This window comes from Nitrosopumilus sp. S6 (assembly GCF_054515815.1).
In genome coordinates, this window is record NZ_JBTNRI010000004.1 from 1 (window position 1) to 55466 (window position 55466).

A 55466-nucleotide genomic window follows, 5' to 3' on the forward strand; every position below is an offset into this window, starting at 1 on the left:
CAGAACCTATTGTAGAACCAGAACCTATTGTAGAACCAGAACCTATTGTAGAACCAGAATCAATACCTGAAATAATTATTGTAGTGTTATATGATAATGGGAAATCAACACATCAGCAGATCTTTGATGAAATAATCAAGTATTTGCCATTAACACAACGTGAAACTATGAGAGCTAGATTAAGTGAATTGAGAAGAAAGGGCATAATTTCAAGAGATGATGATGGATTGTGGGCTTTAGAAGAAAAAGGATACTGTGAGTATGAATCCCTGAAAAAGATTACAAAAAATGTTCACTCTGAACCTATTTCTCAACAATATTCTGGTTTGGAAGAAGGTATCCAATTATTCACTCATGGAAAATATTTTGATGCAAGTAAATTCTTTGAAAATATTCTAAATGTTGATCAAAATAATATTGATGCATTGTACTATAATGGGCGTTCACAATCTCACCTGTATGATCATGATTTGGCATTATCTAATTTTGAAACGTTGTTGAGTATAGAACCAAAACATCTTGATGCACAATACCATCGTGGTATTGAATTATCTATAATAGGTAAACATGTAGAATCAATCAACGCATTTGATATGGTGTTGGACATAGATCCTAATCATCAAAATGCATTATTGAACAAAGGCCGTTCATTAGTAATTTTAAATAAAAACAATGAAGCTATTTCTTGTTATGACAAAGTACTTGAAAAAGAACAATATAATGTTGAAGCACTTTATCTAAAAGGAACAGCATTGCAAAAAGAAAATAAAAACATTGAAGCAATCAAATGTTATGAACAAATTATTAATTATCAATCAGATCATAAACTTGCACATTATAATTTAGGATTATGTCTAACTGAAATTGGAGAACATGAAAAAGCTATTCATTCATTTGATAATGTATTATCTATTGATAAAAATCATAAAGAATCACTTTATCAAAAAGGATTGGTATTGTTGGGAATGGGTGAATTCTTTGAATCTGGAAAATTGTTTGATACTGTTTTGAAACTTGATTCAAAACATTTGGGTGCTCTTGGGCATAAAGGATTTGTTTTATCAATGCTTGATCAGTATGAAAATTCTTTGTCTTACTTTGATGATGTAATTAACATCGATCCACTTGATGCAAAAATTTTGTCTTTTAAAACATATTCTTTAATGAAATTGAATAGATATGATGAGGCATTCTCTAATTGTAAAAAAATCCTTGATTTAGATTCAAGAAATGGCAGTGCACTTTATAATTTATCAAAAATTAGGGCATTACAAAATAAACCTGAAGATGCCATTCGCTATTTGCGCCAATCTATTCAAATCCATCCCAAATACGAACAAATGTACAAGACTGATCCTGCCTTCAAAAATCTTCTGACCTCCGAATAACTATTGATCTACGCTTAATTTCTGAAAACTCTCTAATCCCAAGAATTTTAAACTCAAACTAGAGACTTTGAAACTATGAGGATCTTGCAACTACACTGTGATAGTATAGAGTACACTCCTACAAAAAAAGAGATCAAATCAGCTGAGGATATTGAAAACCCTCAAACTCAGAGACTAGAAGAAATTGTTGTTGCATTTGTTGCAATTGAAGATGGAGATGATTCATCTGTTGCAAAAAACGCAATATCTCAAATAAAAAATTCAATGGAAAAAATTGGATGTAAAAAACTACTGCTGTACCCTTATGCTCATCTTAGCTCAAATCTTGCAAAACCCTCTACTGCAATGTCTTTACTCAATGAAATGGAATCAGAAGCATCTGATCTTGAAGTTTCTCATTCCCCTTTTGGCTGGACAAAGTCTTACAAAATTCAAGTCAAAGGTCACCCATTAGCTGAAAGTTCTAAAGTTGTCACCAAAGATTCAGCTACTAAAGATGATGACGAAATTACTTCTGATGCGCTAAAAGGCGAATCTACCATTCGCTCTTACTGGAAAATAATGTCTCCTGATGGAACAATGACTAACATTGGTGATTTTGATTTTTCTAATCATAAAAAATTAGAAGTATTGGCGAAATACGAATCTGCAAAACAACGTCAAGTTGACGAACCTCCTCCACATGTTGCATTGATGAAAAAACTTGCAATTGCAGATTACGAACCTGCATCTGATTCTGGAAATATGAGATTCTTTCCAAATGGTCGTTTAATCAAATCTTTGATTGAACGTTATGTTACTGATAGAGTAAAAGAATATGGTGGATGTGAGGTAGAGACTCCAATCATGTATGATTCAGAACATCCAAGTATGGTCAGCTACTTTAACAGATTTCCTGCAAGACAATACAATATTGATTCAGAAGGAAAAAAACTCTTTTTGAGATTTGCTGCATGTTTTGGCCAATTCCTTATGGCAAATCAATTTCAAATGTCTTACAAGAATTTACCCTACAAACTATATGAGCTTACAAGATACAGCTTTAGACGTGAACAATCTGGAGAATTAGTAGGTTTGAGAAGACTTCGTGCATTTACAATGCCTGATTGTCATGCTTTTTGTAAAGATATTCCACAGGCAGTAGATGAAATTAAAGTTAGATTTGATTTGTCTCAAAGTGTTCTCAAAGAATTAGGAATTACTGAGTCTGATTATGAGATGGCAATTAGATTTACTGAGGACTTTTACAATGAAAATAAATCATCTATTGAAGAACTAGTCAAGAAACATGGTAGACCTGTACTAGTTGAGATGTGGAAAGAAAAATTCTTTTATTTTGTTCTAAAATGGGAATTTAATTTCATTGACAATTTGGGCAAAGCATCAGCTCTATCTACTGATCAAATAGATGTTGAAAACGGTGATAGGTATGGCATTGAATTTGTTGATGAAAACAATACAACACAACATCCAATTATTCTACATAACTCTCCTAGTGGTGCAATTGAAAGAATAATCTATGCATTATTGGAAAAAGCTGCATATGATTCAAAGAAAGGTAAGAAACCCCAATTTCCATTATGGCTTGCACCAACTCAAGTCCGAATTATTCCTCTAAAAGAAGAATTTTACAAATTTTGCAACAATCTTTTTGATAAAATATCTGCTCAAAATGTTCGTGTAGATATTGATGATAGAAATGAAAGTATTGGCAAAAGAATTCGTGAAGCAGAAAAAGAATGGATTCAATATATTTTGGTTATTGGAGAAAAAGAAGCAGGTTCTGAGAATCTCAGTATTCGTGACAGACAAACTGGAGATGTTAGAGAAGTATCATTTAATGATTTCATGAATGAAATTAATCAACAAACTTCAGGGAAACCCTTTACTGGATTGAACCAATCATCACATCTCTCAAAGAGACCACAATTAATGGTGTAGATTATGAGTTTCCTTGACTTATACATGAACAAAAATCCTCTGATAACTGCATCTGATGATAATTCGGAACCTGTAGCAACTGTATTTGGTATTCCATTTGATGCAACTCACTCCTACAAACCTGGTTGTAGATTTGGCCCTGATGCTATTCGCGATTCTTTTAACAATATTGAAATCTTTCATCCTGAACTATCTGTAGATTTAGAAACTGTCAGCATTGAAGACTTGGGGAACACTCGTCATACTGTTGTAGCAACTGAAATGGTTGATATGGTAAAAAAAGTGACAACTGAACTTGTTGCAAAAAAAAGACAGTTGTTTATTTTAGGTGGAGAACACTCTATCACTTATGGAACATACACTAGTTTTCCCAAAGAAACAGGATATGTTGTCTTTGATGCACATTATGATTTGAGAGATGAATTTGCTGATATCAAACTAAGTCATGCATCTTACCTTAGACGTATAGTTGAGGAACGTGGGGCTGAAAATATTTTACATGTTGGAGCACGTGCATTTGTCAAAGAAGAATTAGAGTTTTTGACAGAACAAAAAATCAAAATCATTTCAGATAAAGACATTCGAGAAGGTAGAGGCCACCAGTTACTCAAAGATCATGTTTCAACTTTTGATACAATTTATTCTAGTTTTGATCTTGATGTCCTTGATCCTGCATTTGCACCTGGCGTTGGAAATCCTGAAGCAGCAGGAATAACTTCTAGAGAATTATTTGACATGATTTACTCTCTTCAAGAAACAAAAGTAATTGGTGCAGACATTGTAGAACTAAATCCATATCATGATAATGGTGCAACTGCATCTCTTGCAGCAAAAATAATGTCTACTCTAATTGCAATCAATTTATCGCAAAATCGATAAATTTTAAAAAATTGACTATTATCTGCCTCGATTTTGCTTCTATTCACTTTATTAGATAGTATTGTTGGGGGTATCACGTGTTAAACAACCTACGAGATACCCTCAAGCCCACTCTTGAAAAGATTGGAAAAGGATTTGCATCTACTGGATTATCTCCTAATTTTTGGACTGCAGTTGGTTTGGGTGTTGCATTTCTATCTGCAATAGTTTATGGATTAGGAATTGAATTTGGATTAATTATTGGTGGTATTTTGTTACTTGTATCTGGATTCTTTGACATGGTTGATGGGCAAGTTGCACGTGTCACTGGTAAAACCTCTCAAAAGGGATCATATCTTGACTCTATGTTTGATAAAATTGCAGAGACTGCAATATTTTTGGGAATTCTAGTTGGAGGTTATGCTGAACCGTATTTAGTATTGCTTGCAATCACTTTATCATTATTGGTAAGTTATGCTAGGGCAAAATCTGATGCAATAAATGTAAAACTACAAGGTGTGGGAATTGGTGAGAGAGCTGAAAGATTACTAGTAATTGCAATCATTGGAATCATTGGATTTATGGAGATAGCTGTAATTATTGTAGTAATAATTGCGGCAATAACATTAATTCAAAGAATGATTGTTACTGCAAAAAACATCAAAGAATAAGACTATCGTAGTTTTCCGCGTTTTCTTCTATTGTCTGCAGATCTAATTTTTAGAATCTTAAAGTGAATTGCACATGAAATACAGTACCATTTTAGAACTGTAGGTGATGCAATGTATGCTCCTTGCGCTCGTAGTTCTTTAGCCAATGTATGCTCAACTAGGTTTAGTCTAGATGTGACTTTTTTTGCCTTGTCTTTTGGAACAGTTTGTCCACAGTTTGTACATTGTACAACACCTGAAGATCCTTTTCCTCCTTTTGTACGACCTCTACTTGCACGCTTAAGTGGCATGCTCGTAAGCCCATTTGCCTCTTTATATTCTTGATGGAGTTTCTATCGTGTCTCACTTGGTTTCAAAATTAAAATTCCCAAATTTGGACTATATAACAAAAATTATAACATAATATTATTAATCACAGATATGAAATCCAGAAGCCTAATTGCACTTTTGATTGTTGGTCAATTAGCTCTTTTATCCGTTACATTTGCGATCCTTTTGCAATATGCCTCTGAGGAAGAGGGATATGCAGATTATGTTAATTTTTCAGGAAAAAATAGATTCCACACTGCATTTATCTTGCATGAATTATCCGAATTTGAAGATGGTGTAATTGGAGAAACTGATCTTTTACATCGTTATGATGAATTGAAGAATAATCTTGACCTTTTAAGAAACGGTGGAGTGGTGGATGGTGATAAAATTAATCCCCTACCTGAAAAATTTCATGATAAGTTATTTTTAATTGAAACTGAATTTGAAAAATTCCATGCATTGGGTTTGAAATTAATTGATGCAAGAAATAATGGCATTGATTTAGGTACTTCTTTTTTTATTGAGCATGAAATTATTGAAGTAAAATTACTGGATTTAACTGATGAACTAACAACTGATGTTTCAGATGAATTTAAAGCCATTATAAAACAACAAGAAACTTTAGAAATAATTTTGCCTGTTATTAATGGAATTATATACATTGCAACAATTTTAGCTATTTTTAAAACACTAAAAAAAGAAGGAGAAAAATTACAAAAACTAGAAAAACTCTACACTATTGGCCAGATGGCATCTCGATTAGCTCATGACTTGAGAAACCCACTAACTGTTGTTAAGGCAAGTGTTGACTTTTTATTAATGAAACCTGACACTGATGAAACTGTAAAGGATAGATGCACTAGAATCCAAAAATCTGTATTGGATATGAATTACATAATAGAAGATGTGTTGGAATTTGCAAAAACAAAAGATCTTAACATCTCTTCTGTGTCACTTTTAAAACTTATTTCAGAATCTGTTCAAACTTTGAATGTTCCTGATGAAGTTGAAATTGAATTACCTAAAAATGATATATCTTTTTCATGTGATGGAAGAAAAATACAAGCCATACTTGTCAATTTGATTGTAAACTCTTTTGATGCCATGAACGATAAAGGAAAAATCACAATAAAACTTGAAGATAAACCACGTTCTGTAATAATTCAAGTAATTGATTCTGGTCCGGGCATTCCTGATGATATAAAATCCAAGATTTTCGAACCCTTGTTTACCTCAAAACCATCTGGTACTGGATTGGGATTAGGAATTGGTAAAAATATCGTAGATCAACATGGAGGTACCATAACTGTTGAGAATAATCCCACTACGTTCACAATCACTTTGCCCAAAAAGTAACTTGATTTTCTTATAATCTAGAATTTACTTTATGTTTTAATGTAATGAAGTATAAATTTCATTGAAGAAAATGCGTGGATTGTGTCATGGCTGTTTTACTTCTGGAGTTGAATTGTTTCTCTTAAAAGGAGATATTTTTTGTAAGGAATGCTTTGATAAAAAGAATGCAAAAAACTAAATCCACATCATAGATAACTAATAGAAATGAAATTAGCTATTTTTGCTCATTGTGCAATTGATACTATAACTATTGGGGACAAAAACTATGAGCAAATTGGCGGATCTGCATGTTATTGTGGATTAACTGCACGTGGATTCAAATTTGACGTTGATTTGTTTACTAAATTCGGAAATGATTTTCCAAAACAATACCTCTCTGATAATAAAATAAATCTTGTAAATTCTGAATCTAAGAAAAACACCACAAAATTTGCAATATCAATTTCTGGTGCTGATAGAACTTTAAAACTTGAAAACCAATGTGATCCTATAGAATACTCTGATGTAAAAGCAGATGGACATCTTGTGAGTCCAATTTATCATGAAATTACAAATGAGACATTAAAAAAAATTAAAGATGATTCAAATTTTTTGTTTATTGATCCTCAAGGATTTCTCAGAGAAAAAGACTCTCAAAATAATATTTTTCTACAAAAAAATGACATTGATCTAACTGGTGTTAATGCAATCAAAGTAAATCCTGAAGAGGCACAACAACTAGTCAGTGGCATTCATGATGAGATGATGGTTGCACTTCAGAAAAAGGGTGTAGAACATGTACTTTTAACAAACAAAACTGAAGTTTCATTGCTGGTAAAAGACAAAGTATACTCTATTACTTTGCCAAACAAAGACATCCATGATACTACCGGAATAGGCGATATTTTTTGTGCAGCGTTTTGCTGTACTATGCTCAAAGAAAAGGACTTTTTGTGGGCTCTATGTTTTGCTGGCGGTGCTGCTCAGGCTGCACTTGATTCAAAAAACGTTGGATTGCAAAAAATCCCTAGAAAGGGAACTATTCAAAACAATGCCTCGTACTTTTACAATCTGGTAAAATTTCGAGACTTGTAAATACATTATTCTTTTATTGAAGCATTTCAAATCTTTACTCTATGCAAATAGGTATCTATGGTTCTGGAAGTACTAGTAATGCTGCAAAATATGTAAAAAAAATACTTGATGATGTTGGAATCAAATCCTTTACGATTACAAAATCAAAGAGCAAACCTGCTGATTGCATTATTGTTTTAGGTGGAGATAAGGGTGTAAGAAATTATTTTCATAGAACATTTGATTCAACATTGCCTATTTTGGGAATTAGTGAAGGTGAGGCCAGTGGTTTTTTGGCACAGATTGATCTTAAAGAATTTGCATCATATGCCAATATTTTAAAAAAACAAAAGTACACCGTTGAGGAAGTTCCTCGACTTGGAGTAAAGATAGATGGAAAAAATGTTTATCCTGTTCTTAATGATGTTGCAGTGTTTTCATCTCGAAGTGCAATGTTGATGGAGCACACTTTGCGTGTAAATGGCGAGGAAGTATGGCACGATAACAGTGATGGCATAATTGTTTCAACTCCTATTGGGTCTTCAGCTTATTCAATGTCTGCAGGAGGACCTGTATTGTTTCAAGATTCTGCAGTCTTTGAAATTATTTCAGTAAATTCACTTGATGTTACAAGAAGACCCATTATTGTTTCAAATGACAGTTCAATTGAGATTGACGATATCTCTGCAAGACTACATTGTGAAGTGGTGTTAGATGGTTTGGATAGATACAAAGTAAACAAAACTGTTGAATGCACTCAATTCTTTCCTCCTGCTAAAATAATTCGTCTCAAAAAACATTCTACTGCAATTTCTGCATTAGCAAAAAAAGTCCATTTGGCAGAAGAATTACTCAGTATGCCTCCAAGCTCCAAGTTACTTTTGAAGACATTGGAATATGAAGGAGCTTTGACTCAAAAAGACTTGGCAAACAAAACGCTTCTTCCTGATAGAACAGTTAGACTGGCATTGAGTCATCTTTTGAAGAAAGGATATGTCAAAAAGAAGGTCTCAATTCGTGATGCCCGACAAAAAATTTATGAAATTTCAAAAATTGAATGAGTAATCAAAATACAAAAAACTATACTCATGGCGCAAGATTTGAAATTCTTTTGCCTTAGAATTTAATTATTTTTCAGAAGCTGCTTTGATAAAAGCTGCAAATGCTTCTTCAGGGAATCCGGGTCTACTGTTAAACTCTGGGTGAAACTGTACTCCTAGATAGAATTTATGACTAGGAATTTCTAACATTTCCATCCTTTTACCATTATCACTGTCTGCTGAAAATATTAACCCATTTTTTTCAAATTCTGGAATGTATTCCTTATTGATTTCATATCTGTGTCTGTGTCGTTTACTAATTTTTGTAGTGCCGTAAATTTTTTTAGCATTTGTATTTTCTTTGATTAATACATCATTTGCACCTAATCTTAATGATCCTCCCATATCTGAAACATCTTTTTGTTCTGGAAGTAAATCCACAATTGGATTTTTTGTATCTGGTTTTATCTCTGTAGAGTTTGCATCCTCTAATTTCATCACATTTCTTCCAAACGCAATTGCTGCTAATTGGAATCCGAAACATATTCCAAGGTATGGTATGTTATTTTCTCGTGCATAGTTTGCAGTCTGAATGATTCCTTCTGAACCCCTAGTTCCAAATCCACCTGGAACTAGTATTCCATCATAATTTGATAAAACAGAATAATCTGTAATTGATTCTGAATCAATCCAATCAATATCTACTGATTTTCCCATCTGTGCTCCTGCATGTTTTAGTGCATGATTTACGCTCACATAACTATCTGCTAATGTCACGTATTTTCCAACCATGGCAATCTTTACTTTTTGGTCTTCATGATTTACCATATTTTGTGCAATTGCATTCCACTTGTCCCAATTTGCAGACGCATTAACCATTCCAACTATTCCAAATTTGGTAAATATTGCATCCATGATGCCTTGATCATACAACATTTGTGGAACTTCAAAAATTGATTTTGCATCATGACATGATAACACATCTTTTGCAGTAACATTTGTAAACATTGCAATTTTCTTTTTTGTTTTTTCTTCTAATGGTAAGGTGCATCTTACTGCCAAAAAGTCTGGTTGAATACCAATTCTTCTTAATTCTTGTGCACTGTGCTGTGTTGGTTTTGTTTTTTGCTCTCCTACCACATCAAGTGAAGGTGCTAGTGTTACATGAACAAAAATAACTCCCTGTGGTCCCTCTTCAACTCTCATCTGTCTTAATGCCTCTAAAAATGGAAGCGATTCAATATCTCCTACAGTTCCTCCACACTCTACAATAAGAAAATCAAGTTTTTCATCTTCAGCTATTTTTCTAATTCTGTTTTTGATCTCATCAGTCACATGAGGAATAATTTGAACACATGCTCCTAGATACTCTCCTTTTCTTTCTGCTTCTATTACTGAAGAATACACTTGAGCAGTAGTAATGTTGTGACTTTTTGGAATGTCTTGATTTAGAAATCTCTCATAATTTCCAATATCCATATCACACTCCCCCCCATCATCTGTGACAAACACTTCTCCATGGGCTACTGGATTCATGGTCCCTGCATCATAATTCAGATATGGATCTATCTTGATACAAGATACCTTTTGATCTGCTAATTGTAATAATTTTGCAATCGAGGAAGTTGTTACGCCTTTTCCAAGGCCAGACATCACACCACCTGTGACAAAAATAAACTTCGTCTGCACATTAATGAAACGAGTATCTGGTTTTTGTATGTTTTGTCGATCATGGTTTGGTTGAAATAGTGTTATGTGGTAAGTATACTATGAAACTTGCGCTTGCTGTTTTACCATTAATTGCAATGTTGGTTGTAGGTTCAGGGATTGCCTTTGCTGCAAGTTATGAAATTAAAATCCCCTCAGGTGCCGCTGATGAGAATTACCCTTATTTCTGGTCTCAAAAAGATACTGGTGTAACAACTGGTGAGATAACTGTCTTTCCTGGAGATACAGTAACATGGTCTAATGCTGATACTGCATTTCATACTATAACTTCAGTTTCTGCATCCAGTATTGAGGTTGGTGATTTTGAAGAAGATGGTATGTTTGATAGTGGATTTTTCACTGCAGGAAAATCTTATACTATGCAATTTAATGACCTTGGTGATTTCTACTATTATTGTAGTCTTCATCCGTGGATGAATGGTGTCGTTCACGTGATATTGGATCCTGGAAGTGTTAAATCTATAGATAAAATTGCATCTGGTTATTCTGATAATGGCTTGGGATTTGAGGTAAAATATTTCCTAGATGCCCATTTGGCTAATGCTGTTCATGTAGATCCTGATGAAAGAACTTTGACATTTACTCTTACTGGTGAAAGTAATAATGATGAAATTACAATAACTTTACCTAAAGAACTCATTGATAATCCAACTACAGTATGGGTTAATGGTGATATGGTTGATTTTGAATCTGATTCTACAATTAGTGCTGGTACTGCAACTCAATTAGTTATTCCAATTGATGCTAATTCTAGAGAAATCAAGATAATGGGTTCTAAGGTAATTCCTGAATTTGGAGGAATCGCTCTGTTGATTCTTACCCTCTCTGTGATATCCATTATAATATTTTCAAAAAAGACTAGTTTACTTACTTTGAGATGAGTGTTTTTCACAATAACCTTCTCTTTTAGGCTCAATTCTGCCAACTTGTCTGGTGAGAGAGATCTGCCTTAAACTAACTGACAATGACTATCTTGGATTACTTAGTATTGCAACTGCTGATCAATTAACTGTAGAAGAAAAATTAAAACAAATTATCAATTACCATCTGATCGTTTATCGAAATAAACGGAAATTAAAAAATGAACGTTTGATGTAAATCAAAAACTTAAGTTCCTATAAAATTCAGAAACTTTGTGGTGCAAAATGATTCAAACTATAGGGCTACCCTAGTTATTCTAAAGGATATTGAAAAAAAGGGACTGTATCATTTTAATCCTGAATATCATGATGAGCAATTCTTTCGAAATTTTATAGATTTTCAAAAAAGTTTTTCTCACACGTTCGTTGAAACTATTAGAAAATTAGATGATTTTGAAACAAAACGTGATGAAGTGGTATCCTTTGTAGTTTATTCTATAATGTCTTACATTGAATCACATCTCAAAGTCTTTGAAAAATTCCTAAAAATAATACTTGATTCTAGTAAACTCAAAGGCGGATTTGATGAAAATACCACATTAAGTCAAATTCTTAAAAAAACTTGCAATAAAATGCAATACAATCCAAAATTAAAAAATGCTATTCGAGGTCTATTCTTAGCTGATTTTGCAGACGCAATAATCTCTCAACAATTTCTAATTTTAAATGATGGCCATTTGATGATTTATCCTAAAGATGATGCCAAGAAAAAATTAATCAGCATAGATGAGTTATATGATGATTCTCTTCAAGTCCGTTCCATATTTGATGCCATGCTAGATTGGGCAGATGAATCAGACAAACCCAAACAAAAACAAACTGAAACAATTGATGATATTGTAAGGAATCTGGTCTCTCATGTTAATTCCCTGGATGCAAAATTAGACCATATTTCATGAATTTGATTAGATCAAATCTTTTTCTTCTGATGTTTGATGTTTTGGACTAGTCTTCTCTTATGCGTAAAAAATCACCCAAAACATGAATAATTCCAACTGTGAGCACTATTGGTCAAAAAATGGCTCATTTTTCTGCATTCACTGTGGTGAGGATATTCACAAAAGTCACTAGTTTTGATTCTTCTTTTAATTAGATTCTATCAATATGCTTAAGTTACTTGATTTTTCATCTTGTTTATGGGATTTATGAAAACTCTTGCAAAATTCTGTGTTATGAAAAAAGTAAGAGACAAAGCAAATGAGCCAGACGAATCAGATGAAAAATAATTAATTTTTAAAACTATACACCTGTAAAGATATATCTTAATTTTTGAACATCTTTTAGTTTTTTAGAGCATCCATTTTTTATTTTTCTTTTACTATAATACAATGAGAACATCTAGTAGGTGGTCATAACTGAAATTGAGTTTCCCCTCTATGCCAGTTTGTAAACTTGGCCACCTTACTTAGACGGTTCTTATTTTTTCTGCAATGTTTGCTTTTTGAGTGATTTTGTAAATGATGCTATTTTTGATTCTAGTTTATTTTGAGGAGTTTTTTCTATTAATTTCAAAAATGCACTACCGACAATCACTCCATCTGCGCCTGCTTTGATGTATTTTTTCACATCTTCTGGTGTTGAGACTCCAAACCCCACACCTATTGGAATTTTTCCTTTGGTTTGTTTTTTGACATTTTTGATTGCCTCTAGAGTATAATTTTTAATTCCTGTTTTTACCCCTGTGGTTCCATACACTGCAACAAGATACAAGAAACCTGATGATGCCTTTGCAATTTTTTGAATTCTTATTTTACTTGTATTAGGTGATATCAAAAATATCGTATCTGCATTATTTTTTGCAGCTTGAAGATATTCTCTTGATTCTTCTATTGACATGTCTGGCAGAATAAATCCGTTAATACCTGCTTTTTTAGCCTCGTCTATGAATTTTGAATATCCCTTGTGATATAGAATATTGGTATATGTCATTAATACTAGTGGGGTGTCTGTTTCCTTTCTGATTTTTTTTACCAGTGCAAAAAATTTGTCTATTTTTGTGCCTCTTTCAAGGGATACTGTGCTTGCATTTTGGATAACAGGTCCATCTGCAAGAGGATCTGAGAATGGAAATCCTAATTCAATAATATCTACTCCGCCTTTCACTAATCCTCTAACAACTGAAATGGTTGATTTTTCATTTGGAAATCCCGCCATAATGTATGAGATTAAGGCCTTTTCTTTTCTTGCTTGCAACTCTGCAAACTTTTCTTTAATCTTTGACATTTTTACTCAGATAATTTTGTACTTCTTCTACGTCTTTGTCTCCTCGTCCAGAAAGCGTAACGACAATTGATTCGGATTTCTTACTCTTTCTTGCAACTTTGATTGCTTCAGCAATTGCATGTGCTGATTCTAAAGCTGGAATGATACCTTCAGTTCTTGTTAGCATTAGAAATGCATCAATTACTTCAGTATCTGTTGCTGCATGATATTTTACTCGTTTAGTGTCTTTGAAATACGAATGTTCAGGTCCCACTCCTGGATAATCTAATCCTGCTGAGATGCTGTGAGTTTCTGTAATTTGTCCTTCTTTATCTTGAAGAAGATATGTCATCATTCCATGAAGTACTCCTTTGCTTCCAGCTGATAGTGTTGCAGAATGTTTCTTTGATTTTAATCCGTGCCCTGCTGCTTCTACTCCTATGATTTCTGCATTAGTGTCAACTAGTGGATAAAATGTACCAATTGCATTTGATCCTCCTCCAACACATGCAATAACACTGTCTGGTGTTTTGTTTATTTTCTTCATCTGTGATTTTATTTCATTTCCAATTACACTTTGAAAATCTCTAACCATTACTGGATATGGATGAGGCCCTACTGCCGAACCAAGTAAATAGTAAGTTGTCTCTACATTTGTAATCCAATCTCTGATTGCCTCATTGATTGCATCTTTGAGTGTTTTTGAACCTGATTTTACTGGGTGAACCTTTGAGCCTAGTAAATTCATTCGAAATACGTTTAGTTTTTGCCTGATGGTGTCTTTGTAGCCCATGTATACTTCTGCTTTCATTCCTAATGCTGCGCACGCCATAGCCGTTGCCACTCCGTGTTGACCTGCACCCGTTTCTGCAATGATTCTTTTCTTTTTCATTTTTTTTGCAAGAAGTGCTTGACCAAGAGTATTGTTTATTTTGTGAGCTCCACCATGCAACAAGTCTTCTCTTTTTAGATAGATTTTTGCACCGCCAAGTTTCTCTGATAGATTTTTTGCATAATATAATGGAGTTGGACGTCCTGCATACACTTTGAGATAGTAATCTAATTCTTTTTTGAAGTTTTTATCGTTTTTAAATTTTAGATAATTTTCTTCTAACTCTTCGATTGCTGGAACTAGGGTTTCGGGAATGTACTTTCCACCAAATTCTCCGAATCTACCATTTTTTGGATATTTCAATATGCATTCACCAATTTTCTTACTTGTTCTTCAATGTTGTCACTTTTCATTATGCTTGAGCCTATTAGAAATGCATCTGCTCCACACTTTTTTAGATATTGAATATCTTCTGGTTTATCTATTCCACTTTCAGATAGTATGGGTCTGGTTTTGTCTATTCCTGACAGTATTGTTTCAGTTGTTTTTAGATCAATTTCTAATGTGTCTAGATTTCTGTTGTTAATTCCAATTAAATCAGCTTCTGTTTTTAGTGCATTTTTCAATTCTTGCTTTGTATGCACTTCTAACAAAATTTGTAGTCCTTGTTTGTGTCCATATGCAATAAACTCATCAATATCTTTAAGAAAATTTTGATCAAATAATGATTGAATCACCAACATAAAGTCTGCTCCAATCTTTTTTGCTGCATCAATCTGAACTTTTTCAATCATAATGTCTTTCATTAACATTGGAACGTCAACTGCTTGTCTTACCTTCATGAAGTATTCTGGTGACCCATTGAATAGATGCGGTTGTGTCAGTACTGAAAGTGCCTTTGAACCTCCTGCAATCATTTGAGATGCTATGCTTACCGGATCTGCTATTGTTCTAATCTTGCCTAGAGATGGGGATGAGAATTTTATTTCTGTGAGTAATGGTGCGTGGCCACTAGTCTTGATAATCTGAATAAAGTCTTTGTTTGATTTTTCTAAATTTGATTCTATTTCGTATACTCCATCATCAATTGCCATTTTTGAGTTGTTTACAAGTTTTCTAAGAATATTTTCAGCCATCAGCAATCTCCTTTAATTTTGAAATGTCTCCTGTATCTTGAACAAATTTCTCTAATAATGAGAATGCTTTACCATCTTTAATTGTGTTTGATGCAAGTTCTACTGCTTCTTCAAAATTATTTGAAATGTTTGCAACAATTAACCCTCCTGCTGCATTAAGTGCAGTTGTTTCAATCATTGCTTGATTTGCAGTATTGTTTAAAACCCTCACAAATGATTTTATTGCATCTTCTTTAGTTTGGATTTGAATATCTTTTAATGATGACTTGTGTAATCCTACAACCTCAGGATCAATTGCATTCATCAAAATTTTATCATCTTTTAAAATGCATACTCTGTTAGTTGAACTAGTGGAGAATTCATCCATTCCATCATCTGAACGTACTGTCATGATATTTTCAGCCCCTTTTCTTTTCAATATCATTGGCAGTCTGTCAAGATATTCTATTGAAAATACTCCTACCAATTGATTTTTCACTCCAGCTGGATTGGATAATGGGCCAAGTAAATTAAATGCAGTTCTTTTACCTAATTGTTTTCTTGCTACTGAAACATATTTCATTGCAGGATGAAATTTTTGTGCAAACATAAAACAGATGTTGTGTTTTTCTAAAACTTTGGCAATTTGAAGTGGTTCTAAATTCAAGTCATATCCAAAATACTCAAAAATATCTGCACTGCCTGATATTCCTGAACTAGAGCGATTTCCATGTTTTGCTACAATCCCTCCTGCAGCTGCCACAACAAATGATGCTGTGGTAGATATGTTGAATGTCTGAAGTTTATCTCCTCCTGTACCACACATGTCAATGATAGTTCCTGCATTTTTAGGCTCAATTTTTAATGAAAACTCCTGCATTTTATCAAGCATTCCTAGTAATTCATCATCTGTTTCTCCTTTGTCTGCCAGATTTGATAGAAAATCAGCATTTTGAGAGTCAGTTGTATTTCCAGAAAGAACATCTGTCATTACTTGATTTACTTCCTCGTATGTGAGGTCAGTTTTTTCTTGTAGTTTTGAAATCAAATCTGCAATCATTTTTGTTTCTCCTTTACTTGATCAATAAAGTTGGATAAAATTTTCTTACCATCTTCTGTCATTATTGATTCAGGATGAAATTGAACTCCTTGAATTAGATAGTCTTTGTGCTCTATTGCCATGACCTCTCCGTCATCTGATGCAGTAGCTATAACCTTTAGAACGTCTGGAATGATAGTTTTGTCTCCAACTAGACTGTGATAACGTGTTGCTCTAAATGGATTTCTTACATCTTTGAATAGTTTTGAATCAACATGATTCACAGGACTTGTTTTTCCATGTCTGACACACCCTGCATTAGTTACTTTACCTCCAAATGCGTCAATTATTCCTTGGTGTCCTAGACATACTCCTAGTATCGGTGTGTTTGAACCCATTTCTTTGATTACATCGCTACATACTCCAAAGTATTTTTTGTCTTCTGGTGTTCCTGGACCTGGAGAAATAATTATTGCATCATAATTTTTTTCTTGAATCTCCTTTAATGTAATCTTGTCATTTCTAATTACATCACAATCTACTCCTAATTCTCCTAGGTATTGTGCAATGTTGTAAACAAATGAATCATAATTATCTATGATTAAAAATTTCATGAGGATGCCTCCTTTAGTGCTTGTAACATTGCACCTGCTTTATGCTCTGTTTCTTTGAATTCATTTTCTGGGATAGAATCTGAAACAATCCCTGCACCTGATTGGATAAACCCCTTCCCGTCTTCGATGAATATACTTCTAATTGCAATTGCAAAATCACAACACCCATTGTAAGAGAAATATCCTACTGCACCTGCATATGGGCCTCTGGCCTCAGTCTCTAATTCATCAATAATCTCCATGGCTCTGACTTTGGGTGCTCCTGATACTGTTCCTGCTGGAAATACTGCCTGAAATGCATCAAACATGTCCTTTTCAGGCGCCAAATTACCCACCACGTGACTCACAATATGTTGAACGTGACTGAATCGCTTTATTTCCATTAATGATTCTGGATGAACTGTACCATATTTGCAGACACGACCAATATCATTTCGTCCCAAATCCACAAGCATCGTGTGCTCTGCTAGTTCTTTTTCATCATGAATCAATTCATCTGCTAATTGTTTATTCTTCTCTTCGTCATCAGTAATTTTTCTGGTTCCTGCAATAGGAAATGTTTCTACTTTATCATCTGTAATTCTAACTAACATTTCAGGTGATGCCCCAATGATTGTTTTGGTATCTTGTTTAAGATGATACATGTATGGTGATGGATTTAGTTTACGTAATGTTTTGTATAGTGTAAGATCATCTCCCTCTGTATCAAATGCAAATTTCCGAGATAAAACTACTTGAAATATATCTCCATCATGGATGTATTCTTTTGCTTTGTTAACAATTTTTGAGAATTTTGATTCATCCATATTTGGTGTAACTTCACTTGAATGGAATTCACCAAATTCATCATTACTCATAATTAGGTTGTCAAATCTGTTCTCATCATGATAAAAATAAAATAATTTTTTTTGTAAATTATCATACAATAATCCATCATCATAAACTCCAAATTCCATTAGTGGTTGAGGAGAGTTATGACTGTCTGGTATATCTTCTACCATTCTAATTGCATCATAATTTACAACCCCTACTGCACCTCCCAGATATCTATAACTTTGATCATCTGATTTTCCAAGTAATTTTTTTAGTTCTGAAAATGGATCATTTGTTTGAATCGTTTTGGTTTCTCCATTTTGAATTATTTCTACTTTGTCTGAATACCCTTTGAGAATTATTTTGGGGTCAAAACCCATCACAGAAGTTTCAGCTAGTACCTCTGGACCTGTCAATGATTCGAATAGAAATGAGTGAGAATAATTTCTTGAAATTTTATTGTAAATTTGAAATTGGTTTTCAGATAAATCTAGGGGTAATACTTTTGCTTGAGTCTTTCCAAAGGTGTCCACCCATAGACAAAATCCTGGTGGTTTATTATTTAAATTGTAAAGTAGGTTCTGTTGGAGCATTTTTTGTCTAAATTGGCTTATCTCTTAGGCACAAGGTGGTTACCGTATAGTACGGTACCTTTATAGCATAGTTGATCGTAGGATAGTTGGTATGCAGGGGGTAAATCGAGCAATTATGCAGGACATCCAAGTTCTCAAAAAACAACATGTCTCAACTTCGGTAAGTAAAGTTGAGTGCTATGTATGTGGTAAAGGATTAGAAGATGGCCACTCTATTACTGCAAAAACTTTGCCAAATGGAACTGTTCTATTTTGCGATGTTCATTATTCATTACAGTAAATCATTTTGAATCGATCTATGTTTAAGTAATATTTTGTATGTTGTATTTTGTGAATAACTCGATTTTTGTTATCAGTTTCTTATCTTTGATATTGCTTTCATCTCCTTCACTCATATTTGCACAGACTGAGATAGGTGTTGAAACTGAAACTGAAGTTGGCGTTGAAATAGGAAACGAATCTGGTTCTGAATCTTCTGCAGAAGTAAAATCTAGCACAAAAGGTGAAGTAAAGTCTGAATCAAAATCCGAATCTGAATCTGACACAAAAGCACAAGATACACAAAAATCTGAATCAAAATCCGACTCTGAAACAAAAACATCTGTAGGTAACATTGCTGTTTCCACCAAAGGTAATATCTCTGCTTCTGTTGGATTGCCAACAAAATATCCTATGCCATCTGTTAGCTCAAAAAACTCTATCATGTTACAAACTGATCAACATTTGTATAAACCTGGAGAACGAATAGAAATTCAGGGCTCGTTATGGTCAGAATTATTAGCAAATTTGAGTAATGATAATGTTGTAACTGTTAAGATTTTTGATAAGACAAAAAATATTGTTTATGAAACTGATACTCAAATTACAACGGATGGAAAATATTCTGCTGAATTTGATTTACCAAATAATCTGCCAAAAGGATCTTACACTGTAACCTCTTCAATTAATTTTGAAAGTGGTGTTGGTGATTTAATTGGTTTGAAAGGACAAACCAATGTTGGTGCAAGTACCAAAATTGCTATTGTTCCTGCACAAGTATTCAAAATAAATGTGGAAAATCATGGTGATTTTGATGTTAAAATTGCTTCTAATTCAACTGTAAATGATATTAAATTCAATGGTGACCAGAAAAAAGTTTCTGTAGTTGTTGAAGGGGAGTCTGGAACTAAAGGAGTTACCCACATATCCATCCCAAAAAGTATGGTAAGTGGCACATTCAAAGTTATGATTGATGGTAAAGCCATGGCAAATGACCAAGTAATAGTTACTTCTAGCTCTGAGATTGAAACTGAATTGGAAGTAAATTATAGCCATAGTGTACATACTATTGATGTTATAGGCACTCAGGCGGTGCCTGAATTTGGTACAATTGTGATGGCGATATTGATCGTTTCAATAGTTTCTGTGATTGTGATCTCTGCAAGATCTAAACTTGCCATAATGCCTAGAGTTTAACGCTATACGACAATTAGAATCTGATAAAACTAATCCTAAATTATTGACATAATCAATTACAATAACTCTTAAATTTTTTCTTTTTTATATTCCATGTTTTTTTCTGTGGGCATTTTTCCATGCCGTTGCAATGTCTCTTTCTTCTTTTGTTATGTTAATTTCTAATGGCGGTTCTGGTAAAGTTCCATACTTTGTTAACACCTTACGGTATCTTCTATAATATGCCTCAATTTCTTCAAGTAACAAATTTACTGAGCCTTGAATCTTTTTTGCTTCTTTATCCATCTCCATGTCTCGTAATTTGTTTGCTTTTTTTTGAGTAATTTTCATTTGTTTAAATCTTCTATTGTATTCTGCAAGTATTCTTAATTCTGAATTCTCTTCAATTGATTTTGAATCTTTTTTAAATTTCATAATTTTTTATTCTTATCTTGATTCGATTTTTTTAATCTCTTTTTTGATTTTTTCAACATTATCTATCCAGATTTTTACCATTTTTTTAGAATTTTTAAACTCTTTTTCATTATCTGTATTTTTGATTTTTTCAAGTTTTTCCAATTCGTGAATATGTTTTTTCAAAGTTTCTTCTGCTGATATGAGCTTCTTTTTTTGAAAGTCTAGAACTTTTTTTGATATAAAATTCAATAGTTCACATTTTGACTATTCATTAAAAAATCAATTCTTCCAAAAACCCTTTTTTGAGCCTACAATTCTCGTTTTTTGCCCCATTTGTGCTCTATTTGCAGATGATCTTCTAATTTTTTGGGTGTCCTTAACACAACATTGCAAATAAGACATTTGTAACTCAAGGAGATTATTAGGATGGTTTTAGTTTAAAATCGGAGGTTATTGTGAAAAACTATTCTTCATCAATAGTTTTGTTATATTCTTCTACTTTTTTGTTATATTCTTCAATCTCTTTATTTTCAACATCAGTATCATCAAACAATTCTGGATTTTCTTCTTGTGCCTTTTTCATCAATTTTGAAAATGTCTCTGGATCATCTTTTTGCAATTCTAGCAAAATTTTCCCAATTGAATCGTCTAGATTACTCATAAATTTACTGAAAAATCGTGATACTTAACAGATACTGTAATTCTCTGATAGAGTATGCCTTTAGATAAAATGACTAACACTGAAGATTTTATTCCTACCCACAAATCTGTCATTTTACATATTCAGGGAAAACCAGTTTCATGTATCATTGATACTCAAAATAGTTATGACCTGATAAAGGACAATCATTCGCTTCAAGCTAATCTTACAGGATTTTTGAACAAAGATGAGGAACTTGGTCTTTTAATGGGGTTCCAATTAAAAATAAAAACTGACGAACAATTCTTTCAATTTACTGTATATCCTAATGATGAATTTATTGAAACTCTGATCTTTGATGAGCGAATTTTCATAATAAATGAAAAAATGGAAACTCTTTTTTCTTTAAAAATTAATACTGATCAATTCGTAAAAACAAAGTCTGAATTTGATAAATTTCAAAAGATGATCAAATGACTTAGCATTAAATTACTAGTATTCTAAATTAATTCATGCCTAATTTTGCTCAGATGCTGAAAATAAGAGAACCTATGTTACTTGACCGAGAGGATGGACATTGGTATAAAACAAAATTTGATAAAATCTATCCTTCAATTAACACAATTCTATCTGCAACTGCTCCTGAAGAAAAGAAAAATGGCTTAGCATCTTGGAAAGAAAATGAACCCGCTCATGAATACATTACAGCGCAATCTCAACATATTGGAACTCAGTCTCATCAAATCATTGAAGATTATTTGAGTAATAAACTGAATTTGGAAGAATTTGATTTACTTCCTATTGCTCACTTTCATAATTTGAAATCGTATTTAGAAAATATCTCTGATGTTACATGTATTGAACAACGAATGTATTCAGACAAACTAAAGGTTGCAGGAACTAGTGATCTTATTGCAAAATACAATGGTGAACTATCCATTATCGATTATAAAACAAAAAGAAAACCTCAAGTTGATGAATACATGTATGAATATTATTTGCAAACTACCTGTTATGCTCAAATGTTTCAAGAAGTCACAGGACAAAAAATTAACCAAGTGGTAATACTTGTCAGTAGTGAAAAAAATACTCGTCAAGAATTTGTTAAAACATGTGATGATTATCTTGAACCATTGTATGAACGCCTTGAAAAATATTATTTAAACAACGAAGTGATGTCATGAAATCTTGGATACCTCCTGCAATTTTGATAGTTATTTTATCTGGTGTTTTAATTTACATGTCTTATGGAAAATAATTATTCTCGTGCACACCCGCATTTTACATAAACAACTTTGAATTCACCTTCACTCTTGATGTTGTGAGACATTGGTTTTCTACAATGCTGACATTCTGTGAATCCGTGATATTCTTCAACTAAAACAACTTTGTATTGCCATGATTTTGATTTTTCATCCCAATATACTGAATTGATCTCAGTTGGATTCTCCATGGTTGTATTTTTAATGTGACAATATTTGAGAATTTCTAGGCTTGGTCTAACTATATAGAATCATAGAATATCATAGTTCCTTTACTGAAGATCTATTTACTTTGGAGTCATGATATAATTATGAAGTTTGAAGAATTTGATTTCATCGAATGTTATGATGACGATGATTATGACTTCGATGACGATTAGTTAGTTTTCTTAACTAATCATTTGATATTTTATTTTCTAGGTCTTTTTCGAGGATTTTTCTCATAATATTTTTCGACATTCTCATTCCATACTTTATTTTCTGGCAAACGTGAACGTGGATGAGGTCTTTTGCCTTTTTTTGATAATAATTCACTATTTTCTTCGTAAAATCTATCAATTTCTGTGATCAATACATCTAGAAATTTTGATGCATCTTTAGCTTCTTGACTTTTAGGATCTCTATGTGATAATATTGATTTTACAAGGGTATCTACTCTGGCTGTTTTTATCTTGTATTCGTAGCGAACTCTATTTTCAAATGTGATCATTAGGCTTTTTTCTATAATTCACTAGTGTATATTCATTTCATTTTTAGAATAATTTGATGTAAGAATTTAACCTTCAAGTTTAAATTCACAAAATTTACAAAAAAATCATGTCTGAAAAATCACAAAATACTGATTTTGATTTATTTGAAAGAATAAATAAAAAATATTTTCTAGAATTAGAACAAAATGTTCCTCATATACAACAAACATTATTTGATTTACAAAATGAGTATTACAAATTATGGAAGAACTATGTAACTTCTCAACTTTCTCTTCAAAAAGAATTCATGAACAAATCTGGTTTTGATTATTTATTTTCAGATGCTACAAAAGACATAATTGAAAACATGTCTGATGAGACAATAAAATTCCGTTCCATCTTGCATAAAATGACCGTTACAAATATTGAGCAAGGAAAAAATTATGCAAAAACAATGAATGATAATTCTAAAACTTTTGTTGATCTAAATAGAAAGATACTCCAAAATTGGATTTCAATGTTTAAAACATATCAAAATTCTTAGTGCAAAAAAATCTTCAATTGATACTATCTTGGTGATGTGTTTGTCGATATTTTTATGGTGTGTGTAATATCTAGTTTAGATTTTTGATAAAATCTTCTTTTTTGTTTCCTGAAATTCTTTTACAGTAATTAATCCCTGTTTTTTTAGCTTTCCAAGTTTTTCTAATTCTTCAAGATGTTTTTGGGCGGGTGTTCTCAATCTTTTTGAAATTTTCTTTTTAACTGTACCTGATTTTGCAGATTTTCTGAGTTTGGTGGTGAGGCTTGTTTTCTTTTTTGATATTGCTTGGCTGATCTCAAATCCTTTCTTCTTTGCATGTTTGATAATTTCATCGGATTTTTGTTTGGTTACATCATCTACAAGTTTGTGATTTTTTGCCATTTTGCCTAATTCTAGGGTTTTTTTACGTGCTAACCTGCTCTGATATTTCAAATCTTTGATTATCTCATTTTTTGTCTTTCTCTTGAAGCGTCGTGTATATTCTTCAATTACTAGGACTGGAAATGGACTGTATTCCACATCTAAATAATATTTGATAATTGTGTCATCTGGTAATTTTTTGAGATATTCTTTTATTGATTTTTCTGATTTTAACATCATAGTTTTTTGTTAATTCATTCTCTTAAAAAGATTGATTTAATGATTATATCTTGAATCTATTTTCTTGATATTCCTCATCATAGATTTTTTTAACTTTTTCTTCTTCAAATAATTTGGTCAGAATTTCTTCAATTTCTTCTTCTACTATGTTAAACCTTTTCTGAATGTGTCGTATTGCAGTTGTTTCATTAATCTCTGATCTGTTTTTGATATATTCAAAAATTTTTTCTTTAATGTCTGTATCTTGATTCACAATTAATCATTGCATGAATGTTATTTTAAAATTAGTATACAGAAATTAATGTACATTCCATAGAACAAACGTTTGAATTTGTATTGAAATTTTTTCCACAAACTTTACAGTTTTTTTCCATGTTACGTTTTAGAAAATTTTTCTATTAAATGCTTTGAAAATTAGTCTCTTCTAATTAGTGTCCACTAATTAGCGTGACCTAATTAGTCTGTTCTAATTTTACTATGGTTTAAATTTATTTTCAACAAAAACAAACTATGAAAGATTCATCTTGTCGAAAGTGTGGTGGCCAACTACAAGTGTATAAGAAATGTAGTGTTTGCTCTAAACCAAATCAATTTAGATGTGAAAAACATGGACACACTACAGATGAAGAACTCCATCTACAATGCATGATGATTCACATGGATCATACTATTCTTTCAAGCTAGATTGAAAATATTCTTTCTAAATTATTCATTCCAGATAGGTTGTGATTTTAACCATGCAATCAAGTCTTTGTATAACTTACTTTTGCTCATATTTAGTACTCCGATTTCAAGATTAGTTGAGGATTTTACTGTCTTGGTATAGTTTTCATACTTTGCAAAAATGATTTTGTCAAGATACATCTCATTTTGCATCTCTTTTTTAGCTAATTCTTCGGATTCTGTCATTGCAAAACTGGCAAAAAGTACTCCGTCAACCCAATATGCATTAGCAGATTCTAGTGAAGACATCATGCCGATAAGATCGTCTAAATCTAATTTGATCATATCTCGAACATAGATTTTGTCATATGGTTTATGGACAAATTCTGTCATATTGTGAATCCTTTGTGTAGTTTAATGAATATTTGGAAATTTTATAACTAGTTTTTAACAAATTAATTTATGACTGAAACATCTGATACTTCTGAACATGACTTGTTTGTTACAGAGTTTCCTAAACAAGGTTATGGGATAGTGGATTATCTTCAAGGCCGTGTACATTTTGCGTTACTTGATCAAATGAAACTCATGCATACTTCTGGTATGACTCCAAATCAAATTAAAGAAACAATCATGACTCGAGTAACTGAAATCATTGAAAATTTTGAGCCTGAAAAAGAGTCAAAAAGTCCTTGATTCCATCTTTGCTGAATCTGCCATAATGATTTTGTGGCATTTACAATAACAATTAGTATGTGGCATATCATTATCCATTCTATATTTGCACTCTTTGGTATGTTCTATTACTGACAATTTCTTTATGTTATTCTTTGGTTGGGTCGCGACTAAGTATGTTTAGAACATGTTCAACAATTTGTTTTTGACCACCTTCATGAACATCTGTTCTTACTGTGTCTGAACCCATACTAACAAAGATCAGATTGTCATCTCCTAGCGGAAATGTCATTCTTGTAATCTTTTCAAATGCTGCTACTGCATACAAACCATTTCCAATTTTTGGCCGGAGTTCTTTTCTTCCTTTCCAAGCTTGAGCAGCTCTTTTCAGAGATGCCTCAGTTTCTTGTTGTGACAAATAGTTTGTCACACCATCTCTATGGCTTGTAGCAAGTATGTTTCCTTCATTATCTGTGACTATGCTATGTCGTATGTTTACGTCTGAATCCATTATTCTCTTTAAGAGATTTTCAAAATTCATGCCATATTTTACGTCAAAATGTTACTTAAGCAGTTCTAAATTTATGATGATTTTTTGTATTCAAAATATTCTTGTATCTCTATGTTGAGTTTTTTTATCAGTGACTCATCCGTGAAATCTGATTTTTTTAACAAATCCCATGTCTCTTCAATTCCTTGTTTTAAGACAAATAATGTTCTTTTATCATCACAATGCATATTCTTATTTTTTTGATTATATGATTTATGTATTAAAATGAAAAAAATAACCCTTAGATTTTTCTAAGGTGTTTCGTCAATGCTGATTTTTTTACACCAGCAGTCTGGACTGCATGAGAATTCAGGCATGTTACTCATCAGATATTAGCCATGAAAGGCCAATTGCTTCTTCCCATGTTGGATTGTTATTATTATTATTCATGATTTGGTATGGGGAATTTTGTATTTAACAAGAATGAATGATTTATCAGTATCAAAGATATGAACAAATTAGTAGTTATTCTTTATATCAAATTTTCATAATTATCGTTACCCGACCATAGATGGTATGATTCAAATTTTTTTGAATCCTACCATTTTTTAGTTTTACAATGTTGACATTTTTTCATAATAGAATTCTTGTTTTTTCAAATCTTTTTCATTGATAATTCTAAATTTTCTAATTGGGATGAGTTTTGATACTTCTTCATATGTGGTGATATCTATGGCATCTGCTGCAAAAGCAATTTGTAAAAGTGGCGCCTTTTCTACTATGACTGGTTTAACCTGATTATATCCACTGCTTTGTCTCATTCCTGTTCTAAACAATCCAATATGTTTATCGCTCTTTGAAACTTGAGGATCTTGATAGCAACATAATGCAAATTCATCTTCTTCTTTTTCGATAATTGTTAATCTGGTAAATTTTTCACTCCAATTCTCAATATTTTTTGAGATTTCCACAGCTTCATCTTTGTCTTCAAAAACGATTGAAACTACTATTCTGTCTTTTTCATGAGCCCATGAAATACCGTAAAAGTTTTTTCTCCAATCTATCTCAAATGCCATGTAATTCCTAAAAAAATCTCACATTAATTCTTTCTAATGGTTGATGATGTGTGTAATAAAAAAATACTAGCAATCTTTGTCACATTCACATTTTCTGCTTGTAAACAGATTTTTGAATGCTTCAAATCTTGACTGGGTAATTGATGGTTTTGTTCTTCCAACAATTTTGAATAATTTGATCCCAGTCTCAGAGCTAGTTCCTTTTAATGCCCATGAACCATTTTTCATGAGATATGGTTGTGGGTCTTTCATAGACACTTTTTTTCGTGCCTTGATATCATATGCCTCTATTACTGACATGTGCCCTATTTACAAAATTTCTATTACTAATTACAAGTGAATTTTTTCGCAGTATGTAGCTGAAAAATAATTTTTTTCAAAACAAAAAAGAGAATCAAGGCGTGATTCTCAATGAAGATATTTCACACTCGCATGCTTCTCTTTTCCCACAATATGGGCAGTTACAGTCACAATATAGTAATGCAACTCCACATGTTGTACATTTGGTATATTCTGCAAAATCATCTCTCATAATGTCTAAATGCACTGCAAAATTGATAAATTATCTGCTTGTTATTCTGTAAATTAGTTTCAAATTTTATTTTATTTTAAACAAATGTTTGGAAATCAATTGTTTGTTTTTTTATATTTTGAGCCTGTACTAGTAATAACGCCTTCGATTAGTGGTCTAGGCATGCTATAAACGACCACTACTCCAAGACGTTGTTAGTCTCTTTTTTTTAATAACGCTTCTTCAGGAGTTTTCTCTTTGTTTGATTCCCAATGCCAACTATGATGTTTTTTCCAATGTTTTTCTAGTTCCTCTGCTGTTGGCTCTTTTCCTAAGGGAGTGCCGCATAATTTACACTGTATCATTTTTCTTATTCTCTTCTTTCTTCTTTTTTGGTTTTATTGTGGGATGACATTGTGCAGGTAAATTTTCATCCTCCATACTATCCTGAATTAATTCCTGAAATTAAGTATTTGTTTAATGTTATTTGGATGATTTTGATTTTTTCTTTTTGAAATTATTTGATTTTTGTCTTTTTCTATTTTGTTCTGAATTCATTATTGAATACATTTGACCTGTTTTGCATAATTTCATTTCTCCTGAAATATTATCGTGTATTGACTCTATTTTCCCACTTGATAATAATTCACCAACAACATCCCATGCTTTACTTTCAGATATCTCAAACTTGTATGGAATTGTTGTGACTTTAGTGAAATATCCATTTTCGGAATTTCTTAAAATGAATTTTTCAATTTTTTGTTCAGTAGTCAATGAAGGACCTTTCTTTGAAAATTTTCTATAGGGTCTTCTTTCTGACATGTTTAATCAAAATATGATCTAGTATTTTAGATAATCATTTTGCATTAATTGTATCTGGATCATTATTTCCTGGCAAATATTTATCACCTAGAATACTCTTCATTTTTTCATCAAACTCTTCTTGAAGTCTTGTTAGATACATTTCAGCTTCTGTTTCATCTTCTGGAATGCCTGTATCTGTATCGTAATTGAAACCTGTGGCCAAATGATAAAACTCTTCAAAAAATTCCTTGCAATCAATTACATCTGCATCTGAATCAATTGAAACTACAAAACATTCATTTTCAATTCTGAAATTTAAGCAAATTTCTTCTTCAATCATCACATCTGCCATAACTGCCATGAGATAAGGCACATGTTTTTCGTCAATCTTTCTATTATTTTTGTTTGAAATCCATAACTCCTCTCCATCTAACATGTTGTCAAATGTTCTGACTACTGTATCTCGTATTTCTGAGTCAGGGTAGCCTGATTTTGATTTCCACATACTCTCATCATATTCTTGAGGTTTTACATAGATCACATCAAATCTCAAATCCTCGTTTAACTGATCAAACTCCCAAACTTGTTTGTTAGTCCACATTGGAGAATACTTTCTGATTAATTCTCTTGTAGTTTGGTTCAATACCTGCTTCTGATTTTTCTATTGTTTAATCTTAACTAGATTACTGAATTCCTGATTTTAGATACTCAATAGTACATTCTGCAAGCTCTTTGTCTGAGTGTTTTTTTATGTCATGTTTACAATTGGGACATATTCCTTCCTGTTCTTCAGTAAATTCATCCCCAACTTGTTTCATACAACACTCCATTAATTCTGATGTGGAATGAGATTCCATAGCAAGTTTACATGTTGGACACTCTGTCATATTTTTGTAAATTATTAACTGCTAATAAATTATATTTAATTCCAAGAATCATTTTTTGTGGATTTTCAGAAATTTCAAAATATAAAATGCATTTGTGATAAATCTGTTAACTTTGAATTAATTGATGAGATTGAATGTGATTGGGGCACTCATGTAGTTATTCAGTGTCCTACATGCCAAGAATTGTTTTCAATTGATAATCTGTGTCCTGCATTTCATGATGTCTTAGATTTGGAAAAAAATAATTTTGAACTATTTTCTGAGAAAGAAAAATTTGATTATACCTCAAACCCTCATCCAAATTGATTTGGCCACAGATAAAAGTTGATAATCAATGCCGTGATGCGTTAGTGCGATTATCAACCATCCAGCTACACCTATGGCAATACTTTACTTCTAAAAATTTTCATAAAATGAAAAAACAACATAAAAATTGATTTTTAACCCAAAAAAGTTAATCTGTTTAACTGAACAAAAGTATGAATCCTGCTACTAATGCTACTACTGACATGCCCATCCACATGTAAAATCTATTGTTCATCATAAATTATTGAAATTATCTAAAATTAATAGTTTGAATTTGGAAAGCAAGCAAGTTTGATATCTTTTTTGCATCGACTCTTTGGGAGTTACGGCCAGATATCAAACAAGCAATCACCTTGCTTCCAATATTTGTAATGATTAGTTTCTTCAAAAATTCTTAAAGAAAAGAGTGTCTTGCATTTTGATCAAAAAGGGTTGAAAAAATGATCCATTTTTGTGCCTAATATTTTGAGCCTAGAATGCTTACTGATGTGTGTTCAAAAAATACATACGCTTTCTTTTAGTCTAAACTGTTCCAGATATATCGAGTCATCCGTTTGACGGCGTTCCTATGTTTGCCTTAACCGACCATTCCCCTAGAATCGTTAGCCGTCAAACACACTCTTTTTAACAAAAAATTTTTCAATTCTAAAACTCAATGTCACATGTTTGTTAATCACGTGTAAGGGTATTCAAAAAAATGGAATTCATGAAAAATGTCCTTTCATTCATGATGGAGAATGGGGTGATTCTGAATTAACAGAACATCAAAATTTTCATAGCTCGCAAGAATCTAAAAATTATTCTTGGCTGGGATTTGATACTTTTCAACCTATTGGAAAATTTAGTGGGCGTGATGGAAAACCATCTTAATCACAATCTAATTATTCAGAAATTTTCAAATTGTTAGGTATGGGCGAAAACGAGAATCTATTTTGGACTAAACAACACTCTCTAAAATGGTCTGATTTTAAAGCAGAACATAATCCTGCATCATATGCAGATTCTCATAGTGTGATAAAATATGGATTTACCTGGACAGTTGATTCTGAAAAAATGGGCAGTGAAATACTGTTTTTGATCAAAAACATCCAAGTTTCTGTAGAGTTTTGCCCTTTATTATCTTCAGTTAGACCTTCTGCAGCAAACGATCACTTATTGAAATATGAACAAGGACGTTTTGATCTGGCAGAACTTGTAAAACGCGAAAACATCTCTTATCTACAAACTAAATTTGAAGGTAAGACATTTCCAACGCGAGGGAAAAATGAAGACCAACGAAAACAACTTGCCAAAGAAGATTCTGGTAAAATGATTGCTCAGGAAATTGAACAATTGCAACAAATTCTTGAAAAGAGATTACAAGAATATGATGAATCTACTGATTATGGAGGCAATTTAGAAAAATTATCTGAATACAATTTAAAATTTGAACAATTAAAATTATAAAATCTTGTAGTGCTTAATGTTGTTTCTCAAAAATTTTATTTTCTTGAATGGAATTGATGTAGTTCACTAAACTCCTATAGTATTTTAGATGGAAATCTATATCTCTGATTTCAGTTTGCTTTAACTCTTCTAATTCTGGTCCAAAATCTCTTTTGTCTGATTGAATTTGATTAAGAGTATTCTCATTAACTTCAATCATATGAAACAAGCTGTGAAGAACTTCTTCTTTTGTTAGTGTTCTCTCGCATGATTTTTGCAATATTGCTTCAACCCAGTCCATATTATTTTAAAACCAAGTTGTTATATGACCACCTGAATGTGATTATTTCTTACCTTTACTCTATTTTTTTTAATTGAGGCTGAAAAACTATTTTTTTTGTGCTTTCTTTTTTCTGTCCATTATTTCCTTGTTTCTTTCTGCATCTGAATGGACTTCTACATGGTCATATAGTGCTTCTTTTGAATCAAAAATCTGCTCACAATAGTAACATTGATGCATTGCTACATTACAGCAGTCTTAGATTAATTGTTTTCTCCTATGCTGGGCGTAATATGTGATTAAAAATCAAATGAAAAGAAATTTTGGTGGTTTGTCCTTCATATTGTATACTGCTGTGAGATATTTTTCTAGTAATCTCAAGTTCTTGGTACTATCGTGGAAGAATTTAATGTGTTTCTATTTTAATCTCAGAATTACATGAAGGTAGTTCATTTGTCTCATTTCTGAATTGCTCAATTACTTGCAATTGTAATTCCTTTGGATTGTCTGCAAATACCCTCTGATAAAATTGAGTTTTTTGCATACATTCATTGTCTTCAAATTCAGTATCTACATACTTTGTGAATGTCTCTTCAAGATTGTTGGTTTCCCCAATGTATATTGGATATTTACTTCTATTGTACAGCACATATACCCCTGGATTTGGTTTGACAAATTTTGCACTCTCTAACCAAACTCTCATCTTGTCGTCAAGTAATTCCATGATCTATGGTGTATTTACTAGATATTAAACTAGATTACAATCATTTTGATATTACAAGAACCTTCATGCTTTTAATATAAAGGAAAATCAAGATTGATCCTGTCCCTTTTAGAAAAATTTCCTGAACAGTTTACCCCTAGAGCCATTCAAAAAGAAATTATTGCAGATATTGAAGAGCAATTCCGTTCTGGGTATAAGAAAATTGTTTTGTGTGCTCCTACAGGTGTTGGAAAGTCTTTAGTTGGTGCAACTGTTTCAAAATACTTTGATAGTTCATTTACTGTAACTGCATCAAAACATCTTCAAGATCAATATATCAAAGATATTCCTTTTTTAAAACCCGTTAAAGGAAAACAAAATTTCCCTTGCTTAAAACTAATGTCTGCTGAAAAAGTAGATAATTCTAGGAGAGCTGTAAGATGGGGTCTTACTTGTGAAAAAGGAGAATGTCTTGAACGTACAAGTAAAAATGGCAAAGAGGTCATAGAGACTTGTAAATTCAAGCCCACAATAAAACAAGTTGAAGAAAACACTCATGATTCAAACTCATGTCATTACTATCTTCAAAAATACGAAGCACTAGTTGCAAAACACTCTCTTTGGAATTATCATGCTTTTTTTCAAATTATGAAGTTTAACAAAAAATTATTTGAAGATTATTTGGATAGAAAAGTATCTGTTTTTGATGAGGCTCATAAAATTGAAGACCAAATTATTCAATTTGTAGGGTTTGACATATTTGCTGGACAGGTTGATGAATGTAATCTTAATGCTGAAAAATATGATTTTACAGACTTAGATTCTATGATATCTTTGACTGACGATATTGCATATTCTTATGCAAAAAAAATTAAGGACATAAAAGAAAGTCCTGGATTTGAAAATAATCCTGATTATGAATTGATTTCAAGGTTGGAAAGACGTTATGATAGAGCAGCTCAAGCAAAAATTGACATTGCAAATGACAAAGATAATTTTGTTGTCAATGATCCTATCCGTGACTTGAATGGAAATTTTAGAACCATATCTGTAAAACCTATTGATGTTTCAAAATTCGCAAATGAGTTTTTTGAAACAGAATATCAAATTTTCATGTCCGCTACAATCGATAAACAAAGTTTTTGTGAAAATATGGGTTTAAACCAAGATGAAGTGGCATTTGTAGATGCACCAAAATCCCCGTTTCCAATTGAAAATAGAAGAATTGATTTGTTAAACATTAGGCGACTAAGTTATGGCTCTACAGAAGAAGATGAATTAGAAGTAATCAAAACAATTGATCGAATTTTAGATGAACATTCTACTGAACGTGGATTAATCCTTACATCTTCTATTCCACGTTGTCAAAAAATTTTGAGATTTCTTTCACCAAAAAATACTAGACGAATTAGAATTTGTCATAGTAAAAACAAGGATGGAAAAACACAAGATGAAATAATATCTGAACATGCATCGGATCCTACTGGTGTTTTACTTTCATCTTCTCTCTGGGAGGGAGTTGATCTAAAAGATGATCTTTCTCGTTTTCAAATTATTGCCAAGGTTCCATATCCAAACTACAAAGAAAAGCGAACAAAGGCTAAGATGGATAAATTCCCTCTTTGGTATACTTCTCAAACCTTGACAAAACTACTTCAAGGTTTTGGACGCTCTATACGTAGTGAAGATGATTGGGCTAGAACATATGTTCTTGATGCTGCTGCAAATAATGTCTTTTTCAAAGCACAACAGATGATTCCAAAATCATACTATGATGTTTTAGGAATAGAAAATCTGTAGTAGATAACAGGTTCAATAATATGATAATTTAATTTTCTTTTCTGTTATCTCTAGGTTGATTTCTGATCGCTGATCTATAAAGATTATGGACAAATTGATCATCTTTTCTTGAAAATAGATATATGATTGAATAAGTCTAGATTTGAAAAAACTTTCTAAAGATTAGGTTTTGTAATTGCTCCTTCTGCAGCAGAACCTACCAGCGTTGCAAATTTTGCCAAAGCTCCTGTAGTGTAATTTGGCTTTGGAGGATTCCACTCTTTTCTCCTATTTTCCAACTCTTCTGATGATACATGAAGATCAATTATGTTAGTTTCAGTATCTATGGTAATTTCATCATCATCTTTTACAAGTGCTATTGGTCCTCCAACATATGCTTCTGGTGCAACATGTCCTACCATGAACCCTCTTGTTCCACCTGAGAATCTTCCGTCTGTGACCATTGCAACTTTTTTGCCTAATCCTTGACCCACTAATGCTGCAGTTGTTGCTAACATCTCTCTCATACCTGGCCCTCCTTTAGGTCCCTCATATCTAATTACTACAACATGGCCTTCATCAATATCTCCCCTTTTTACAGCTTCAAAGGCTAATTCTTCTCTATCAAATACACGAGCTTTGCCTGTGAATTTTGTCATTTCTACTCCTGCAGTTTTAATGACTGCTCCATCTGGCGCAAGTGAACCTTTGAGAATTACTGCTGTTCCAACGTTGTGGATTGGATTTTCTACTGATCTGATTATTTGTTGTTCTACTTGCGGTAAAACCATTGAATTCAAATTTTCTTTAATTGTTTTTCCAGTAATTGTAATGCAATTTTCATTTAACAGGCCCTTGTCAAGTAATTTCTTTAAGACAAATGGAATTCCTCCAATCTTGTCTAGTGAGTTCATTACATAGTTTCCACCAGGTTTCATATCTGCTATATGTGGTGTCTTTTTTCTAACTCTCTCAAAATCATCATATGTTAATTTGATATTTACTTCATTTGCAAGTGCCAATAAATGTAAAATTCCATTTGTTGAACCTCCAACAGAATTCAACATTGTAATTGCATTTTCAAATGCCTCAAACGTAAGAACTTCTTTTGGTCTTATATCCATCTGCAATGCTTTTGCACATGCTACTCCTGTGTCATAAACCATCTTTTCTCTTCTATCGTCTTCTGCAGGTGGACTTGCACTACCTGGTAATGAAAGACCGATGGCTTCTGAAATTGATGCCATTGTATTTGCAGTAAACATTCCGCCACATGATCCTTCATTTGGACATGCAGTATTTTCAATATTCTTTAAACCCTCTAATGATAATTGACCTGCATCATATGCTCCAACTGCCTCATAAACATCTACAACAGTTAGTTCTTCTCCATTTAACATTCCTGGCATTATAGTTCCACCATAAACAAATACTGATGGAACGTTCAATCTTGCCATTGCCATCATTGTTCCTGGGAGACTCTTATCACATCCTGCAATTCCTACTAATGCGTCATATTGATGTGCTCTAACCATTAACTCTATAGAATCTGCAATTACTTCACGAGAAATTAAAGAAGATTTCATTCCTTCATGTCCCATTGCAATTCCGTCACTTACTGCAATTGTTGAAAATTCTCTAGGTGTTGCTCCTGCATCTGAAACCCCCTCTTTTGCTTTGAGTGCTAATCTTGGAAGGTGAATATTGCATGGTGTAGCTTCATTTCCTGTATGACATACCCCGATCATTTGTTTTGATAAATCACTATCATCTAGTCCCATAGCTTTGTACATTGCTCTTTGAGGAGCACGAGAAGTGCCTTCTACAACATTTCTACTAGAGATTCCTTCCATAATATGGAATTCTTGATTGCTATAATTTAGACTTTGTTTTAAAATCCAACTTGATAATCAATTTTGTTTTAAATTTAAAATAAAAATGGAGAGTCAAATGATCAAATATTTCTATTCTACTTGAATAATCCCTTGTTTAATCAGAAATTCTATACCTAACACAAAAGAACTTTCATCTATAGAACCTTCTGCCCACCAAGCAGCATTATTTTTTATCCATGCAGGAATCTCTTTTGAAGAACTAGTTGTCTCTACAACTGAATTAACATTCATGATTTTTTCTTTAATTAAAAATTCTAATCCTTTTGTAAATGATGAATCATCTATAGAACCTTCTGCCCACCAAGCAGCATTATTTTTTATCCATGCAGGAATCTCTTTTGAAGAACTTGGTTTTTGAGCATTCTCGGTATTTTCTATTAGTTCTAGGTCAAATTTAGAATAAAGATACTTTGGCAGATCTGTGAAATCTTTACCAATTAAAACAAGTTGAATTTCATATTTTCCTTCTTGTGCTTTACCAAATTCTCTTATTTCGTTTCCTTGTGGTAATGTTATTCCTAAGATCTTCTGATTCCCGCCTGTGTTTAATTCCTCTACTCCATTAGGGTAAATAATGGAATATCCATACCTAACATTTTCAATGTATTCCCCATTCTCAAAAAACGCCAGACTAAGCGTTAATTCTTTTTCTTGTGAAAAAATTGAATCATATTGAATTAAAGCTGAAAATTGGTCATTAAACTGAATTTCTTTTTTTACAAAAGATGAGTCATTCCCTGGCAAAATAGAAATTTTCAGATTATTTGAATTGCTTTTAATTTTCTTAAGATTTTCTTGATCAATCATAAAATGAATTACATTTGAATTCTTTTTTGATATCGTATCATAATGTAGTGCATTTGGTATTACTAATTCGTCATTTACAATAGCTGTAAAGCCATACACTTCTTCAAAACCAAAAAATGATTTTGGAAACTCAAAAGAATTTTTCAAATGATAGGTGTGCTCGAGATGATTCCAATCAAATGGAATGTTAAATGATAATTCTTCTTCTTCTAAATCAAAAATCATATCTGTCACAGGATATTGATAATTCTTTACAGGAATTTTGTATTCATTTTGATTGATTGATATTGTAAAAATTTTCTCAGATGGAATGAATAATGTTGTCTCAAATTCAATATCTTCAGATGTTTGTGTTTTTGGGTTTTTGGCACCTATGATGGATGTTTTGACTAGATATTCCCCACTTTCATGAAATACTGGACCTGAAATTACTGGCATACTTGATGCTGAAGAAACAAGTGCATTTGGTACAATTGGATCGTTTTCACCAAAATATGTTGTACATTTCCATAATTCTTTTTCCTCACAACCTAATTTTGGTTTGATTTTTAGATTCAACTCTCCGTCTTTATCATAAAACATTTGATTTGCAACTAACTGTGTGCCTTGAAATATTTGAACTCGATAAGTTACACTTTCAATATTCATATTTGATGCAGTGTCAAACAATCGAATGTTCAAATTAACACTGGAATCTTTTCCAACTGTATAATCTGCTGGAAAGATTGTTGTACTAACAGTTAATTCCCCATCCCCAAATGAGACTGGGGGTGCTTGTTCTCCTCCATGATGTTGTGCAAATACTGCTGGAACTGAGAATAACACCAAAAGTGAAATACTAAAAATAAGAATTTTCATAATCTGATTAAATTTTTCGTATATTAGAATACATCTGATTATTCGAAATTCGTATTCCTGAATTATGTACATTGAGTTTAAATTGTAACTTTTCATTTTAATTTCATGGAACAAAAAGCACTTGAGTGCCCTGTCTGTAAAAGTAACAAAGCCGAAATCGCAGGTGAAAATGTAAAACTTAGTGGTAGATTTGAAGACAAAGAATTCCTTACAACTGAATTAACTGTTCTAAGATGTACTCGTTGTGGATATTACATGTTCTTTGATAAGATGGCACAATTTACAACAAAGGAATCTTAGAATTCTATTTGACTATTCTTTGATTCTCTAATTCTATTAATTGGCCTTCAATTTCTTCAGGTGTTTCTCCGCCATATGATATCAAAATTCTATCATCTTCCATGATTTCGATATCTCTGATGTCTTGAACCTGTTTTCCATTATGGAAGAACTTTAGAGAATAATCTTCATTGGTACAGAATTCTCTACCATCTTGGAATACAAAACATTGGTCATCAAGACCTAATGATAATGTCTCAAATAGATATCCTAACGTTACACCTGTTGCATGTTTGTGTACTGTGGAGCCATCTCTTCCTTCAAAGTGAATCCAACTTGATTTGATTTGGTATGCTGGCGCTGAAAAGTCGAAATAATCTCCAAATATTCTTACTTGAATCGCAGCATGTGCGTGATCACTGCCCAATGCTCCTGCGTTTTCAGGACCTCCTGGGGCTGTGCTTTGATCCATGGTAACAAAAAGATATGCTGCGTATCCTACGATTACTGCAATTACTGCTAAAACCCCAACTGCAATTAATGTCTGTTTTCTCTGTGCAGCTGAATGTTTTGTAGCATAGTTTTCACGTTTTTGTTCACGTGCTCTTCTCTCTTTTCTGCCCATAGGATGTTCAAACTCTAAAATTTGCCCTAATTAACCATTCGATAAACTCGTATTCTCTGAGAATTATTTTCCAATAAATAATAAATAAAATCAAACACTGTTGAATTCATGACCTGTATTTTTTGTGATATTTTAGATGGTAAAAGAGAAGGCCACATCTTGTATGAAGATGATTCTCATGTTTCATTTATGGATAGATACCCAATAGATGTAGGTCATAGTTTGGTGATTCCACGTGAACATCACGAAAGGATTACTGATATGACTCCTGAAAATGTAGGAAAACTTTTTTCGCTAGTTCCAAAAATTGCCAAAGCTATTCTAACTGGTGCTAATGCTGATGCGTTTAGTATTGCTCAAAATAATGGCCGTGCTGCCAAACAGATAATCCCACATGTACACATCCACATAATTCCAAGATATACTAGCAAAGGAACAATCTGGACTAAACGCCAAATACCTAGTGATTCTGAACTTGAAGAATTGGCAAAAAAAATCCGTAGTGCTATTTAGTGTGCCCTGGATTATATCTTAAAATCGCACCAATTTTTCCAAGACTAGCTAGCATATTTCCATGCTCTGCACTTCCAGATACAACTTCTAATTTTGAACCTGTTTTTGATGCTATCAATTCTAAATAATCTACAATATCTTGTTCGTTTGCTTCAACTTCCATTGACTTACATCCTGGACAAGGATTGTTAGCATACTCTGTCTTTTTTGGAATTACTTCTGGTCTTTCAACAATTTCTTCTTGAAGATGTTTGCATCTTTTACATATTCCTTCAACTCTGTTCAGATTTGTATTGTCTGTTATGATCAAAGTTTCTACTACATTATTTTTTAGAAATTCTATTACTTCTTGTAATCCATATGATCCTTTTCCTGTGTTAGCATTAATCTCTCTGAATAAATCTTCTACAAGCTTCTTTTCTTCAACAAGTCTAAAGTTTCCTAGAATGTCTGAAGCTTTTGAAAATGCTTCTCTGATACCTTCTGAACCTGAATATGATGAATCAATTGTTGCGATAATGTTATTTTGTAATCTATATTCTAGATAGTTTCCATTAATGAAATCTTCTTTTGTAGGTCCTGGACCAGAAATGACTAATCCTTTCACTGGATAAATGTCAATGAAATATTCTCGTGTTGTTTGAGCTACTCTGTTAAAGTAATATGTTAACTCCATCTCTCTTAATTTCTGAAATCTTTTTGCAGATTGTCCGCCTTGTCTATGTTTTCCTGCAACTCCTGAACCTGTTTGAGATAACACTTCGATTTTATCCCCGTGTAATAATCCCCATCCTGCATCTTTTGCATCAATTGCCAAAAAGCCAATTAGATTATCATCCTTGAGCATATCTTTTAGAATATCTACGTGGAAGTGATCATCACATCTGTACAGATACTGATTCAAATCTTTTGGAGGATCTATTTCCCAAACTTTGACAACTTCACTTCCCAAAGGTCCACCTTCTTCTGATGGTAATGCTCCACAGAACATCACCAGTCCTCTTTCAGGGGTTTTCTTGTAGAGTTTTAATCTCTGAACTACTTTACCTAAAGAATCTACCACATGTGTTCTAGTTAGATCCGACTTTATGTTATCTGCAGTACCTTGTTCTTGTTGAAGTGTACCGATAATTTCGTGAAGTTGTTTTCCTTTTGGAATGTATACTGTGATTAATTCTGTTCCTCGACCAGATTTTCTTGATAATTCTTCTAGTGTTTTTCGAATTTTATAGATTTTAACAGAATCTTGTTTTTCTACCTCTATTTTTCCCATTTGTGCTATCTCCAATCTATGCGGATATTAATTTTGATTGATTGTTTTGTATTGTCATGTGATCACAACTCATCAATTGTTTTTAGGAATACTTCTAATGGTTGATTTCCTCTTATTTTGATTATTTCTTTATCATTGAATACCAGAAATGAGGGGGTGGCGTCAATTCCAATCTCTCTTCCAAATTCATACAATGCATTAACTTTGTCTTGATATTTGCGCTCATCAAGACATGTGTTGAATAACTCTAAATCCAAACCTACAGTTGATGCAAAACTATCTAGCGAATCTCTAGTTATCCATCCTGTTCTTTCTCCGCCCCAATTTTTGTAAAGCTCATTATGATACTCCCAATATTTTTCTTGGTCATTTGCGCAATATGATGCCTCAGCTGCTAATACAGAGTCTGGACCATTAAGAGGAAAATCTTTGAAAACAAGTTTTACTTTTCCTGTTTTTATAAAATCTTCATTAATCAAATTTAGTGTATTTTGATGAAATTTGTAACAATACGTACATTGGTAATCCCCCCATTCTAAAATGGTAATTATTGTATTACTATTACCTAATACTGGAGACCCGTCCTCTATGAGTTTTGATGGTGTTAGTTTTTTGGTGCTGTTTTCTGCTTCTGGATAAAATGATAAGAATCCTCCTGCTAGAATACCTATGGCTATTGGAATTACTAGAAGGTAGTATTTGCTCATGTTAAAGTTGTTCTAAATACAAGTAAAAGTCTTGTTTAATTTGTAGCAATAGTCCAAAGAGCAGAATTTTTTGCAGATATTTCTGCTACAAATGAATCGTCTGATGATGAAATAATAATGATATCGTCTTCTGACGGGGTTAATTTATTCATAAGAGTTTGCTTAGTTTTCTTGTCTTTAATTAAACAATCTTTGTCTTCTCCCGGAAATACAAATCTGTTATTTTTGAATACAAGTGTTGTGCATCCTGATGAACCATACATTATGGCATAATCTCTTTGCTCTAATCCTGTTCTTATTGCAGATGAATATTTTTTTAAAATTATTGCATGATTATTTTTACTTTGAGTGAGACTGTTTTTCTCAATTTTACATTCTTTTGGCATAATCATTTGTAGTTGTGATGTAAATTTTCTGCCTTTTTCTGTTAGGAAATTACCTGATCTTGTAGAGTCAATCATTTTTGCTTCTTTTAGGTGTGAAATTAGGGTCTTTACTGCTCCTTCTCCCAAATGAACTTCTTTTCCCAAAGTTGCTCTACTCACAAATTTTTCTTCTGATAATAATTGAAGTGCTTTGAATACGTGTGGAATGCTAAATGTGAGCACTTTGCTAGAGCCTTTTCTTGAGACAATATTTTGTAATATTTGGATATTTTTTTTCAGTTGTTCTTACCTAATTTACGATGTATTAATCAGAATTTATTAATTCTGATTTGTTAGAAGCAAAATACCCTCATCTATTTTATCTTCATTTGTTTTTTGTTGAGAATTGATGGTTTCTAGTTTCTCTAATACACTTGTTTCTTTTATCATCTTTTCTAATTCTTCAACCAAGAATGGTTTTTCTATGACTTCTACTAGTTTACCAAGTTCTGAGATAGATTGTCTGAGTGATTTTTCAAGATTTCCTGATGCAAAAATTATTCTTTGTTGTGGATTAATTTTTAGAATTTCTTTTGCAGCTTCAACACCTGTCATATTGGGCATTTTTTGATCAAGAATTATGATGTCAAAATAATCTTTTGAATGAACTGTTGTTTCAGTTTTGAAAACATCTATGCATTTCTTTCCGTCTTGAACTGTTACTACATAATTGCATTCGTATTCTAACCATGCTTGATAAAGTCTCAAAATATTTGGTTCATCATCTGCAATTAGTAATCTCTTTACAGGATTTCTTGGGATGTTTATTTTGTTAATTATTACTTCAATTGGTTCTAGCATTTTTGTAACGTCCATTTGTCCAAACACATTTTGAATTAACATTGAAAACAAATCAAAATTTGTGGTGATCTCTTTTTCAGTTCTTTTTGAATTCTCCATGATAGTTTTCAGAATTGATCTATTCCATTTACGCCATAAAGATCAACTAATTTACTCTCTATGATCTTAGATACCTCTAGACCGTAGTCTGTACTTTCATTTTCCCTGCTCACATTGCTCATTTTCTATTAATTTATGAAATGAATCAGTATTATTCCTCCGTATGTCCGATCAAAAACTGACAACTTTGATCAGGCTCAAATTCTAATTTTTTTATAAATTGGATAAATCATCCAAGAGCTTAAATACATTCAGCCTACTGCTAATCTCATGTCTGAAACAAGACAAATTAATGTGTCCAAATCAAGTGTCCCTAAATTAGCAATTGTTGCATTAGGTATTATCTTTGCAGCAGGATTATTTGTTGTAGGATTTGATCAAGGACATATCTTTAGCCTAGTTTATGGCGAACAAGCATTTACTGATTTGTACATCCATGAACTTACTCATGATATGAGACACGCAGCAGGTTTTCCCTGTCATTAGGAGTCTGTACTCATGAAAACATTTCTTTTTATCATTATTGTTTTAATTTCTGGCGCATTTGCTGGACTAATTCATGGCACTGTTAACTTTGCAATTGTTGAACCCTATCTTGATCAAGCTATAGGCATTGAAAACCAAAATCTTTTTGCATCTGGTGAAGAAGAAGACACTCCTGAATTTTGGGTTGAGTATGAGGGATATAGAGCCTGGCAAAAAGGTGGACAAATTCTTGCTGGTGTAATTTTAGGAACTTCTGTTGGGGCACTATTTGGAATCGTATTTGCTTTATCTAGAAACGCATTACCTGGAAACAATGATCTCAAAAAATCATTATTACTTGCTGGAATCATGTGGTTAACCCTATACATTATTCCTTTCTTGAAATATCCTGCAAATCCTCCCACAGTCGGTGATGGTGAAACAGTAGTTCTTAGAGCAATTTTATATTTATCATTTATTGCAATATCTGGGTTTGGTGCAGTTGGATTTTATCAATTATCAAAGAAACTTAAAAGCAACAAAAAACTTGTTGCGTTGTTAGGTTATGGGATATTCATATCTGCAGTATTTGTTGCAATGCCAGAAAACCCTGATGAGATAACTGCTCCTATGGATTTAGTAAATGAGTTTAGATTCATGTCTGTTCTTGGTGTCACCTCGTTTTGGGCTTCTGTTGGAATTATTCTTGGATTATTTTGGAGAAAACTTTCCACTCATCAAGAAACAACTCATTATAATTAATTCTAAATCTATAGAATGAGAACAAAAACATCTCGTTTAAATATCTCTAGAATATTTTGAATATTTGCATGTCTAGAAAACTTACATTACCTCAACTAAAAAAATATGATATTACTCAAAAAGTCATAGAAGCATTGGCTGATTCTGAATCTCGCGCAATACTATTTTCAATTATTAGAAAAGGAAACACTGCTGCAGAACTCTCAGATAAACTCAAAATACCTCTTAGTTCAGTTTACAAAAAATTGGCTGATCTTGAAGAACTTACACTCATTGAAGTTGAAAAATGGATGTTATCTGACAAAGGTAGAAAATACAAGGTTTACCGAAGTAGAATTAGCAAAGCAGATATTTCAATAAAGAAACCTGAACCTGTTCTAACGTTACTGCCAAACAAGTGATTCTATGTCAAAACCAAACATCATACAATTATCTGAATTTGATATCACCCAAAAAATTATTGAATCACTAAGTAATGTTTGTACAAGAGCCGTATTATTTTCAGTCAAAAATGAATCAAAAGATGCAACACAGATTGCTGAAGAATTAAAAATCTCTCTTTCTACAGTTTACAAGACTCTTTCAAATCTTGAAGATCTTGCATTAGCAGAAGTAGACAAATATGTAATTTCTCCAGAGGGAAAAAAGATAAAACAGTATCGTAGCCGAATAGGAAAAGTTGAGATAACTGTAGATAATCTTGAGCCTAGTTTGAATCTGTATCCAAACACTGATAACCCAAAATCAAGCCTATAGTTATTCTCGTTCTATAGATTTGGAATGATTCTGTGGAATGAAAATTCGGTTTAAATAATTTAGCTCTTCCTAATTTTTTAGTAATCATGAAACAACGAACAACTTTGGCGATTATTGTTGCATTTGCAGCTATTGGCATGGCAGCAATTCCTTTGAGCCAAACAGCACAAGCACAGAGTTTAATCCCTGATTGGATTAAAACAAACGCTGCTTGGTGGGCAGAAGGCGCTGTAGATGATGCAACTTTTCTAAATGGAATTGAATTTCTAATAGAAAGTGGAGTCATCAATGTTTCATCTGATTCAAAATCTGTAGATGTTGATACCTTGACAATAGGATTTATTCCAGTTGAAAAGGCTGAGGAACTAACTCCAAAAGCACAAGCACTAGAACAATTCCTTGAAAGTAATTTGGGTATTGATGTCGAAGTAGTTATCCCAACAAACTATGAGACCATAATTGAAGGTATGAGATTTGGTCACATTGATGCTGCCTTTATGGATACTGGACCTGCATGGATTACCCATGAAAGAACAGGTGCAGAAGCCGTTTTGGCAGAACTTGTTGGAGGTAAAGTGAATTACCAAGCAACAGTTTGGACACTGGCAGAAAATGATTCTCTACAATCAATTGAAGATACTGTTGGCAAAAAAGTTGCATTTACCAGCATGACTGGTTCTTCTGGTTTTGTTAGACCTATGGGAACTTTAGTTACTGAGGGACATGTGACAATTGAAGGTGATGATATCGTCGCACTCGAATCTGCATTAGCAAATAGCTTTGAAAGTTATACTTTTGCAGGGGGTTACAAAGCAGCATTGACTTTACTTCTTGAAGGAAAAGTTGATGTTGCATTTGGTTCTGATATTGCACCCGCAAAGTATCTTGAATTAGAGGATCAAAAGAAATTACGTCCAGTTACAACTATTGGCCCAGTACCATCACATGTGTTTATGGTAAGTGCTGACATGTCAGAATCTACCAAAAATGCACTAGTTGATACTCTCATCAAATTAAACTATGATGAGCATAATTCAATTTTAACTGACTTGTATGGTGCTGAAGCACTAGTTCCAACTACTACAACAATGCACATAGGTGAATTTGGTGAATTCATCAACGCATTGACAGGACTTGATCAGAAGATACTTGACAAATACAACAAGAGCAAATAAAAACAGGAATTCTGAAAAATGAAACAAATTCAGATGACTGCAAATCCTTCTTTTTCTTCAATTGCTACAAAGAAAATTATCCAAATGAATGATGTTTGGACATCATATGATTCGAAAAGTTTTGCGTTAGAAGGAGTTAACATGTCCATTGATAGAGGAACAAACTATGCAATCGTAGGACAGTCTGGTTCAGGAAAATCTACTTTACTAAAACTAATGAACGGAATGATGATTCCTAGCAAAGGCATAATCAAAATTGATTATGTCACCCCTAACATGGATAACAAAAAATTCAAAAAAATGATGCATACAATTGGATACATTCCTCAAAATTTGGGTTTAGTGAAAAACAGTACTGTTCTTGAAAATATTCTCATTGGTGCTTTACCTCGATTAGGTAAAATTCAATCACTTTTCAAAAAATTTCCAGAACATGAAATTCAAGAAGCTAAAAGAATAATTTCTCAAGTTGGGTTATCTGGAAAAGAAGAAAGAAAAGCCTACATGTTAAGTGGTGGTGAGAAGAGAAGAGTTGCAATTGCCAGAGCATTAATGCAACATCCTGCAATATTACTTGCTGATGAAATTGTTTCAGAATTAGATCATGTAACTGCTCGTGAAATTATGGATTTGATTGCAGATGCTCAAAAAAGAATGAACCTTACTGCAATTATGGTTCACCATGATATGCAACTTGCTTTAGAATATGCAAATCGAGTTGCAGTGATTAAGGAAGGTCAAAAAATTCTTGAGATTGGTGTTGAAGGTGATACTATAGTTGATTTTCAAACTGGCGATATGACCACCGAAGAAATTATGGAGATGTATGCTGATGACACCAAAAAATAACATCATAATTGGAATTATCATTGCACTATTGGTAGTTGCATCGTATAATGTGGATGCAAATCCTATTGACTTTATTCAAGGATTACCAAATCTTGGAATTATAGCTGAAGAAATGCTTGAAGTTGAATCAAAATACATCCCAACTGCTCTTTGGGCAATGTTTGAAACAATTCAGATGGCATTTATTGGAACAATTGTGGGTGTTGCAATTGCATTACCACTTAGTATGTTTGCTGCAAGAAATCTCAACAGCAAATATGTCTATGCTCCAATACGTGCATTGTTAGCAGCAATTCGTACTTTTCCCTCAATTTTATGGGCAATTTTGTTTGTAATCATGGTTGGATTAGGTCCATTTGCAGGAGTTTTGGCAATTATCATGTATACGATAGGCTTTGTTGCAAAATTACAGTATGAGGCAATAGAGACAATTGATTCTGATCCAATGGATGCTGTTAGTTCGATTGGTGTGTCGAAATGGCAATTAATTCGATATGTTGTGATTCCTGAATCTGCTTCTCATTTGTTAAGTCAGATGCTTTACATGTTTGATTACAATGTACGTCAAACAAGCATACTTGGTCTAGTTGGTGCAGGAGGAATTGGATTCTATATTATCAATTATATCAAATTCTTTGAGTATGGAAAGGCTGCTGTCTTTATGTTGGTGGTCTTGGCAGCTGTTTTAGTAATTGATTGGGTTAGTGTTAAGATTAGAGACAAATACATCATAAAGTCTCAACATGGAATGGAAGTTACTGCAAAAAGCAAGTAACTTATGTTGTAATTTTATCTAATTGATTTGATTCTGTAGCAGTTTTAACTTCTCTTGCAATCCTTTTTCCCATACTCATTGTTTCATTAAACAACAATGAATAGTATGGAGAACCATCCATGTAGATGTTAGAACCTGCAACAATTCTGGCTGAAAATTCAAATGATGTGAATTTTGCATTCTCATCATAAACTCCTTCTATACAAAATGGACCATTCATTCCAGGTGCTACAACTCTTTTTGCAGCTTCTACAAAATTCTCCCCCATTGTATATACTTCATCTAATAATGATTCTCTCAAAACTAGAGGGCTATTCCCAATTACATTGAATGATGGTACTTTGTCTGATTTTAATTGCTGCTCTGCTGGAATTCTTCCTAATCCTTCAATATCTGATTCATGTCTTTGATCAACTCCATAGAATTCTAATTCTTCTTTTAATGGAGAATAGAAAAATGTCAAGTAGGCTAAAACACCTGCTGCATATTCCTGAATGTATAGTGTTTCGTCTTTTGAAATTACTCCTTCTGAGATAAGCTGATTTCTTTTTGCATTGTAATCGTCTTCATTTGCTGCCATAAAGTACCCTTTACCTCCAGCTGCACCTTGTCTTTTTACAATTGATAATTTCTCAATTTCACTTGGATTTGTAACTGGCTTTGGCATTGGAAGATTTGCTTCTCTCATAAGCTTCTCTTTCATCTCTCTGTCTGATTCCCATCTGAGAATCCATTTGTTTCCAAATACTGGTGTTTTGATTGACTCAATTTCTTCAGAACTCATTTGTGCAACTAATGTTCCATGTGGAATTAACACTGCATCATTTTGTTCTAGAGTTGACTGACATTTCTCATCAAGAACTTCTTTGAATTTGTCTACTATGATTAATTCGTCAATAAATGGAAATCTACGATAAAGTTTCTCTCTTTTCTTTTCACATACTAGAATTGTTTTTAATCCTTCATCTTTTGCACCTTTTAGAACCTGTAGTGAGCAATGAGAACCTAATGTTGCAATTGAGGTCATACTATATCTATCCTAGAATTTTGTACTTTATGAACTATGTGCGGATGTGACATATTGGAATACTTCGTCTATTAGCTCCACACTGAGTTCTGGTTTGAGATCTTCTGGAATTACTTTTAAAACAAAATCATACATGGTTGTGTTTTTTGGAAGTTCCTCTCTTTCTTGTAGTAAAGAAAACACTGCAATTCCATTTGAGATGACTGCCACTATCTTTTCTTTTTCAGAAAGAACCATGAAAATTATGAAAATTACTGGTAAATTAATCTAAATTTTACCTTGAGATCAAGATATTGATTTTATCATTGTTTGTTTGAGGGGCTGGATAGTTTTGGTATCTACATCAAGTACATCTAATTCTAATGAAATATCATGTCCACCAACTTCTGGTTCTTGCTGAGATGCATGATATCCAACATATCCTGCAACTACTATGATAAATGCGATAACAATCCCGATTAATACATCCATCTTGTTTTGGTGTGGAGTTGCTGCTGGCTATAAGCATTATGAAAATTAATGAGATAGTGAATTATTTAATATAAAAATTAATTACACCATGAAATATGGAGTACAGTAAATTATGATTGAAACTGAATTAGGAACTTTACGTAGATCTCACTATTCTAATGAAATTAACTCTTCGATGGATGGCTCACAAGTTACTGTCATGGGATGGGTTCTAACTATAAGAGGACATGGGAACATCAGTTTTGCTACAATTAGAGACAAAAATGGTGATGTCTCAATTGTTGCAAAGAAAGGTGATTGTCCTGATGATATTCGAGAAAAGATATCTTCTCTAAAGGCACATTCTTCAATTGCTATAACTGGAAATGTAAAATCTTCTGAGAAAGCCCCAAGGGGATATGAGATAGTTCCAACAGAATTACGAGTATTTTCTGAAGTTGAAAAAATACCTCCCTTTGAGCCTATAGCCAAGACTGTCAAAAACATTGATACAAGATTAGAGGTTAGACCAATTGATCTTAGACGAAAGGTACTACAGCACATTTTCAACACCCGAAGTCTAGTCTTAAAATCAATTCGAAATTATTTTAATGCTCAAAACTTTGTTGAAATTAACACCCCAAAAATGATAGCAACTGCTACTGAAGGTGGAGCTGCACTATTTCCAATATTTTACTATAACAAAGAAGCATTCTTAGCTCAAAGCCCGCAATTGTACAAAGAACAACTTACAATGAGTTTTGAAAAAGTATTTGAGATTGCCCCAATCTTTAGAGCCGAACCTTCAAGAACTAACCGTCATCTTGCCGAAGCAATCTCAATTGATTTGGAAGAAGCATTTGTAGATTACAATGATGTTATGAATAGAATTGAAGAAATCATCAAAGTTTCAATTAAAACTGTAAATGAATATGCAAAAGAAAACCCTGACACAGAATTCACAATTCCTCAAGTTCCTGATACCATTCCTCAATACTCTTATGATGATTTAGTAGATAAAATGCAAAAGGCTGGTGCAAAAACTGAATGGGGTGATGATCTTTATCCCTCTAATCTTAAAAAAATTGGTCTTGAAGGATTCTATTTCATTAAAGATTGGCCTTTGGCACCCAAACCATTCTATGTTAAAGACAGTAAATCAAACCCAAAAATTTCTGAATCTTTTGATTTGATGTTTGGTGATTTGGAATTGTCTTCAGGCAGTACAAGAATTGAAAAACGTGATGAGTTAGCTGAGCGAATGAAAAACAAAGGCATGAACACTGATGCATTCGAGTACCATCTTGGAGCTTTTGATTATGGCGTACCTCCCCATGCTGGATGTGGTATTGGTCTTGAGAGATTAATTATGGCACTTACAGGAACAGAAAATATACGTGATGTCACATTTTATCCACGAGATGTTGATAGACTCACCCCATAATTTTTGATTTTTTTATAAAAAATTAATTTTTCTTAATATATGCTAAAATTTTTTTCATAAGTTCTATTTCATTAGCATACTTTTCAAATGATACTAATAAAAGTAATTTTTCGTCAAATGGAATTGTGGCTCTGTTTACATTTTCATATGATGTAATTGTATAGTTTGGAAGTCCCATATCTCCTATATTTTTTAGTCTAGAGTTATGTCGTAATGTCGTTTCTTTAATTGCATTATTTAGTACCTTATCTGGTAATAATGGATTGATGTCATTTTTATATTTGCATTCTAGAAGGTGACCTTCATTAGAACATACTCCAACAAATCTTATACTCTTATCCAGATCAATCACATCCTCACATGTAAAATTTTCATTTAATTTATTGGATATTTCAGATGCCATGAAACAAAAAATTATTTTCTTCTTAATATACTAAAATTGAAAATCCCGAAATTGGGAAAAAATTATACTATAATGTAAAAATATGAATTATTTTATCATGAATAATCATTAGTATTATATCAAAGAAATTTAATTTCAGATTGAATTAAGAATGAGGCAGATGTGTGTTGATTTTTGGGCACAATTTACTCGATCATATTCAAAAACCTTAGAATATGTGGATGGAAAATGGCACTTTAGGTGAATTATTGTGGTAAACGAAGAAGAAATTGAAATTGTAACAAAAATGATGAAAATTGATGTACATGATCATAAGGAATTCATTGACAAAGTTCATGCGATGATTAATTATTTTGACATTTTAGATTCCGCAGGAGTTGAAGATGAAGAGATTGTCATGGATGATATTCCTATTTCCTCTTTGAGAAAAGATGAACATATTCCGTATCCTGATAAACTGATCGAAAAATTAAATCACTATAAAGGAACCTATGTTCGAGCCCCAAAGATGTCATAATGAATCTCAAAATTTCTGCTCTAGAATATGTACAAGAAGTACAAAATGGAAATATCTCTGCTGAAGATTTTACTGCTGCAACATTAGAGCAAATTCATAGTGTTGATGAAAAACTACATGCTTTTTTGTCTGTTAATGATGATGCAGTTAATCAAGCAAGAGAGATTGATAAGAAAATAAAGTCAGGACAAAAAGTTGGTGATTGTTTTGGCATGCCAATATCAATTAAAGACAATATGTGTATCAAAAATAGCAAAACAACATGTGCATCAAAGATGCTTGAAAATTTTATTGCACCTTATGATGCAACTGTGATTTCAAAGCTTAAGGAACAAGATGCGATATTTATTGGAAAAGTAAACATGGATGAATTTGCAATGGGGTTGACAACTGAATTTAGTGCATATGGCCCTACACACAACCCTTGGAATCTTGATTGTGTTCCAGGAGGTTCATCTGGCGGAAGTGCTGCATCTGTTAGTGCAATGGAATGTGTTGCATCTCTTGGTTCTGATACTGGTGGGTCTGTACGAAACCCTGCAAGTTTTTGTGGTGTTGTGGGATACAAGCCCACATACGGTCTGATTAGCAGGTTTGGTCTCATCTCTTATGCTAATAGTATTGAACAAATTGGACCAATGACTAGAACAGTTAAAGACACAGCATTTTTGCTTAATATCCTTTCTGGGCAAGATCCTAATGATGACACAACTATATCTAACTCAACTCAAAATTACTTATCTGGAATAGATGCTGGAATTGAAGGTAAAAAAATCGGTATAATTCAAGAGATGATAGGTGATGGTATTGATCCTGCAATTTTATCTGCAACAAAAAATGCTGTTTCAAAATTTGAAGGATTAGGTGCCACTTGCGAATATGTGTCACTTGATATGGTAAAATATTCAGTTGCTGCATATTATACAATTACTGCAACAGAAGCTGGAAGTAACTTAGCACGATATGACAACTTGTTGTATGGTTATAATTTTCCCGTAGAAGGTTACGAATTTAACTCCTATATTTCAAAGGCAAGAACGAAATTTGGACCAGAGGTAACTAGGAGAATGATTCTTGGAGGATTTGTTCCATCCGCAGGACATGCAGGGAAATATTTTCTCAAAGCACTTAAAGTAAAACAAAAGTTAACTAGAGAAATTCAAGCATTATTTAAAAAATATGATTATCTAATAGCGCCAACTGTTCCAATACTGCCATTTAAGATTGGAGAAAAGATTAATGATCCTATTGCATTATTTTTAGTTGATATCAATACAGTAACTGCAAATCTTACTGGCATTCCTGCAATCTCTGTACCCTTTGATGTCTCAAATGGCTTGCCAATTGGAATGCAAATTATGGCAAATACTGTGGAAGACAAGTCGCTACTACAAGCAGCATTTGCACTTGAAAGTACTGTAAAATTACCAGAGGTTCCAATATGACTAAGATAGGACTTGAAATTCACTGTCAATTAACAAATCTTGAGAGCAAATTGTTTTGTCCATGTAAAGCAAACTATCGTTCCTATGAAATAAACACTAACATCTGCCCAATTTGTATGGGCCTACCTGGAAGCTTACCTCGCTTAAACCAAGAAGCAGTAAAAAAAGCAACAATGATTGCAATGGCTCTAAACTGCTCAACTCCTGAGAAAATTGCATTTTTTAGAAAAAATTATTTTTACCCCGACTTACCTAAAAATTTCCAAATTACTCAACTAAACATCTATGGAGATACTAGTATTGGTGGTGCTGGTTCTGTAATGGTTGGAGATAAGAAAATCAGAATTACTAGAATCCAACTAGAAGAAGACCCTGGAAGATTGATTTACGAAGGTAGTTCCTCTAAAAACCAGATAACATTAGTTGATTATAATCGTGCAGGCACACCTCTAGTTGAAATTGTAACTGAGCCTGATTTTGAGAATCCAAAACGAGTACGAGAGTTTCTAAATATTTTATCAGATTTACTAGAAAATCTTGGGGTATCTGATCCTAGTTTGGAAGGTGCAATGAGAGCTGATGCAAACGTCTCAATTGAAGGTGGAAAGAAAGTTGAGATAAAAAACATCGGTTCATTTCATGATTTGGAAAAAGCAGTTCATTTTGAAATTACAAGACAAGAGAGTTTACATTCACGTGATATTGAAATTGCACAAGAAACTCGCCACTGGGATGATAAAAGAAAGATAACAATTTCTTCTCGTTCTAAAGAAGAAGCATTAGATTATCGTTATTTCTTGGAAGGTGATATTCCTTGGGTTACAATTAATCCATCGATTCAAGATAAACTAAAATCTGAAATGCCTGAAAGTATTAGTTCTAAAAAAGAAAGATATGTTTCAAAATATAATATTCCAAATCAAGTTGCAGATGTTTTATCTTCAGATAAATTCTACTCTGATTTATTTGAAGATTCTCATACTGAATCAAACGCAAAAGAGATTGCAAATATTATCACTACTGATTTGATGGGATTAGTTGATACTAGAGAAAAACGTGAATCATCAAAAATAACTGCAACTCATCTACGTGATTTGGCTGATGCAATTCAAACAGGAAAGATTTCTAGAAACTCTGCAAAAAATGCATTGTATGAAATTGTAAAAACTGGAAAAGAACTATCTCAAGTAATGTCTGATTTAGACTTGGGAAATGTTTCTGATGAAACTGAATTAATTACAATTATCAAAGATGTAATTTCTGAAGAACCTCAAGCAGTAGAGCAAGCAAAATCTAATCCTCAGACAATAAATTATCTTGTAGGTAAAGTCATGCAAAAAACAAAAGGAAAGGCAGATCCTAAACTAACATTGGATTTGTTAAAAAAACAGATAGAGTAAACATGTCTGAACTGACACTTGAAGATATAGAATTTATCAAAATTATGGCGACATCTGATGCAACTATACTTCAAGTAGGCATGAATGAGGCTACTCGTAAGAGACTAGATGAGCAAATAGGAGTAATTTTGAGAGAATATTATCGTGAAAACACGACATTTTCTGGCACAAAACGAACAGAAGAATTTCAAAAAGCAGGAATTACTGAGGATCATGGCAAGGCAGCAATTGCATGTGCAAGACGTCTTGGAATTGATATTTCTTAATCTAAAATCTTTTTACAGTCCATCTAATTTTAAAAATTGAATATTGTCTAATTTTGAATTTATTCCCACACAAAATCAAATTGAAGAATCTAATATTTTTCGGTTTATAAAAAAACATGGATTGTCATCATTATCAGAATTATCCACAAAAGCAAAAAATGAATTGGAATGGTTTTGGAGTGAAGTTGATAAGGATATTGGAATAATTTGGGATTCTCCATATTCAAAAATATTAGATTCATCTCAAGGAATTACTCAATCAAAATGGTTTGTTAATGGCAAAACAAACATCTACAAATCAACAGTTGAAAAATTTGTAAAACTTACTCCAAATAAAATAGCATATCATTTTATTTCTGAGGATAACACAACATCAAAACTCTCTTATGTAGAGTTAGATCACAAAGTTTCAAAACTTGCTAATGGATTAAAGGCATTGGGTGTTAGAAAAGGGGACGTTGTGGCAATTTATCTTCCAATGATTGAAGAAGCAATTTTGGCAATTTTAGCATCTGCAAAAATTGGTGCAATTCAAACTGTAATCTTTTCAGGATATAGTACTGAATCACTTCACATAAGATTACAAGATTGTAATGCTAAAGTTCTTTTTGTTTCTGATGGTTTTTTGAGAAAAGGAAAACCTATCTCTCAGAAAGGAACAATGCAAAAGGCAATAGAGCAAACCAAAGTAGAAAAAACAATTGTTGTAAAATACAAAGGAATAGACAAGTATGAAAAATCTGGAAATATAACATTTTATGATGAACTAGTAGAATCTCAAAACTCTGATTGCATCACTGAGATAATGGATTCTGAAGATCCACTCTTTATTTTGTATACTTCAGGTACAACTGGGAAGCCAAAAGGAGTTGTACATGTTCATGGGGGATTTTCAGTATTTGCGGGTCATCAGGCAGCATATTTGATTGATTTGCAGGCACAAGATGTGTTGTTTTGGCCTGCTGATATTGGATGGATAACTGGTCTTGTCTGGAATGTCTATGGGTTATTAATCATGGGTGCTAGCTCGGTGATATATGATGGTGCATTAGATTTTCCAAAATCTGATAGAGTCTGGAAAATTTTATCTGAATATCAAGCAACAATATTTGGAATTTCTCCTACTGCTACAAGATTGTTTAAAAAAAATAATGAAGAACCTTTGAAAAATTTCTCTTTAGATAAAATCAAAAATATCCCAACAACAGGTGAACCCCTTGATGAAGATTCTTGGTGGTGGTTATTTGAAAAAGTTGGAAATAAAAAAATTCCAATTATGAATTTGTCTGGTGGGACAGAAATTGGAGGTGCAATGTTGTCTGTTTTTCCTGGAATGAAACTAAAACCCTCTACTGTTGGAATTCCAGTTCCTGGAATGGATCTTGATGTTGTTAATGATGATGGAAATTCTGTAAAAAATGAAAATGGTTATCTGATAATACGTTCTCCTTGGCCTGGAATGACAAGAGGGTTACTCAATGATCATGAGCGATTCATTGAAACTTATTGGTCCCGATTTGAGGATATTTGGTTTCATGGTGACTATGTATTTGTAGATGAGGATGGCCTGTGGTATATGCGTGGAAGAACAGATGATGTAATTAACGTCTCAGGTCATAGAATGAGTACTGCTGAAATTGAGCATACTGTAATTTCCCATAAAAAAATCTCTGATGCAGCATCAATTGCAATTCCCGATAGTATCACAGGTGAGGCAATTGTTGTTTTCTTTGTTGCGGATAACAAAAATGATTCGGATTTAGAATCTACAGTATCTGATTTTATTAGTG

The 55466-nt window shown here is 32.7% G+C and carries 73 protein-coding genes (1 of these 73 running past the window's edge); 35 read left to right on the forward strand and 38 right to left on the reverse strand.

Annotated features, from left to right (window positions below):
• The 4 genes from ACX12B_RS03855 to ACX12B_RS03870 all read left to right on the forward strand — a co-directional run.
• On the forward strand, positions 1 to 1388 hold a 1388-nt coding region (locus tag ACX12B_RS03855; RefSeq protein ID WP_459352736.1), incomplete at its 5' end, for a tetratricopeptide repeat protein.
• 75 nt (positions 1389 to 1463) lie between these two features.
• A complete protein-coding gene (locus ACX12B_RS03860; protein ID WP_459352737.1) occupies positions 1464 to 3329 on the forward strand; it encodes a threonine--tRNA ligase in 1866 nt (621 codons plus the stop codon).
• A 3-nt stretch (positions 3330 to 3332) separates the two neighbouring features.
• Positions 3333 to 4208 (forward strand): agmatinase, encoded by an 876-nt coding sequence (speB, locus tag ACX12B_RS03865; RefSeq protein WP_459352738.1) that lies wholly within the window; start codon positions 3333 to 3335, stop codon positions 4206 to 4208.
• Between the two features lie 77 nt (positions 4209 to 4285).
• A complete protein-coding gene (locus ACX12B_RS03870; protein ID WP_459352739.1) occupies positions 4286 to 4858 on the forward strand; it encodes a CDP-alcohol phosphatidyltransferase family protein in 573 nt (190 codons plus the stop codon).
• 2 nt (positions 4859 to 4860) lie between these two features.
• On the opposite strand, the gene ACX12B_RS03875 is transcribed toward ACX12B_RS03870, so the two are convergent.
• Positions 4861 to 5148, reverse strand: coding sequence for a 30S ribosomal protein S26e (locus ACX12B_RS03875; RefSeq protein WP_012215306.1), 288 nt, complete (start codon positions 5146 to 5148; stop codon positions 4861 to 4863).
• A 130-nt stretch (positions 5149 to 5278) separates the two neighbouring features.
• Here ACX12B_RS03875 and ACX12B_RS03880 point away from each other — a divergent pair, with 130 nt between their 5' ends.
• The 3 genes from ACX12B_RS03880 (at position 5279) to ACX12B_RS03890 (ending at position 8640) form a co-directional block, all read left to right on the forward strand.
• Positions 5279 to 6526 carry a sensor histidine kinase gene (locus tag ACX12B_RS03880; RefSeq protein ID WP_459352740.1) on the forward strand — a complete coding sequence of 416 codons (1248 nt, stop codon included), beginning with the start codon at positions 5279 to 5281 and terminating at the stop codon, positions 6524 to 6526.
• A 204-nt stretch (positions 6527 to 6730) separates the two neighbouring features.
• A complete protein-coding gene (locus ACX12B_RS03885) occupies positions 6731 to 7600 on the forward strand; it encodes a PfkB family carbohydrate kinase (RefSeq protein WP_459352741.1) in 870 nt (289 codons plus the stop codon).
• Positions 7601 to 7641: 41 nt separating this feature from the next.
• Positions 7642 to 8640, forward strand: a complete 999-nt coding sequence (locus tag ACX12B_RS03890) for an NAD(+)/NADH kinase (protein WP_459352742.1) — start codon at positions 7642 to 7644, stop codon at positions 8638 to 8640.
• 66 nt (positions 8641 to 8706) lie between these two features.
• On the opposite strand, the gene pyrG is transcribed toward ACX12B_RS03890, so the two are convergent.
• Entirely contained in the window at positions 8707 to 10308 is a 1602-nt protein-coding gene (gene pyrG / locus ACX12B_RS03895; protein WP_459352743.1) for a glutamine hydrolyzing CTP synthase, read from the reverse strand.
• Between the two features lie 80 nt (positions 10309 to 10388).
• Between pyrG and ACX12B_RS03900 the strand changes: the two genes are divergently transcribed.
• Both ACX12B_RS03900 and ACX12B_RS03905 read left to right on the forward strand, forming a co-directional pair.
• Positions 10389 to 11228 (forward strand): PEFG-CTERM sorting domain-containing protein, encoded by an 840-nt coding sequence (locus ACX12B_RS03900; RefSeq protein WP_459352744.1) that lies wholly within the window; start codon positions 10389 to 10391, stop codon positions 11226 to 11228.
• Positions 11229 to 11482: 254 nt separating this feature from the next.
• Complete coding sequence (locus tag ACX12B_RS03905) at positions 11483 to 12166, forward strand: hypothetical protein (RefSeq protein WP_459352745.1); 684 nt, start codon at positions 11483 to 11485, stop codon at positions 12164 to 12166.
• A 517-nt stretch (positions 12167 to 12683) separates the two neighbouring features.
• Here the strand turns inward: ACX12B_RS03905 and trpA are convergent.
• From trpA to ACX12B_RS03935, 6 genes are read right to left on the reverse strand one after another with little or no spacing between them, the layout of a single operon-like run.
• On the reverse strand, positions 12684 to 13490 hold the full coding sequence (gene trpA, locus ACX12B_RS03910) for a tryptophan synthase subunit alpha (protein WP_459352746.1): 807 nt from the start codon (positions 13488 to 13490) through the stop codon (positions 12684 to 12686).
• Positions 13477 to 14664 carry a tryptophan synthase subunit beta gene (gene trpB / locus ACX12B_RS03915; protein WP_459352747.1) on the reverse strand — a complete coding sequence of 396 codons (1188 nt, stop codon included), beginning with the start codon at positions 14662 to 14664 and terminating at the stop codon, positions 13477 to 13479. The genes trpA and trpB overlap by 14 nt, the downstream gene beginning before the upstream one ends.
• Positions 14661 to 15437 (reverse strand): indole-3-glycerol phosphate synthase TrpC, encoded by a 777-nt coding sequence (locus tag ACX12B_RS03920; RefSeq protein WP_459352748.1) that lies wholly within the window; start codon positions 15435 to 15437, stop codon positions 14661 to 14663. Before ACX12B_RS03920 ends, trpB begins: the two co-directional genes overlap by 4 nt.
• Positions 15430 to 16476 carry an anthranilate phosphoribosyltransferase gene (trpD, locus tag ACX12B_RS03925; RefSeq protein WP_459352749.1) on the reverse strand — a complete coding sequence of 349 codons (1047 nt, stop codon included), beginning with the start codon at positions 16474 to 16476 and terminating at the stop codon, positions 15430 to 15432. Before trpD ends, ACX12B_RS03920 begins: the two co-directional genes overlap by 8 nt.
• Entirely contained in the window at positions 16473 to 17069 is a 597-nt protein-coding gene (locus ACX12B_RS03930) for an anthranilate synthase component II (protein WP_459352750.1), read from the reverse strand. Before ACX12B_RS03930 ends, trpD begins: the two co-directional genes overlap by 4 nt.
• Entirely contained in the window at positions 17066 to 18415 is a 1350-nt protein-coding gene (locus ACX12B_RS03935) for an anthranilate synthase component I family protein (protein ID WP_459352751.1), read from the reverse strand. The genes ACX12B_RS03930 and ACX12B_RS03935 overlap by 4 nt, the downstream gene beginning before the upstream one ends.
• A 151-nt stretch (positions 18416 to 18566) precedes the next feature.
• Between ACX12B_RS03935 and ACX12B_RS03940 the strand changes: the two genes are divergently transcribed.
• Positions 18567 to 18755, forward strand: coding sequence for a hypothetical protein (locus ACX12B_RS03940; RefSeq protein ID WP_459352752.1), 189 nt, complete (start codon positions 18567 to 18569; stop codon positions 18753 to 18755).
• Positions 18756 to 18805: 50 nt separating this feature from the next.
• Positions 18806 to 19930: an MG2 domain-containing protein gene (locus ACX12B_RS03945; RefSeq protein WP_459352753.1), complete on the forward strand. Its 1125-nt coding sequence runs from the start codon at positions 18806 to 18808 to the stop codon at positions 19928 to 19930.
• 84 nt (positions 19931 to 20014) lie between these two features.
• Here ACX12B_RS03945 and ACX12B_RS03950 read toward each other — a convergent pair whose 3' ends face one another.
• The 3 genes from ACX12B_RS03950 to ACX12B_RS03960 form a co-directional block, all read right to left on the reverse strand.
• On the reverse strand, positions 20015 to 20344 hold the full coding sequence (locus ACX12B_RS03950; RefSeq protein WP_459352754.1) for a hypothetical protein: 330 nt from the start codon (positions 20342 to 20344) through the stop codon (positions 20015 to 20017).
• A gap of 12 nt (positions 20345 to 20356) precedes the next feature.
• The gene (locus tag ACX12B_RS03955) at positions 20357 to 20575 is read right to left on the reverse strand and encodes a hypothetical protein (RefSeq protein ID WP_459352755.1); all 219 of its coding nucleotides are present in this window, start codon (positions 20573 to 20575) and stop codon (positions 20357 to 20359) included.
• A 214-nt stretch (positions 20576 to 20789) separates the two neighbouring features.
• The gene (locus ACX12B_RS03960; RefSeq protein WP_459352756.1) at positions 20790 to 20987 is read right to left on the reverse strand and encodes a hypothetical protein; all 198 of its coding nucleotides are present in this window, start codon (positions 20985 to 20987) and stop codon (positions 20790 to 20792) included.
• A gap of 54 nt (positions 20988 to 21041) precedes the next feature.
• Here ACX12B_RS03960 and ACX12B_RS03965 point away from each other — a divergent pair, with 54 nt between their 5' ends.
• Both ACX12B_RS03965 and ACX12B_RS03970 read left to right on the forward strand, forming a co-directional pair.
• Complete coding sequence (locus ACX12B_RS03965; RefSeq protein WP_459352757.1) at positions 21042 to 21443, forward strand: hypothetical protein; 402 nt, start codon at positions 21042 to 21044, stop codon at positions 21441 to 21443.
• Between the two features lie 35 nt (positions 21444 to 21478).
• The gene (locus ACX12B_RS03970) at positions 21479 to 22150 is read left to right on the forward strand and encodes a PD-(D/E)XK nuclease family protein (RefSeq protein WP_459352758.1); all 672 of its coding nucleotides are present in this window, start codon (positions 21479 to 21481) and stop codon (positions 22148 to 22150) included.
• Between the two features lie 74 nt (positions 22151 to 22224).
• Here the strand turns inward: ACX12B_RS03970 and ACX12B_RS03975 are convergent, their stop codons facing one another.
• The gene (locus tag ACX12B_RS03975; protein WP_459352759.1) at positions 22225 to 22419 is read right to left on the reverse strand and encodes a hypothetical protein; all 195 of its coding nucleotides are present in this window, start codon (positions 22417 to 22419) and stop codon (positions 22225 to 22227) included.
• A gap of 218 nt (positions 22420 to 22637) precedes the next feature.
• Positions 22638 to 22937, reverse strand: coding sequence for a hypothetical protein (locus ACX12B_RS03980; protein ID WP_459352760.1), 300 nt, complete (start codon positions 22935 to 22937; stop codon positions 22638 to 22640).
• Between the two features lie 107 nt (positions 22938 to 23044).
• On the opposite strand from ACX12B_RS03980, the gene ACX12B_RS03985 reads away from it, so the two are divergent.
• Positions 23045 to 23461, forward strand: coding sequence for a hypothetical protein (locus ACX12B_RS03985; protein WP_459352761.1), 417 nt, complete (start codon positions 23045 to 23047; stop codon positions 23459 to 23461).
• Between the two features lie 75 nt (positions 23462 to 23536).
• On the opposite strand, the gene ACX12B_RS03990 is transcribed toward ACX12B_RS03985, so the two are convergent.
• Together ACX12B_RS03990 and ACX12B_RS03995 are read right to left on the reverse strand one after the other, a co-directional pair.
• Complete coding sequence (locus ACX12B_RS03990) at positions 23537 to 24061, reverse strand: hypothetical protein (protein WP_459352762.1); 525 nt, start codon at positions 24059 to 24061, stop codon at positions 23537 to 23539.
• Between the two features lie 43 nt (positions 24062 to 24104).
• Entirely contained in the window at positions 24105 to 24314 is a 210-nt protein-coding gene (locus ACX12B_RS03995; protein WP_459352763.1) for a hypothetical protein, read from the reverse strand.
• Positions 24315 to 24571: 257 nt separating this feature from the next.
• On the opposite strand from ACX12B_RS03995, the gene ACX12B_RS04000 reads away from it, so the two are divergent.
• Entirely contained in the window at positions 24572 to 24745 is a 174-nt protein-coding gene (locus ACX12B_RS04000) for a hypothetical protein (RefSeq protein WP_459352764.1), read from the forward strand.
• A gap of 21 nt (positions 24746 to 24766) precedes the next feature.
• Here the strand turns inward: ACX12B_RS04000 and ACX12B_RS04005 are convergent, their stop codons facing one another.
• Entirely contained in the window at positions 24767 to 25117 is a 351-nt protein-coding gene (locus ACX12B_RS04005) for a hypothetical protein (RefSeq protein WP_459352765.1), read from the reverse strand.
• A gap of 69 nt (positions 25118 to 25186) precedes the next feature.
• On the opposite strand from ACX12B_RS04005, the gene ACX12B_RS04010 reads away from it, so the two are divergent.
• Positions 25187 to 25420, forward strand: a complete 234-nt coding sequence (locus ACX12B_RS04010) for a hypothetical protein (RefSeq protein ID WP_459352766.1) — start codon at positions 25187 to 25189, stop codon at positions 25418 to 25420.
• 127 nt (positions 25421 to 25547) lie between these two features.
• Here the strand turns inward: ACX12B_RS04010 and ACX12B_RS04015 are convergent, their stop codons facing one another.
• The 8 genes from ACX12B_RS04015 to ACX12B_RS04050 form a co-directional block, all read right to left on the reverse strand.
• Positions 25548 to 25940, reverse strand: coding sequence for a hypothetical protein (locus tag ACX12B_RS04015; RefSeq protein WP_459352767.1), 393 nt, complete (start codon positions 25938 to 25940; stop codon positions 25548 to 25550).
• Between the two features lie 41 nt (positions 25941 to 25981).
• Positions 25982 to 26137, reverse strand: coding sequence for a hypothetical protein (locus ACX12B_RS04020; protein WP_459352768.1), 156 nt, complete (start codon positions 26135 to 26137; stop codon positions 25982 to 25984).
• A 366-nt stretch (positions 26138 to 26503) separates the two neighbouring features.
• Complete coding sequence (locus tag ACX12B_RS04025; RefSeq protein ID WP_459352769.1) at positions 26504 to 26965, reverse strand: hypothetical protein; 462 nt, start codon at positions 26963 to 26965, stop codon at positions 26504 to 26506.
• 66 nt (positions 26966 to 27031) lie between these two features.
• Entirely contained in the window at positions 27032 to 27265 is a 234-nt protein-coding gene (locus ACX12B_RS04030) for a hypothetical protein (RefSeq protein ID WP_459352770.1), read from the reverse strand.
• A gap of 426 nt (positions 27266 to 27691) precedes the next feature.
• Positions 27692 to 27841 (reverse strand): hypothetical protein, encoded by a 150-nt coding sequence (locus tag ACX12B_RS04035; protein ID WP_459352771.1) that lies wholly within the window; start codon positions 27839 to 27841, stop codon positions 27692 to 27694.
• A gap of 118 nt (positions 27842 to 27959) precedes the next feature.
• Positions 27960 to 28298, reverse strand: a complete 339-nt coding sequence (locus ACX12B_RS04040) for a hypothetical protein (protein WP_459352772.1) — start codon at positions 28296 to 28298, stop codon at positions 27960 to 27962.
• A 34-nt stretch (positions 28299 to 28332) separates the two neighbouring features.
• Entirely contained in the window at positions 28333 to 28923 is a 591-nt protein-coding gene (locus ACX12B_RS04045; RefSeq protein ID WP_459352773.1) for a hypothetical protein, read from the reverse strand.
• Between the two features lie 40 nt (positions 28924 to 28963).
• Positions 28964 to 29167 (reverse strand): hypothetical protein, encoded by a 204-nt coding sequence (locus ACX12B_RS04050; RefSeq protein ID WP_459352774.1) that lies wholly within the window; start codon positions 29165 to 29167, stop codon positions 28964 to 28966.
• A gap of 57 nt (positions 29168 to 29224) precedes the next feature.
• Here ACX12B_RS04050 and ACX12B_RS04055 point away from each other — a divergent pair, with 57 nt between their 5' ends.
• From ACX12B_RS04055 to ACX12B_RS04065, 3 genes are all read left to right on the forward strand, one after another.
• The gene (locus tag ACX12B_RS04055) at positions 29225 to 29473 is read left to right on the forward strand and encodes a hypothetical protein (protein ID WP_459352775.1); all 249 of its coding nucleotides are present in this window, start codon (positions 29225 to 29227) and stop codon (positions 29471 to 29473) included.
• A gap of 666 nt (positions 29474 to 30139) precedes the next feature.
• Entirely contained in the window at positions 30140 to 30343 is a 204-nt protein-coding gene (locus tag ACX12B_RS04060) for a hypothetical protein (RefSeq protein ID WP_459352776.1), read from the forward strand.
• Positions 30344 to 30382: 39 nt separating this feature from the next.
• On the forward strand, positions 30383 to 30919 hold the full coding sequence (locus ACX12B_RS04065) for a hypothetical protein (protein WP_459352777.1): 537 nt from the start codon (positions 30383 to 30385) through the stop codon (positions 30917 to 30919).
• Between the two features lie 13 nt (positions 30920 to 30932).
• Here ACX12B_RS04065 and ACX12B_RS04070 read toward each other — a convergent pair whose 3' ends face one another.
• The 3 genes from ACX12B_RS04070 to ACX12B_RS04080 all read right to left on the reverse strand — a co-directional run bounded on the left by ACX12B_RS04070 (position 30933) and on the right by ACX12B_RS04080 (position 31902).
• A complete protein-coding gene (locus ACX12B_RS04070) occupies positions 30933 to 31199 on the reverse strand; it encodes a hypothetical protein (protein ID WP_459352778.1) in 267 nt (88 codons plus the stop codon).
• An 87-nt stretch (positions 31200 to 31286) separates the two neighbouring features.
• Positions 31287 to 31418, reverse strand: a complete 132-nt coding sequence (locus ACX12B_RS04075; protein ID WP_459352779.1) for a hypothetical protein — start codon at positions 31416 to 31418, stop codon at positions 31287 to 31289.
• Positions 31419 to 31584: 166 nt separating this feature from the next.
• Positions 31585 to 31902, reverse strand: a complete 318-nt coding sequence (locus ACX12B_RS04080; protein WP_459352780.1) for a hypothetical protein — start codon at positions 31900 to 31902, stop codon at positions 31585 to 31587.
• 93 nt (positions 31903 to 31995) lie between these two features.
• Here ACX12B_RS04080 and ACX12B_RS04085 point away from each other — a divergent pair, with 93 nt between their 5' ends.
• The gene (locus tag ACX12B_RS04085) at positions 31996 to 33681 is read left to right on the forward strand and encodes a helicase C-terminal domain-containing protein (protein ID WP_459352781.1); all 1686 of its coding nucleotides are present in this window, start codon (positions 31996 to 31998) and stop codon (positions 33679 to 33681) included.
• A 155-nt stretch (positions 33682 to 33836) separates the two neighbouring features.
• Here ACX12B_RS04085 and ilvD read toward each other — a convergent pair whose 3' ends face one another.
• Entirely contained in the window at positions 33837 to 35513 is a 1677-nt protein-coding gene (ilvD, locus tag ACX12B_RS04090) for a dihydroxy-acid dehydratase (protein WP_459352782.1), read from the reverse strand.
• A gap of 111 nt (positions 35514 to 35624) precedes the next feature.
• On the reverse strand, positions 35625 to 37220 hold the full coding sequence (locus ACX12B_RS04095) for a peptidase (protein ID WP_459352783.1): 1596 nt from the start codon (positions 37218 to 37220) through the stop codon (positions 35625 to 35627).
• Positions 37221 to 37325: 105 nt separating this feature from the next.
• Here ACX12B_RS04095 and ACX12B_RS04100 point away from each other — a divergent pair, with 105 nt between their 5' ends.
• Positions 37326 to 37520 carry a hypothetical protein gene (locus ACX12B_RS04100; RefSeq protein WP_141975483.1) on the forward strand — a complete coding sequence of 65 codons (195 nt, stop codon included), beginning with the start codon at positions 37326 to 37328 and terminating at the stop codon, positions 37518 to 37520.
• A gap of 4 nt (positions 37521 to 37524) precedes the next feature.
• Here the strand turns inward: ACX12B_RS04100 and ACX12B_RS04105 are convergent, their stop codons facing one another.
• Entirely contained in the window at positions 37525 to 38124 is a 600-nt protein-coding gene (locus tag ACX12B_RS04105; RefSeq protein WP_459352784.1) for a protein-disulfide isomerase, read from the reverse strand.
• A 108-nt stretch (positions 38125 to 38232) separates the two neighbouring features.
• Between ACX12B_RS04105 and ACX12B_RS04110 the strand changes: the two genes are divergently transcribed.
• The gene (locus ACX12B_RS04110; RefSeq protein WP_459352785.1) at positions 38233 to 38637 is read left to right on the forward strand and encodes an HIT family protein; all 405 of its coding nucleotides are present in this window, start codon (positions 38233 to 38235) and stop codon (positions 38635 to 38637) included.
• On the opposite strand, the gene prf1 is transcribed toward ACX12B_RS04110, so the two are convergent.
• The 4 genes from prf1 to ACX12B_RS04130 all read right to left on the reverse strand — a co-directional run bounded on the left by prf1 (position 38630) and on the right by ACX12B_RS04130 (position 41942).
• Positions 38630 to 39910, reverse strand: a complete 1281-nt coding sequence (prf1, locus tag ACX12B_RS04115; RefSeq protein WP_459352786.1) for a peptide chain release factor aRF-1 — start codon at positions 39908 to 39910, stop codon at positions 38630 to 38632. The genes ACX12B_RS04110 and prf1 overlap by 8 nt on opposite strands.
• Positions 39911 to 39972: 62 nt before the next feature.
• Positions 39973 to 40617, reverse strand: coding sequence for a DsbA family protein (locus ACX12B_RS04120; protein WP_459352787.1), 645 nt, complete (start codon positions 40615 to 40617; stop codon positions 39973 to 39975).
• Between the two features lie 35 nt (positions 40618 to 40652).
• A complete protein-coding gene (locus tag ACX12B_RS04125; protein ID WP_459352788.1) occupies positions 40653 to 41225 on the reverse strand; it encodes a DUF4443 domain-containing protein in 573 nt (190 codons plus the stop codon).
• Positions 41226 to 41321: 96 nt separating this feature from the next.
• Positions 41322 to 41942, reverse strand: a complete 621-nt coding sequence (locus tag ACX12B_RS04130) for a response regulator (RefSeq protein ID WP_459352789.1) — start codon at positions 41940 to 41942, stop codon at positions 41322 to 41324.
• Between the two features lie 270 nt (positions 41943 to 42212).
• Between ACX12B_RS04130 and ACX12B_RS04135 the strand changes: the two genes are divergently transcribed.
• From ACX12B_RS04135 to phnE, 7 genes are all read left to right on the forward strand, one after another.
• Entirely contained in the window at positions 42213 to 42428 is a 216-nt protein-coding gene (locus ACX12B_RS04135; RefSeq protein ID WP_459352790.1) for a CbtB domain-containing protein, read from the forward strand.
• Positions 42429 to 42440: 12 nt separating this feature from the next.
• Positions 42441 to 43169 (forward strand): CbtA family protein, encoded by a 729-nt coding sequence (locus ACX12B_RS04140; RefSeq protein ID WP_459352791.1) that lies wholly within the window; start codon positions 42441 to 42443, stop codon positions 43167 to 43169.
• 68 nt (positions 43170 to 43237) lie between these two features.
• On the forward strand, positions 43238 to 43570 hold the full coding sequence (locus ACX12B_RS04145) for an ArsR/SmtB family transcription factor (RefSeq protein WP_012215260.1): 333 nt from the start codon (positions 43238 to 43240) through the stop codon (positions 43568 to 43570).
• A 4-nt stretch (positions 43571 to 43574) separates the two neighbouring features.
• The gene (locus ACX12B_RS04150) at positions 43575 to 43925 is read left to right on the forward strand and encodes a helix-turn-helix domain-containing protein (protein ID WP_459352792.1); all 351 of its coding nucleotides are present in this window, start codon (positions 43575 to 43577) and stop codon (positions 43923 to 43925) included.
• Positions 43926 to 44011: 86 nt separating this feature from the next.
• A complete protein-coding gene (locus ACX12B_RS04155; RefSeq protein WP_459352793.1) occupies positions 44012 to 45100 on the forward strand; it encodes a phosphate/phosphite/phosphonate ABC transporter substrate-binding protein in 1089 nt (362 codons plus the stop codon).
• Between the two features lie 18 nt (positions 45101 to 45118).
• On the forward strand, positions 45119 to 45949 hold the full coding sequence (locus ACX12B_RS04160; protein ID WP_459352794.1) for a phosphonate ABC transporter ATP-binding protein: 831 nt from the start codon (positions 45119 to 45121) through the stop codon (positions 45947 to 45949).
• The gene (gene phnE, locus ACX12B_RS04165) at positions 45933 to 46724 is read left to right on the forward strand and encodes a phosphonate ABC transporter, permease protein PhnE (RefSeq protein WP_459352795.1); all 792 of its coding nucleotides are present in this window, start codon (positions 45933 to 45935) and stop codon (positions 46722 to 46724) included. Before ACX12B_RS04160 ends, phnE begins: the two co-directional genes overlap by 17 nt.
• Position 46725: 1 nt before the next feature.
• Here phnE and ACX12B_RS04170 read toward each other — a convergent pair whose 3' ends face one another.
• The 3 genes from ACX12B_RS04170 to ACX12B_RS04180 are packed head-to-tail and all read right to left on the reverse strand — an operon-like array spanning position 46726 to position 48222.
• Positions 46726 to 47751, reverse strand: coding sequence for a DUF1297 domain-containing protein (locus tag ACX12B_RS04170; RefSeq protein ID WP_459352796.1), 1026 nt, complete (start codon positions 47749 to 47751; stop codon positions 46726 to 46728).
• Positions 47752 to 47778: 27 nt separating this feature from the next.
• Complete coding sequence (locus ACX12B_RS04175) at positions 47779 to 47988, reverse strand: hypothetical protein (RefSeq protein WP_459352797.1); 210 nt, start codon at positions 47986 to 47988, stop codon at positions 47779 to 47781.
• A 48-nt stretch (positions 47989 to 48036) separates the two neighbouring features.
• Positions 48037 to 48222, reverse strand: a complete 186-nt coding sequence (locus ACX12B_RS04180) for a hypothetical protein (RefSeq protein ID WP_459352798.1) — start codon at positions 48220 to 48222, stop codon at positions 48037 to 48039.
• A gap of 112 nt (positions 48223 to 48334) precedes the next feature.
• On the opposite strand from ACX12B_RS04180, the gene aspS reads away from it, so the two are divergent.
• Positions 48335 to 49645 (forward strand): aspartate--tRNA(Asn) ligase, encoded by a 1311-nt coding sequence (gene aspS / locus ACX12B_RS04185; protein ID WP_459352799.1) that lies wholly within the window; start codon positions 48335 to 48337, stop codon positions 49643 to 49645.
• Positions 49646 to 49667: 22 nt separating this feature from the next.
• On the opposite strand, the gene ACX12B_RS04190 is transcribed toward aspS, so the two are convergent.
• Positions 49668 to 50048 carry a DUF6659 family protein gene (locus tag ACX12B_RS04190; protein ID WP_459352800.1) on the reverse strand — a complete coding sequence of 127 codons (381 nt, stop codon included), beginning with the start codon at positions 50046 to 50048 and terminating at the stop codon, positions 49668 to 49670.
• A gap of 250 nt (positions 50049 to 50298) precedes the next feature.
• Here ACX12B_RS04190 and ACX12B_RS04195 point away from each other — a divergent pair, with 250 nt between their 5' ends.
• The 5 genes in view from ACX12B_RS04195 to ACX12B_RS04215 are tightly spaced (at most 43 nt apart) and all read left to right on the forward strand, a layout consistent with a single transcriptional unit that may run on beyond the window.
• A complete protein-coding gene (locus ACX12B_RS04195) occupies positions 50299 to 50565 on the forward strand; it encodes a hypothetical protein (protein WP_459352801.1) in 267 nt (88 codons plus the stop codon).
• A complete protein-coding gene (gatA, locus tag ACX12B_RS04200) occupies positions 50565 to 52010 on the forward strand; it encodes an Asp-tRNA(Asn)/Glu-tRNA(Gln) amidotransferase subunit GatA (protein WP_459352802.1) in 1446 nt (481 codons plus the stop codon). Before ACX12B_RS04195 ends, gatA begins: the two co-directional genes overlap by 1 nt.
• Complete coding sequence (gene gatB, locus ACX12B_RS04205) at positions 52007 to 53410, forward strand: Asp-tRNA(Asn)/Glu-tRNA(Gln) amidotransferase subunit GatB (protein ID WP_459352803.1); 1404 nt, start codon at positions 52007 to 52009, stop codon at positions 53408 to 53410. The genes gatA and gatB overlap by 4 nt, the downstream gene beginning before the upstream one ends.
• Before the next feature lie 2 nt (positions 53411 to 53412).
• Positions 53413 to 53676, forward strand: coding sequence for a hypothetical protein (locus ACX12B_RS04210; RefSeq protein ID WP_459352804.1), 264 nt, complete (start codon positions 53413 to 53415; stop codon positions 53674 to 53676).
• 43 nt (positions 53677 to 53719) lie between these two features.
• On the forward strand, positions 53720 to 55466 hold the 5' portion of the coding sequence (locus ACX12B_RS04215; RefSeq protein ID WP_459352805.1) for an AMP-binding protein. Its footprint extends 179 nt past the window's final position; the window shows 1747 of its 1926 coding nt (coding positions 1-1747); its start codon is at positions 53720 to 53722; its stop codon lies off the right edge, out of view.

Excerpts from the sequence above, each read along its gene's own strand:
- ACX12B_RS03985 (WP_459352761.1), top strand. The coding sequence starts at position 23,045 with ATGTCTGAAAAATCACAAAATACTGATTTTGATTTATTTGAAAGAATA.
- ACX12B_RS03940 (WP_459352752.1), top strand. The coding sequence starts at position 18,567 with ATGCAGGGGGTAAATCGAGCAATTATGCAGGACATCCAAGTTCTCAAA.
- ACX12B_RS04105 (WP_459352784.1), bottom strand. The coding sequence starts at position 38,124 with ATGGGCAGAAAAGAGAGAAGAGCACGTGAACAAAAACGTGAAAACTAT.
- ACX12B_RS03930 (WP_459352750.1), bottom strand. The coding sequence starts at position 17,069 with ATGAAATTTTTAATCATAGATAATTATGATTCATTTGTTTACAACATT.
- aspS (WP_459352799.1), top strand. The coding sequence starts at position 48,335 with ATGATTGAAACTGAATTAGGAACTTTACGTAGATCTCACTATTCTAAT.
- ACX12B_RS04100 (WP_141975483.1), top strand. The coding sequence starts at position 37,326 with ATGGAACAAAAAGCACTTGAGTGCCCTGTCTGTAAAAGTAACAAAGCC.
- prf1 (WP_459352786.1), bottom strand. The coding sequence starts at position 39,910 with ATGGGAAAAATAGAGGTAGAAAAACAAGATTCTGTTAAAATCTATAAA.
- ACX12B_RS04210 (WP_459352804.1), top strand. The coding sequence starts at position 53,413 with ATGTCTGAACTGACACTTGAAGATATAGAATTTATCAAAATTATGGCG.
- ACX12B_RS04030 (WP_459352770.1), bottom strand. The coding sequence starts at position 27,265 with ATGTCAGTAATAGAGGCATATGATATCAAGGCACGAAAAAAAGTGTCT.
- ACX12B_RS04170 (WP_459352796.1), bottom strand. The coding sequence starts at position 47,751 with ATGACCTCAATTGCAACATTAGGTTCTCATTGCTCACTACAGGTTCTA.
- ACX12B_RS04025 (WP_459352769.1), bottom strand. The coding sequence starts at position 26,965 with ATGGCATTTGAGATAGATTGGAGAAAAAACTTTTACGGTATTTCATGG.
- ACX12B_RS03860 (WP_459352737.1), top strand. The coding sequence starts at position 1,464 with ATGAGGATCTTGCAACTACACTGTGATAGTATAGAGTACACTCCTACA.
- ACX12B_RS03975 (WP_459352759.1), bottom strand. The coding sequence starts at position 22,419 with ATGGAGAATCCAACTGAGATCAATTCAGTATATTGGGATGAAAAATCA.
- ACX12B_RS04075 (WP_459352779.1), bottom strand. The coding sequence starts at position 31,418 with ATGCATCAATGTTACTATTGTGAGCAGATTTTTGATTCAAAAGAAGCA.
- ACX12B_RS04010 (WP_459352766.1), top strand. The coding sequence starts at position 25,187 with ATGACTGAAACATCTGATACTTCTGAACATGACTTGTTTGTTACAGAG.
- ACX12B_RS03990 (WP_459352762.1), bottom strand. The coding sequence starts at position 24,061 with ATGATGTTAAAATCAGAAAAATCAATAAAAGAATATCTCAAAAAATTA.
- ACX12B_RS03885 (WP_459352741.1), top strand. The coding sequence starts at position 6,731 with ATGAAATTAGCTATTTTTGCTCATTGTGCAATTGATACTATAACTATT.
- ACX12B_RS04160 (WP_459352794.1), top strand. The coding sequence starts at position 45,119 with ATGAAACAAATTCAGATGACTGCAAATCCTTCTTTTTCTTCAATTGCT.
- ACX12B_RS03980 (WP_459352760.1), bottom strand. The coding sequence starts at position 22,937 with ATGATCACATTTGAAAATAGAGTTCGCTACGAATACAAGATAAAAACA.
- ACX12B_RS04015 (WP_459352767.1), bottom strand. The coding sequence starts at position 25,940 with ATGAATTTTGAAAATCTCTTAAAGAGAATAATGGATTCAGACGTAAAC.
- ACX12B_RS04070 (WP_459352778.1), bottom strand. The coding sequence starts at position 31,199 with ATGGACTGGGTTGAAGCAATATTGCAAAAATCATGCGAGAGAACACTA.
- ACX12B_RS04150 (WP_459352792.1), top strand. The coding sequence starts at position 43,575 with ATGTCAAAACCAAACATCATACAATTATCTGAATTTGATATCACCCAA.
- trpD (WP_459352749.1), bottom strand. The coding sequence starts at position 16,476 with ATGATTGCAGATTTGATTTCAAAACTACAAGAAAAAACTGACCTCACA.
- ACX12B_RS04135 (WP_459352790.1), top strand. The coding sequence starts at position 42,213 with ATGTCTGAAACAAGACAAATTAATGTGTCCAAATCAAGTGTCCCTAAA.
- ilvD (WP_459352782.1), bottom strand. The coding sequence starts at position 35,513 with ATGGAAGGAATCTCTAGTAGAAATGTTGTAGAAGGCACTTCTCGTGCT.
- gatB (WP_459352803.1), top strand. The coding sequence starts at position 52,007 with ATGACTAAGATAGGACTTGAAATTCACTGTCAATTAACAAATCTTGAG.
- speB (WP_459352738.1), top strand. The coding sequence starts at position 3,333 with ATGAGTTTCCTTGACTTATACATGAACAAAAATCCTCTGATAACTGCA.
- ACX12B_RS03965 (WP_459352757.1), top strand. The coding sequence starts at position 21,042 with ATGCCTTTAGATAAAATGACTAACACTGAAGATTTTATTCCTACCCAC.
- ACX12B_RS04035 (WP_459352771.1), bottom strand. The coding sequence starts at position 27,841 with ATGATACAGTGTAAATTATGCGGCACTCCCTTAGGAAAAGAGCCAACA.
- phnE (WP_459352795.1), top strand. The coding sequence starts at position 45,933 with ATGACACCAAAAAATAACATCATAATTGGAATTATCATTGCACTATTG.
- ACX12B_RS04180 (WP_459352798.1), bottom strand. The coding sequence starts at position 48,222 with ATGGATGTATTAATCGGGATTGTTATCGCATTTATCATAGTAGTTGCA.
- gatA (WP_459352802.1), top strand. The coding sequence starts at position 50,565 with ATGAATCTCAAAATTTCTGCTCTAGAATATGTACAAGAAGTACAAAAT.
- ACX12B_RS04110 (WP_459352785.1), top strand. The coding sequence starts at position 38,233 with ATGACCTGTATTTTTTGTGATATTTTAGATGGTAAAAGAGAAGGCCAC.
- ACX12B_RS04120 (WP_459352787.1), bottom strand. The coding sequence starts at position 40,617 with ATGAGCAAATACTACCTTCTAGTAATTCCAATAGCCATAGGTATTCTA.
- ACX12B_RS04130 (WP_459352789.1), bottom strand. The coding sequence starts at position 41,942 with ATGGAGAATTCAAAAAGAACTGAAAAAGAGATCACCACAAATTTTGAT.
- ACX12B_RS04095 (WP_459352783.1), bottom strand. The coding sequence starts at position 37,220 with ATGAAAATTCTTATTTTTAGTATTTCACTTTTGGTGTTATTCTCAGTT.
- ACX12B_RS03880 (WP_459352740.1), top strand. The coding sequence starts at position 5,279 with ATGAAATCCAGAAGCCTAATTGCACTTTTGATTGTTGGTCAATTAGCT.
- ACX12B_RS03970 (WP_459352758.1), top strand. The coding sequence starts at position 21,479 with ATGCCTAATTTTGCTCAGATGCTGAAAATAAGAGAACCTATGTTACTT.
- ACX12B_RS04040 (WP_459352772.1), bottom strand. The coding sequence starts at position 28,298 with ATGTCAGAAAGAAGACCCTATAGAAAATTTTCAAAGAAAGGTCCTTCA.
- ACX12B_RS04175 (WP_459352797.1), bottom strand. The coding sequence starts at position 47,988 with ATGGTTCTTTCTGAAAAAGAAAAGATAGTGGCAGTCATCTCAAATGGA.
- ACX12B_RS04140 (WP_459352791.1), top strand. The coding sequence starts at position 42,441 with ATGAAAACATTTCTTTTTATCATTATTGTTTTAATTTCTGGCGCATTT.
- ACX12B_RS04050 (WP_459352774.1), bottom strand. The coding sequence starts at position 29,167 with ATGACAGAGTGTCCAACATGTAAACTTGCTATGGAATCTCATTCCACA.
- ACX12B_RS03875 (WP_012215306.1), bottom strand. The coding sequence starts at position 5,148 with ATGCCACTTAAGCGTGCAAGTAGAGGTCGTACAAAAGGAGGAAAAGGA.
- ACX12B_RS03960 (WP_459352756.1), bottom strand. The coding sequence starts at position 20,987 with ATGAGTAATCTAGACGATTCAATTGGGAAAATTTTGCTAGAATTGCAA.
- ACX12B_RS04080 (WP_459352780.1), bottom strand. The coding sequence starts at position 31,902 with ATGGAATTACTTGACGACAAGATGAGAGTTTGGTTAGAGAGTGCAAAA.
- ACX12B_RS03920 (WP_459352748.1), bottom strand. The coding sequence starts at position 15,437 with ATGGCTGAAAATATTCTTAGAAAACTTGTAAACAACTCAAAAATGGCA.
- ACX12B_RS04000 (WP_459352764.1), top strand. The coding sequence starts at position 24,572 with ATGAAAGATTCATCTTGTCGAAAGTGTGGTGGCCAACTACAAGTGTAT.
- ACX12B_RS04155 (WP_459352793.1), top strand. The coding sequence starts at position 44,012 with ATGAAACAACGAACAACTTTGGCGATTATTGTTGCATTTGCAGCTATT.
- ACX12B_RS03890 (WP_459352742.1), top strand. The coding sequence starts at position 7,642 with ATGCAAATAGGTATCTATGGTTCTGGAAGTACTAGTAATGCTGCAAAA.
- ACX12B_RS04005 (WP_459352765.1), bottom strand. The coding sequence starts at position 25,117 with ATGACAGAATTTGTCCATAAACCATATGACAAAATCTATGTTCGAGAT.
- trpA (WP_459352746.1), bottom strand. The coding sequence starts at position 13,490 with ATGTCAAAGATTAAAGAAAAGTTTGCAGAGTTGCAAGCAAGAAAAGAA.
- ACX12B_RS03950 (WP_459352754.1), bottom strand. The coding sequence starts at position 20,344 with ATGAAATTTAAAAAAGATTCAAAATCAATTGAAGAGAATTCAGAATTA.
- ACX12B_RS04190 (WP_459352800.1), bottom strand. The coding sequence starts at position 50,048 with ATGGCATCTGAAATATCCAATAAATTAAATGAAAATTTTACATGTGAG.
- ACX12B_RS04145 (WP_012215260.1), top strand. The coding sequence starts at position 43,238 with ATGTCTAGAAAACTTACATTACCTCAACTAAAAAAATATGATATTACT.
- ACX12B_RS03900 (WP_459352744.1), top strand. The coding sequence starts at position 10,389 with ATGAAACTTGCGCTTGCTGTTTTACCATTAATTGCAATGTTGGTTGTA.
- ACX12B_RS04020 (WP_459352768.1), bottom strand. The coding sequence starts at position 26,137 with ATGCATTGTGATGATAAAAGAACATTATTTGTCTTAAAACAAGGAATT.
- ACX12B_RS04065 (WP_459352777.1), top strand. The coding sequence starts at position 30,383 with ATGGGCGAAAACGAGAATCTATTTTGGACTAAACAACACTCTCTAAAA.